Origin of the sequence: Pseudomonas sp. NPDC096917 (assembly GCF_044762555.1) — a bacterium.
GTDB lineage: Bacteria > Pseudomonadota > Gammaproteobacteria > Pseudomonadales > Pseudomonadaceae > Aquipseudomonas.
The window spans coordinates 114,815-172,485 of sequence record NZ_JBIWEO010000010.1 but is presented as its reverse complement, the minus strand read 5'-3'; the positions used below and the strand labels follow the sequence as shown (position 1 = coordinate 172,485).

The window sequence follows — 57,671 nt, the reverse complement described above, 5'->3', positions numbered from 1 at the left end:
TTGAAGTGCCTTATGTCCTTGCGAGGATCAAAGCTTGGCTGAAAGCGGACAACCTCCTTGAGCCCCATCAAAGCCAGGGCCAACGGCGCCTTTAGCCCCAAGCCCATGGCGGTAGGTGTCATGCCGCGGCCTTTCTCGGCGGGCAACAGCAACGGGTCATTGAACACCAGCCGCAAGCGCGATAATTGCGCCGACAACGCGGGCTGGCTGATGTTGAGGCGCTGTGCAGAACGGGTGACATTGCACTCCTCAAGCAATACCTCAAGCGACACCAACAGGTTCAAATCGATGTCACTCAAATGCATAAATGCCTCCAGATAAACATGCAGGCTCTGGCGCTGACCGCGGCTTGATCAGACGACGAGTACGCGCATAAATCCCTTGTTGAATTAGTTGGTGTACTGAGCATATAGTCGATCAACCTATAAAGCCAGCACACAACAAAAGGTCCGATGCCATGCAATTTCATCTCAACGGTTTTCATCCCGGCGACCCCGACGTCCAGCCCGCTGCCGAGCCGCCCCACAGCGCCGATCTGCCAGAGACTCTGGATGTTTTGATCGCTGGCAGCGGCCCGGCCGGCTTGGTGCTGGCCGCGCAGCTATGCCAATTCCCATCGATCAACCTGCGTATCGTCGAGCGCCGGGCAGGCCGGTTGATGATGGGCCAGGCAGACGGTATTGCCTGCCGCACCGTTGAGATGATGAACGCCTTCGGGCTCAGTGAGCGTTTACTGCGAGAGGCCTACTGGGTTAACGAAACCGTGTTCTGGCGCCCCGACAAAGACGCCCGCCATTGCATCACCCGCACCGGTCGCGTGCAGGACACCGAAGACGGCCTGTCCGAGTTCCCTCATGTCATCGTCAATCAGGCACGCATCCAGGACTATTTGCTCGACAGCATGCGTTTGTCGCCAAGGCGCCTAGAGCCCGATTACAACCTCGAAGTGGTGGCCGTCGAACGTGACGAGCAAGGCCAATACCCGATAAAAGTCACCCTGCGCCGCACCGATCAGGCCCGACTGGGGGAACTGGTCACCGTGCGCACTCGCTACCTGATCGGTTGCGACGGTGCCCGCAGTTGCGTGCGCACAGCCATCGGCCAGGAACTGCGCGGCGATGCTGCCAATCATGCGTGGGGCGTGATGGATGCGCTGGCCATCACCGACTTCCCGGACATTCGCCTCAAGGCGGCCATCCAGTCGGCCAGCGCGGGCAACTTGCTGATCATTCCCCGGGAGGGCGGACACCTGGTACGTTTCTATGTCGACCTGGGCGACGTGCACGCGCAGGACCGTGAGCGCGTTCGCAATACCAGCGTCGAACAGCTGATCGCGACCGCACAACGGGTGCTCCACCCCTATACGCTGGATGTGAAAGAAGTCGCCTGGTTTTCGGTGTACGAAGTCGGCCAACGCCTGACTGAACGCTTTGATGACTCACTCAGTACAGACGGCCGCGAACGCGAACCGCGTATCTTTATTGCCGGAGATGCCTGCCATACGCACAGTGCAAAGGCTGGGCAAGGGATGAACGTCTCCATGCAGGACGCCTTCAATCTGGGCTGGAAACTCGCCGCTGTACTGGAGCAACGCAGCGAGGCCGATCTGTTGCGCACGTACTCTCAGGAGCGTCAGCCAGTGGCACAGGAGCTGATAGATTTCGACAAAGAGTGGTCGGCAATAATGGGCGCACGCCCCAAAGATCCCGAACACCCGGAGGACGGAGGCGTCGAGCCGGCACATTTGCAGGACTACTTCGTGCGCGCCGGGCGCTACACCGCCGGTGTCGCGACCCGCTATCACCCTGCCAAACTGACGGCCCAACCGACCTATCAACACCTGGCGCAAGGTTTCGGCATCGGTACGCGCTTTCACTCGGCGCCAGTCATCCGCGTTCCGGATGCCAAACCGATGCAACTGGGCCACATCGCACAAGCCGATGGTCGCTGGCGCCTCTACCTGTTCGCCGATGCCGCGCACACCCGGCTCCACGATCTGTGCCGCTATCTGGTCAACGACCCGGACTCAATCTTGCGTTTGAGCACGCCGGCAGACGCCGACGTCGACAGCGTGCTCGATATCCGCGCCGTGTTGCAGCAACCCCATCGCAGCTTGCGCTGGGAGTTGCTACCTGAGCTACTGAGGCCTGCCAAAGGTCGTTATGGCTTGATCGACTTCGAAAAGATCTTCACCGCCGATAGCGCGCAGGACATTTTTCAAGCCCGCAACATTGACCGTGAATGCGGGGCGATGGTACTTGTGCGACCCGATCAATACGTTGCCCATGTACTGCCGCTAGACGCCCACGAACAACTCACTGCATTCTTACGACCTATTTTGAAAACGCCCAACGGGGGGTAACAGGTGTCGCACCAGATCGATGGTAAACAGGAGTTGGCCAACTTCACCGGCAGTTTGCTGCGCCGGGCCCAGCAACGGCATGTCGCGTTATGGCAAAGCCTAGTCTCCACAGAGATTTCAAGTGTGCAATACGCGGCAATGGTCATTCTTTTCCATCGACCTGGCGCCTCACAGCGCGAGTTGGGTGACGGCCTTGATCTCGATCGCTCGACCATCGCTGACATTGTGCTGCGCATGCTGCGCAAAGGCCTGATTGAACGCGGTCAGGCCGAAGACGATAAACGGTGCAAGACCTTGTGCCTGACCACCGAAGGCCATGCACAGTTGTTGTCACTGCGACCTCGGGTCGACATCATCGAACAGGCACTCACCAGCGGTCTCGACGCGCAACAACAGGTTGAACTTAAGCAGTTGCTTATCACCCTTCTGCAAACCGACGCGCCGTGACATCAGCGCGTCAGGTTGCTTGCGTTCGCGCCGTGAGGTGCGCCAGCATCGGTGCCTGCCCACGAATGCATCATCAAGGCCCACGACGCCTTGATCCGCCGTTTTAAGTCCCTGCGCAGGAATCACGCGCCTTCGAACTTGAAAGGCGCTGTCACTTGAAAGCGGCTCGACACTTCACCCGAAAAAATGGTGCTTTGATCCGGCCCCAAGTCCAGCTTCTTGACTTGGCCGGTGGCCTGGGTGAAGTCCAGTTTCTTAAGGTCTACCCAGAAGGTATTAGGGGTGATGGCGGACTCAAAAAAGTACACCCCTTGCTTGTGATCGATCACCGAACGCCAGCGGGTCGATGAGATATTCGGCTCCCCGGGCGTGGTGATGCCGTAAGGCACCGACACGTTGCGTATCACGCTAAACACACTGGCCAGTGACAAGCGCGCATCCTGATTTTTAGGCACTGCGTTTACGTAAAACGAAGCGCGGGCAAACCGGTCTGCCGAACGATTGGTGCCGGGCAGCATGACCGTGCCGCCAATCGCCTGCCAATAAGCGTTCATGGCCAATTGAGCATCAAACGCCGGAGAGTTGGTGACCACCTGGTACGCTCGGCTGTGGTGAATCACTTGCTTGCCGTCGATGTATTCAATGATCGCGCTATCACCCGAGGCATCGGACATTGAAAGGTGCAGCGTGGCCAGGCGGCTTTCACCCGGCACCTGCGAAGTCACCACATTGAAGGGCTGGGTTTTGAGCACGTCTACCGCTTCGGCCACGGTGCTGAAGTTATCCAGTACGTACTGAGCCCAGGCGGCAATGCTCAAGCCCGGCTTGTCTTTGTTGAACGGCGGATACTCCGACTCCACCAGCCACAGTACGTTGGCCGCCAGCCCCGCTTCATTGACCCCGTCGGTGGTCGAAATATCGTAACCGCTGGCAATCACACTGCCGTATTTGGAGGTCCACTTGATGGACGATGGTCCGACCTCGCCATTGCGCTGCATGCCCTGCGGAAACACCCACAGGTTAGTGGCAACGTCGCTCTTCCAGTCCATGGAGCGGGCCGTGATCACCCGCTGATCGTCCCCCAGATACACCAAACGGGTACAGGCCTGCGCCAGTGGCAGTGAAAAGGCGAATCCTGACATCGCCAGAACCAGGGCTTTGATAACTGGTTTTTTCATTCCGTTGATCCTTGCAAAACTCATTAGAAACGCATGGACAGGCCTAGCACGGGGCCACGCTGGGTCACATCGTATTTGAAGGTGTTGCCGGTGAAATCCCGGCTTCGATATTCTTGCGCCAACACCCGATAGCCCAGCCGCACGATTGTCGGGTGCTCGAACAGAGACAGGCGGTAGCCGAGGTAGGTTTGAACGTTATAGGTTTTCTTGGACGAGGTATCAAAACCACCGGTGTCCGCCGCGCCAGAGAGCAGCCAGCGATCTGTGAGGTCGGCCTGCATGCGCACCCCCACAAACGGGTCAGTCCATTCGGTTTTTTTCTTGGTGCTGAAACCGACCGAGTCGATCTCGACTTTGGTCGAGAGCTTGGTCCAGCGCAGTCCAGCGGTCGGCTCCACCCGCCAGGTTCGTGGCTCGCCAAACACCGTGTTACCGCCTAGCGCCTGCTCATAAACCCGGTAGTAAACGCCACCTGCCAGGGTGGTCTGGGTGATGTCCAGGCCGACTTTCTGGCCATAGACCCTTTCAGACTGGCCAGTCTTGGCGTACACCCCATCAACATAGAAGCCCAACGTGCGATTGGTGACTTCCAGGTTGCCCATAAAGACCTCATTGAGGTTATTGAACACCTCACGAAACCCCACATCAGCCTTGGTATCGATGCCGCCCAGCGCGACCTGGCCACTCATGGACGGCGCCCACACAAACGGGCTGACCAATACCAGCCACTCCTGTTTGTCAGTACCGCTATGGCCAAAAGAGTCTTCAGCCTGAGTCGTTGAAAAAATGCCTAACAAAGGCCAAGCCATGCACATCGTTCTGAACATCTGCTTAGCCGTAACTAGCCTCAGTGTCATCGCTTTCGTCGTCCTAACTGACAGATTCAAATTTCTGACCAATGGGTATAGCACAGCCTCTCTGAACGGCTATTGAAACCGGAAAAAAGATCGGTCGGACGATACGTACCCAGCGTTGAAAGCGTCAGGCCCGGGTCTATTTGACCCGTCGCTTTTCCTTGGAGGGGCGGTAGCCAAAATAAGCGCTGTAGCATTTGCTGAAATGACTGGGTGAGACAAAACCGCAAGCCACCAGGACGTCCACCTGAGACAATTCAGTGTGTTGCAACAGCCGCCGGGCTTCGGTAATGCGCAGCTCCAGGTAGTAGCGTTGCGGCGTAATGCCCAACTGTTCTTTAAACAAACGCTCGAGCTGGCGGCGCGAGCGGCCCGCATAAACGGCCAGTTGCTCAAGCGCCAACGGTTCCTCGAGGTTGGCCTCCATCAGCTTCACGACCTCGCGCAATGGCGCGCTGACGCTGATTTTTTCAGCCGGCTTGATGCGTCGATAACGCGACTCCTCAAACGCCAGGATGTCTTCGATCCCATCAACCAACGCTTTGTCGTGCAAGCTCCTGATCCAGTTCAGCGCCATTTGAAAGGCTCCCGAAGGGCTGGAAGACGTCAGCCGATCGCGATCAATCACGTAAGGCTCACTGGTGACCTGCGCCGCCTTGGACACTTCTGCCAGCGCGGGCCGATGTTCAGGATGAATGGCGCAACGGTAACCTTCGAGCAATCCTGCACTGCCCAGAAACCAGGCGCCATTCCACAAACCGCCCAGGCTGATGTCCAACTGAGCAGCGGCTTTGAGCACACGGACAAAATGTTCATCCATGTTCAGTTCGGTGCGATAACCACCACACACCACCAACAGGTCCAACTCATTGAGCCGTGCTGCATCAAGCCGTTCATCGGGACGAATAACCAGTCCCAGGTCACTTACCACCTCACCTGCTGCCAGGCCGAAGGTCTTGGTTGAAAACAGTCCGGGCCGCAAAAGGTTCGCCGTAATGAGGGCATCCAGCGCCTGAGTGAAGGCCGGCAGCGAGAAGTGTTCAAGCAACACAAAACCGGTACGAACCATTGGCCCTGCTTCGCCCGGGTTCTCGCTTAAAAAGCGCAGGTTCTTGCCCTTCATGCCTCCGCTGAATTGACGTCGTTCGACCAAGATTCGATCCATCTATTTAAGTTAACCAGCAGCCATAACATTCTATTTTCTACCTGTGCGGATGATACCTGGGCTGATCCAGACACGTCGGTCAATTGTAGTCGTCCTACAGAGCCTCTTTCACTTTGAAGCAGCTCCACCCACTACATCCTGATACGAAGCGTGTTTTTATTGATTGTCATCGGTCAGGCGCCCAACAGCGCGACCAGTGCGGGCACGGTCAATACAGCGGTGTAGTACCCCATAAATTGCACCCCGATGTTGAAACCCAGAAAGCGTGAGAGAAAACCGCCCAACAGCCCGACAGTGACAATCACCAACAACCCCAGCAAGCCACCTTCCCAGATACCGATAACCAGGATCAGCCCGACAAATGTCGCGATCACAGCTTCGTGGCTGATTTTGCGCGACACGTAAGACGCCGCCCGGTACGCGTAATTCATGGTGAAGGGGTACGCGATCAAGATGGCAATCACCACCGCCAGCATGCCGTAGCCCAAGAACTCCCAGGTATTGAGCAACGAGTGCAGGTTATGCACCTGGCCCGATGCGGCATCGACGCTGAAGCGTGGCGGCGCGTTGAACAATGGCGCCGCCGGACCCGCAGCCACCGGGCTCAGTGGCAAGCCAAAGGCAATCAGCGGGATCAGCGCTTCAGCAATGTAGGTGGACTCAGTCACGCCATTGCGCGCGGTGATCACCGTGGTCAGGCGGTGATAGACATGCTTGACCCGCGAGCCGACCAGTTCGCCCATGATCACGGTCATGGCCACCGGGCTGAATACAAACGTGGCGCTCGATACAACTGCGGTGATGGCCGTCCACAGGCTTTGCTTGCGGTCCAGCACCTTGAGCGGATTAGGGAAGAAACCGCCGCCGTTTTTCACGTCGGGTGACAACGAAAAAGTCCGGACTTCGTTGCGACGCATTTTTTCGCGTTCGGCCGGTGCCAGCATGGCAAACAACGCCGCAATCAACGGCCCGATGGCGATGCCCAGGAAGTAACTGACGCTGAGTTTGACCCCGTATTGCCCGGTTAGGGTTTGCAGGCCCAGGATGATCAGCACAAAGGGAATCAATGCCAACACAGCAGCCAGGCGCCCTTTGGAGAACCAGGCAATGGCAATCGCCGCCGCCAGGAAAATCCAGGGGGCCGTGCGTTTAATGGTGTCGCCGAACGGCGCCAGCATGACTGCAAACAATACCGCCATGGGCACCGCAATCAGCGCGGCAATCACCGCCCCGGAGATCATCTTGCGCAAGGCAATGTGCGGCACGCCCAGGTTGCGCAAAAAATTGGCCTCGCGCATCAGCGGCGTGGCCATCGTGTCACCGGGAATCCCCAGCAAAGCCGTGGGCACGGCGTGAGTCATGTGTTTGGCCACGGCACCCGCCAGGAAAAACGTCAGCACGCCGGGCGCAGGCACACCCAGCAATACCACCAGCAAGGTCAGCGGGGCCAGGGTGGTGGTTTCGTCACTGCCGGAGATCAGGCCAATCGCCGCGAAGATCACCGCCCCCAGAATGCCCATGCCCAGCGCGATCAGCACCTGATCAAGCAAGGACGCGATCATGACCGGCCTCCATTGGCCATAAGGCCGGAGGTCGCTTGCGGATCGGCAGCGGCCGGAACTTCCTGGGCCCCCATCAGGCCTTGCTCGTATTCGACGAACAGGTCGTAGAGGTCCATGTCCCGCAGCTCTTTGATGGTTTGCGACGGCAAGTCGGCGAGACGCCCAAGATCGCCAAATTCATTTTGCAAATCACTCAGCACCTGGCAACGCCACGCCGGATCGGCCTCGTGCTCGACCACGTTACGCTTGGGTTTAAACAAGGTTGCGCTGATGGTGCCGCCCACCAGGCAGCCAACAATGCCGACCAACATGGCATAGGCGCGCGCCATCTGCGCCGAGGCCACCCACTCCAGCAAAAAGTGCTGCGCCGTAAAAAAGCTGCTGAGGCTGACGATTGCCCCGATCACAATGGCGTACAGCAGATGACGCGCATCCACTGTGTCGCCCCAGACTTCGTAGAGTTCAGGTTTCAAAGATTTCTCCCACTGCCCCTGCGGGCTTTTATTGTTATGAACGTGAAGAGATACGGCTTAATCGCAGGTTCCTCTACCGCGCTTGGCCAACAGGGCATGCGACACAGGTGACGCAGGGTCGCGCCTCATTGTGCAAGCCATCGCGGGGCCCGACCTCGACCAGGCACACCGCATCAGCCTGCACAATGGCCATCACTGACCCCGCTTTTGCTTGAGCAGTGCCGCGGCATGATCGGCGCGCACATCGTGGGCTTCGACCATCTGTTTGACCAGCCAATTGAGTTCTTCACCCCGGGCGCCAGCCGACAGAGCGATGTTGCGCGCATGCAAGGCCATGTGCCCGCGCTGGATACCTTCGGTGGACAACGCCCGCAGCGCGCCGAGGTTTTGCGCCAGACCGACCGCCACGGCAATTTCGGCCAGTTCCTGAGCCGTCTTGACCCCCAGAATGCGCAGCGACAGTTGTGCCAGCGGATGGGTCTTGGTGGCGCCGCCGACCAACCCGACGGGCATTGGCATTTCCAGCGTCCCCACCAGGTTGCCCTTGCCGTCCTTCTCCCAGGTGGTCAGGGAGCCGTAATGGCCGTTACGACACGCATAGGCATGGGCGCCCGCCTCGACGGCGCGCCAGTCGTTGCCGGTGGCGACGATCAGCGGGTCGATGCCATTCATGATCCCTTTGTTATGGGTGGCGGCGCGATACGGGTCGACCACGGCAAAGTTGTAGGCATCGAGAATACCCTCAATGACCTCCTCGCCCTGGTACGTGGTGGTGGTCAGTAACTCGGGCGCAATGCGGATCTGCGCGCGCGCCAGACGCAGGTCAGCCAGGTTGGAGAGAATTCGCAGGCGGACTTTACCGCCCGTGATTTCTTCCATCAGCGGCGCAACGGCTTCAGCCATGGTGTTGACGGTATTGGCACCCATGGCATCGCGCACATCGACGATCAGGTGCGCCACCAGCATTGGCCCGCGCGGGCTTTGGGCAAAGGTATGGACTTCGATATCCCGGCAACCACCGCCCAGCGAATTGAGCAGTTGGTCCTTGCGGTTCGCCAGTTCAATGATGTCGTCTTTGCGGCGCAGCAGGCTCAAGCGGGCGTTGAAGGGGTCTTCGACGTCGACGATCTGCACCTGGGCGCGCATCAGCGGCAGCGAGCTGGAGGTCTGGAAGCCGCCGGCCTCGCGCGCCAGCTTGGCCATAAAGGAGGCGGCCGCTACCACCGAGGGCTCTTCGACCACCATCGGCACAATCACATCACGGCCATTGATCTGGAAGTTGCTTGCCACCGCATACGGCAATTCGAAGGTGCCAATCACGTTCTCGATCATGCCGTCGGCAATCTCCAGCGCGAGCGCGCCTGGCTTAGCCAGCAGGCTGATGTCATCGCCAGACAGCTCAAGAAGGTCCTGCAAGTGCCCCAAACGCTCGGCAGGCGACATGCTGCGAAACATGGGAAGGCGCGAATCAATGCTCATGGCGAAATCCTGTGATCGTTATTGTTGTCTGTGTCGCCACCCTAAATCGCTCTGTGCCCGCATAAAAGGTACAGTTCGCACAAACAGTACCCAATCTGTACCCTCACTCACTTTCTCAAGGATTGCAGACCATGGCGCGTCTGACTCTCGCCCAGCAACTGACCGCGTCTCTGGTCGAACAGATCGGCAACGGCACCTACCGGACTGGCGATCGCTTGCCGTCGCTACGTGAGTGTATGCGCCTGTTTGGCCACTCCAAAAATACCGTCATCAACGCTTACGAAGCGCTGGCGTCACAGGGGCTGGTTGAAGCCCGTCACGGGCAGGGGTTTTTCGTGCGTCAGGGTGCCCCCAGCCACAACGAGCCGGATGAACCCCTGCCCTATGCCCGGGCCATGGATACTCTATGGCTGATGCGCCAGCAGTTCGTTCGCGAACCGGGGCATTCACCGCTCGGCGAAGGTTTCCCGCCGGTGGAATGGTTGATGGACTTGCGCCTCGACAAGTTCACCCGACAGATCATGCGCACGGGGGTCAACACACTGTTTCGCTACGGCAACCGGCTGGGCAATGCCAGCCTGCGTCAGCACCTGGTGCAAAAACTGGCGAGCTATTCGATCACCGCCAGCCCCCGGCAAATCGTCACCACCCACGGTGCCAACCACGCTCTGGACCTGATCATCCGACGCTTCATTGCCCATGGCGATGCAGTTCTGGTTGAAGACCCCGGTTACTACCCGCTATTCGGCAAGCTGCAATTGCAGGGCGCTCGGATGCTGTCTGTGCCGCGCCTGGCGGATGGACCCGACATGGCGGTACTGGAGCAACACCTGCGAACCCATAAGCCTAAATTGTTCTTTATCCAGTCCGTGGGCCATAACCCGACCGGCTCCGATATCTCGCCCGGCAAGGCCCATCGACTGGTGCAGTTAGCGCAGGTGCATAACTTTATTCTGGTCGATGACGACGCACTGGCCGACTTTAAACCGGCGTCGGCGATCAAGGTCTCAGCGCTCGATCAACTGCAACGTTCACTGTATGTAGGCAGCTTTTCAAAGTCAGTGTCAGCGGCATTGCGGGTCGGTTTTATCGCGGGCAGCAAGGATGTCATCGATGAACTGGGGGACTTGAAGATGCTGCTGCACACCAGTTCATCCGAGTACTGTGAGCGAACGGTGGATGTGATCCTGATGGAAGGGCATTTCCTGCGCCATTTGATCCGCCTGCAAGAACGCCTCAAAGTCGCCACCGCGACCGGTTTGCAAATGCTCGACGAGATCGGCGCCGAGGTGTTTTGTCGCCCGGAACAGAGCCTGTATCTGTGGGCGCGCTTTGCGCATATCGACGATGCCAAAACGTTGACCCGTCAGTTGCTGCCCAAAGGCTTCATGATCGCGCCGGGGCATATTTTTTCGCCCGAGCAATCGCGCATCAACCCCTGGACCCGGCTCAACGTGGCGTATTTGAACGACCCGCTGCTTAAAGCCGTACTCAAGGGTTGAGTCCAGCCGTTAAAGACACTGGCAGCGTATCAAGACTTACGCGGTGGCCCTCGTTCAATGAGTTGAGTCGGCGCCAAACCCTCAGAAACAAAACAAGATTGCGCAATACGCTGATCCGGCTTAAATGAAGAAATAGCGCAACAAAATGCGATCAGCAGGGCTATCGATTCAAAAGAGGTTCTGTGCGCTTAAGTTCAGGCAAGACTGAGGCCAGCACGATGACTTTGATTAGCGACGTACAACTCACCTGCTCTCGCTTGGCACCCCACGGCTGGCACTCTCTGCTGCTCCAGCATGGCTTGGACATTACAGCGGCCGACCTGCACCATGAACTGACCAAACCCTTGTCTGTTGATAGAACGACAAACGGATTTGAAGACTTCTCGCCCTCTGGAGTTCGGGGTATCGAAGCAGGCAGACCTGCCGAAAGCTTGCTGTATCACGCCTTGGCCTCACCCAATGTCACCGCCACTGCCGATGGAACCCCACTGACGGCCTTCCCTAGCGCCGTTGAAATTGAGCAATTGCTGAATTTCGTTTACGGCGCCAATCCACCCAGCGTGGCGATGTTAAGGGCGTACGCAGGAACAGCGCCTTTGGCCATCGTAGCCTTCGCCTACGAATACCGTCCCCGCCCTGAAACCGTGCATAGATGCCAGGCAGACCTTTGCTTTTCCCGCACTGGGGTGGCTCGAATAGGCACCGCCCCAGCCTTGTATGATGCGCCAAAGCGCGGGTTTCTGCCCTTTGTCGAGGATGCGCCGCAACAGATGCGGGTGATTCCTGCTCGTTATGGCGCCTACATCGCCATGCAGAAAAAAGGCGATAGCGAACGTTTCGGCCCCATGAACTTTCAATTTCCCAGTGACACAGACCTGGATTTTTGGGTGCCTTTACACAAGTTATTCAACGGCAAAGAATGCTTGCAGGGCTTGGACTTGACGGTGCATCTGGACAACTACCAGATCAATGAGAAGATCCGGCAAGTGCATAAGATGTACAGCGGTACGGGTTGGCAGGAGCCCGACATTTCGAATGCCCCCTTTGTCATTACCCAAGGCCTTTGTCATTGGGCCGAACCAACGGACTTTGGTGCAGGACTTCTCGTCCCGGATGATAAAGAACGGTTGGTTGAACTGGCCTATTACCAGGGGCATCCCTTGTCGTTCACGCTGCCTGCGGGCACTGGAGGGCTGATCCACGGGCGCCATAGGATCGCGGATGATGGCACGGTCGAAGACCTGAATAACGTTGAAGGTGTTGATGCGATCGTCAAGCAAGGCGGTTATCGCACCCTGCACTATCAGGATGCAATGGCGGACGGCTGGGTGCGCGCACGCTGTCCAGAACTGGAATCTTATGGCCTGGACAAGGATAGCGTCGCGGCCTATTCGATTATAGGAGCGCCCGACTTCTTCCCCCTGTGCGGGCAACGCGAACTCAAAGAATGGTCAAATGATCCGCAGGTATTCCCTTGCCCGACGCCGCCCTGCCCCGAGGTATGGCATACACGGGTCAATCCATTGTCGGATGTTCGCTTCCCAATCAACCCAACCCTGAAGGGCGATTACTTTGCTGATGAGGATCGTAGCGCGACTGCGATTGTCTCCCTGGCGCTTGATAAACCAACCTCTCATACGATTTTAGCCGGTGCTGAAACAGCCCTGGCTCAACGCCAGTCCTGTTTACCCGACTTTGCCAGTGGCGTCTTCGGGCCCGGCTGGGAGGTTGGCAGGGGGTTGGTCGATAAACCTTTTGCCAACGTATTGAACGGTTACATGCTAGCCAGCCCGTTTACGGAGGATGCCCGGATTTGCGCAGCATTAGGCTCCTACTGGCCGGGCGTGGCACCCGACTCAACCCGCACATTTGAACCGCGTACCGCCGCCTCAACCGTCATTCCCTTAACAGACGCAGAGATTGGTCTGACAGGCGAACCTTCATGGGACGGTCTGACAGGCCCCGTGCTGGTTGATTGGAACGGTGATCAAGTTGTTCAGTACCAAGCCTACGAGTACAGCGATTACACGAGGGCTGCATTAAACGGGCAACTGTCATCTGCAATAACTGGGCAAATCAATACTGAGCAGTACCACTCTCGTGTCATGGCCATGTATCGCGTTTATAAGGCTGTCGGAGCAGCCGATAAACCGGAGCAAAAGCGTTGGCCCGTGCTGTCCTTCTTCTATGTGTCACTGCCAGACGAAAACCTGGAAACTGCTCAGCAACAAGCAGGGCATGTGCTAGAGGGCGATGTCATGTTTTTTTTCCTCTACCAGCACGGCACCATCAGCACACCCGCAGAAGATTTCAAGCGTCGTTATGTGGCCATTGAAACGCGAGTGCAGCTGTACGTCAGCCCAAATGCATTACTCATCAAGCAAGATGACACGACGTGGCGTTTACTTGATGAATCACTATGACGTGGTTGTGGTGGGGGCTGGCCCGGCCGGCTGTGCAACAGCGATCGCCTGCGCCCAACGAGGCATGCAAGTGGCACTGCTGGAAAGGGCTACGTTCCCCCGACACAGACCCGGCGAAACCCTTCATCCAGCCATTGAGCCGCTGCTTGAACAATTGGGGATGCAGGGGGAGTTGACCGAGCTACCTTGTCTACGGCATGAAGGGCACTGGGTGCATTGGGATGCAGCACCGCGCTTGATCAAGTTTGGTGAGGATGCTGCTGGCCCCTGGCGGGGCTTCCAAATCCAACGAGCAGCCTTCGATGCTCTTCTCCTGGGTCGAGCGCGAGCCTTGGGTGTGCAGATCATGCAGCCCTGTCAACATCCAACGGCGATGTGTAAAGGCAACACAATCACCGGCGTAAACCTAATGTCACACAGACTTACCGCCACTTATGTCGTCGATGCTTCGGGGCGTCACGGATGGCTCAGACGGCAATTGCCCATGCAGTGGCTGGAATTTTCTCCCAGACTCATTGCTCGCTATGGCTACTGCCAGGGCGAGTGGGAGCTTGTTCATGACGCACCACGACTTCTCGCGACCCAAGACGGTTGGCAATGGATCGCACGCGTCGACACTAACCAGCTCCACTGGACAACGTTGAGCTGGCACACAAACAGCAACCTGATTGCTGAACCGCCCGATCCCCTCAAGCATTTAACGCCTGTTGGTCCGGTACGCGGCGCAGCAGTGTCCTGGCGGCTGTCCGCGGCGCCAATGGGACCCGGTTACGTGCTCGTCGGTGACGCCGCCGCGGTATTGGACCCTGCGTCGTCGCACGGTGTGCTCAAAGCACTCATGTGCGGCATGCAAGCCGCTCAGGCCATTACCGACTGCCTCGCGTGGCCGCATGGAGAACATGCAGTGCACAACCACTTTAAAAACTGGCTGCACACTCAGTTCAATACTGACCTCAAGGCACTGCGTCATTTCTACAGCGTGCATCCTTGCGCGCCAGCGTGGATCTGATTACAGGCAGAGGCAGCTACCTGCAATCATCCTTGTCGAACTGCCCCCCATCGCGCGTAATCAGTCTTGCAACGCCCGCGGGCGATGGCTGCGCTGTTCGGCGGCAGGATCGAGCGCCTTCTGCAGCTGGAAGTTGAAAGTCATTTCGGCATAACGGCCCGGCACGCCACGGGCGCCGTCCTCGCGAAACACCACCTCGCCCACCAGCCCATCACGGGTGGCATAGGCGAAATCGTCCCACAGGTATTTCTCCCCGGACAGGTTGATCTGGGTGGTGAGGTGCCGCTGCCCCGGCGCCGAGATAAAGAAGTGCACATGCGCCGGGCGTTGGCCGTGGCGGCCGAGCTGGTCGAGGCATTCTTGGGTCGGGCCCTGCGGATCGCAGCCATAGCCCGACGGCACGATGCTGCGAGCCCGGTAGCGACCGTCGGCGTCGGTGATGATCCGGCGGCGCAGGTTGTACTCCGACTGGCTCGAATCAAAGAACGAGTATGTGCCCTTGGTATTGGCCTGCCACAGGTCAACCGTGGCGCCGGGCACCGGTTGGCCGTCGGCATCGAGCACTTGGCCCTCAAGGAACAACACTGTGCCGACGCCGTCCTCGCTGCCGTCATCCATACGCGCCTCACCCTCAAAAATCGGAGCACCGGCCACGTACAACGGGCCTTCAATGGTCCGGGGCGTGCCGCCGGTCAACCCGGCCTGTTCGTCCTTGACGTCTTGCAGCAGGTCAAGAAAGTGTTCAATGCCCAGCCCGGCTACCAGCAAGCCAGCTTCCGAGCGCCCGCCCAGTCGGTTGAGGTAGTCCACCGCCTTCCAGAACTCGTCTTCGCTGATGTCGAGGTCTTCTATCAGTTTGGCGCTGTCTTGCAGTACCCGAAGGATGATGTTTTTCAGGCGCGGGTTGCCGTTGTCGTTACCGAAGCCGGCGGCTTCTTTGAAGAAGGCCTGGATCGCGTCGGTGTGGGAGATTTTCACGGTCATGTTGCTCACCTCATATTGTTTTTAGGCAACGGATTTTTCAGTGTCGAACAGGCTTCAACGGTCGTCTGAATGGATCGAAGACGGGTGGCGGCACAGGCCGTCAATTTCGATGTGCATGTAAGGGAACAGCGGCAGTTGCAGCAGCAGGTCATGCAGGGCTTCGACGCTGGCGACATCGAACACGCTGTAATTGGCGTAGTGCCCGGCAATGCGCCACAGGTGGCGCCACTGGCCTTCGCGTTGCAGTCGCTGGGCCAGTTCTTTCTCGTCAGCCTTGAGCTGGGCGGCCTTGGCCGGGTCCATGTCGAGTGGCAGGTTCACGGTCATTTTTACGTGGAAGAGCATGGGGTTCTCCTTAGAGAGCAAGACACAACTGTATGAACGCGCCTAACTGTGGGAGCGGGCTCGCCCGCTCCCACACAGACAACACGCTTCACGCAGGGCGGCGAAAGTGCGCCAGGCGTTCTTCGTCCAGCGTCAGGCCAAGGCCCGGCGTGCGCGGAATGTGCAGTTCAAAATCGCGATACACCGGCGCGTCGATGACGATGTCTGCGGTCAACAGCAACGGCCCGAACAGCTCGGTACCCCAGGTCAGTTGCTTGAGCGTGAGAAACGCATGGGCCGACGCCAGGGTGCCCACCGAACCTTCGAGCATGGTCCCGCCATACAGCGCAATGCCCGCTGCTTCGGCAATTTGCGCCGTTCGCAGCACCGCGCGCGGCCCACCGTTTTTGGCGATCTTGAGGGCAAACACACTGGCCGCACCGTCGGCCGCCAGGCTGAACGCGTCCTCGACACTCTCAATCGACTCATCCGCCATGATCGGCGCCGGGCTGCGCAGGTTGAGACGCACCTGCCCCGAACGATTGACCCGCGAAATCGGCTGTTCGATCAGGTCAATGCCGTTGTCAGCCAACACCTGGCAACCCCGAATCGCCTGGGACTCGTCCCAATACTGGTTAACGTCGACGCGCACGCTGGCACGTTCACCAAGGGCTTTTTTGATGGCGATCACGTGTTTGAGATCGTGCTCCAGCGGGTTGGCACCAATCTTCAACTTAAAGATCCGATGACGCCGCGTGTCGAGCATCTGCTCGGCTTCGGCAATGTCGCGGGCGGTGTTGCCACTGGCCAGCGTCCAGGCCACTTCCAGACTGTCGCGCACCCGGCCACCGAGCAACTCGCTGACCGGCAAGCCCAAGCGCTTACCTTGCGCGTCGAGCAGCGCGGTTTCGATCCCGGATTTGGCGAAGGTGTTGCCCTTGGCGATCTTGTCCAGGATCTGCATGGCCGCATTGATGTTGTCGGCGGGCAGGCCCACCAGCACCGGGGCCAGGTGCGCGTCGATATTGGCCTTGATGCTTTCGGGGCTCTCGTAGCCATAGGCCAGGCCGCCAATGGTGGTGGCTTCGCCGATGCCTTCAACGCCATCGCTGCACCGCAGGCGCACGATGACCAGCGTTTGTTTTTGCATCGTGTGCATCGCCAGCTTGTGCGGGCGAATGGTCGGCAGGTCGACGATGATCGTCGTCAGGCTTTCAATCAGGGCTTGGCTCATAGATTTCGACTCATAGTTTTGCAAGGTCTGTGCAGGAGTCGCCGCAGGCTGCGAGTTGTTGATCGTTTAAAAGATCGCCGCCTGCGCCACTCCAGTACGCGGTGGTATCAGCCGAGGTCGCCGCCGCCCACCGGCAATGTCACGCCAGTGATATAGGACGCCTCGTCACTGGCCAGAAACAGGATCGCGCCGACCTGCTCGTCGATGCTCGCGTAGCGTTTCATCAGGCTGCTGTCCAGGGTCTGATCGACGATCTGCTGATACCAGGCCTTCTCCGCCGGGCTCTGTTCGCTCGCGTTGCGCGGGATGCGCCGTGGCGGCGCTTCGGTGCCTCCCGGTGCGGTGGCGTTAACCCGAATACCCCGCTCGGCATTTTCGAATGCCAGGCAGGCGGTCAAGGCATTCACCCCGCCTTTGGCTGCCCCGTAAGGTACGCGGTTGATACTTCGGGTAGCGATTGAAGACACATTCACAATCGCTCCGCTGCCCTGTTTGAGCATGTGCGGCAATGCTGCATGGCAGCACCACAAGGTCGGGAACAGCGAGCGCCGGACTTCGGCTTCGATCTCGTCGACTTGATAGTGCTCAAACGGCTTGGCCCAGATCGTGCCGCCGACGTTATTGACCAGCACATCCAGACGGCCAAAGGCCTGGACGCCCTCAGCCATCACCCGTGCGCAGTCCGGGTACTGCTCAAGATCTGCGGTCAGCGTCAGCACGCCGGGGCCTTGCAGTTCGTGAACCAGCTCGGAGCGGTCGACGGCGATCACCTGCGCACCTTCGGCCAGCAGGCGTTCGCACACGCGACGGCCGATACCTTGCGCAGCACCTGTGACCAGCGCGACTTTGTTATCGAATCTGTTGTTCATGGCAACCTCGATTAAGAACAGATCACGCCGCAGCGGCTGCGAACTTCTCGTAGTAGAAATTGGCCGGGGTGATGCCCTGCTCGCGGATGTACTGGCTGACCGCCTCGACCATCGGCGGCGGGCCACACAGGTACACATCGACATCGCCCTGGTTCAAATGGCGCGGTTCGATGTGCTGGGTCACGTACCCCTTGAGCGGGTGCTGGCTCTGCGGGTTGGCCACGCAAGCGCTGAAGCTGAAGTTAGGGATCAGTTCGCTCAAAGCCTGCAGGCGGTCCAGCTCGACCAGATCAAAATCGTTGGTCACACCGTAGATCAGGTGCACCGGGTGCGGGCTGCCCTGCTCGGCGATTTTCTCGAGCATCGCGGTGAACGGTGCCAAGCCAGTACCGCCTGCCAGCAACAACAGCGGGCGCTGGATCTGGCGCAGGTAAAAACTGCCCAGCGGCCCGGTCAGGGTCATGCTGTCACCGGTCTTGGCCAGGCCGGTCAAAAAGCTGCTCATCAGCCCGCCCGGCACGTTGCGAATCAAAAAGCTGACCTCGCCATCCTTTTGCAGGGTACTGAAAGAGTACGCCCGGGTTTGCGCGCTGCCGGGCACTTGCAGGTTGACGTACTGCCCCGGCAGAAACGCCAGGCGGCCGAGCGAATCGCCCTTGATCGACAACGCGATGGTGCTCTCGGACAGTTGGCGCAGGTTGCTGATCACGGCCTCGAAACTGGACTGCTGGGTCTTGCAGACCGTCGAAGAGGCCGGCACCCGCAGCACACAGTCACTTTCGGCGCGCATTTGGCAGGTCAGCACGTAGCCCTGCTGGACCTCTTCATCGCTCAAGGCGTCTTCGATGTACTCTTCGCCAAGGTCGTAACGACCGGCTTCGGCGAAACATTTGCACGTGCCGCAGGCGCCATCGCGGCAGTCCAGCGGAATGTTGATGCCCTGGCGATAGGCCGCATCAGCGACGGTTTCCTGGCCGTTGGCCTCGATGAATCGGGTGACCCCGTCTTCAAAGTTGAGCGCAATCTGAAAGCTCATAGTGTGTCTCCAGCGCGTGCCGGGCCGCAGGCGCCCACAGGCACCCGCTACCACTCGGCACCCGGTTAATCAGATGTGGTAGATGTCGATGACCTGACGCACGTAGTCGTTCTTGAGCACCACTTTCTTGGCCTTGATCAACGGCTGTGGGCCGCGCAGGTCGAGGGTGTAAAAGCTGGTGCCAAAGTAACTGTCAGTGGTTTTGTAGCGAAAGCTCAGGGTGTGCCAGTTGAAACGCACCAGGCACTGCCCGTCGCCTTCTTCGACGATCTCGATGTTGCTCAGATTGTGGGAGGTACGGGTGTCCGGCATGGTCGCGCTGGAACGTTCGGTTTTAATCCGGAACACACGGTCTTCAAGGCCGCCACGGTTGCCATACCAGATCAGCGAAATTTCGCTTTGCGGATCCTCGGTCAGCGCATCATTGTCATCCCAGGACGGCATCCAGAAACTGGCGTCGACGGCGTACAGTTCCAGCCACAGGTCCCATTGCGAGTCATCCAGGTAGCGCGCCTCGCGGTACAGAAAATCACGCACGATTTCGTAGGTAGTGCTCATCACACGGCCTCCACGGGAATGAGCGCCGACTCACTGGCAACGGCCTTGAGCATGGTCTCCTGCCAGTATTTGTGTTGCAGCACAAACAGCCCTTCGTCTTCGGTACGCACCCCGGACAACAGCGGTTTGAGGTCGATTTCTTCGGCCGCCGCATCAGCGCCTTCAACCCAGTGTGTTGCCCCGCGCGACATGTCATTCCAGCCGCGCCCGGCACCATAGCCGGTCTGGCAGGAGCGGAACTCTTCAAGATCATCCGGGGTGGCCATGCCGCTGACGTTGAAGAAGTCTTCGTACTGGCGAATCCGCTGGGTGCGCGCCTCACTGCTCTCACCTTTAGGGGCGATACAGTAAATAGTGATTTCGGTTTTATTCACCGAGATCGGTCGGGCGATGCGGATTTGCGAACTGAACTGATCCATCAGGTACACGTTCGGGTACAGGCACAGGTTGCGCGAGTTCTCGATCATCCAGTCGGCCCGGGCCTTGCCGAAATCGCGGGCCAGTTCATCGCGGCGCTCATAGGCAGGACGGTCTTGTGGATTAGCCCAACGGGTCCAGAGCAGCAGGTGACCATTGTCGAAGGAGTAGAAACCCCCGCCGCTTTTGGCCCAGCTACCGGCGCTCATGGTTTTTATTTCACCACCGGCCTCACGCAGGGTGCGCTGGTTCTGGGTGGCGGCGTAGTTCCAGTGCACGGAGCTGACGTGATAACCGTCGGCGCCGTTTTCAGCGGTGAGTTTCCAATTGCCTTCGTAGATGTACGAACTGGAGCCGCGCAGCACTTCCAGGCCATCGGCGGATTGGTCGACGATCATGTCGATGATTTTGGCTGACTCACCCAAGTGCTCGGCCAGCGTGCTGACGTCGGGGTTCAGGCTGCCAAACAGAAAGCCACGATAAGACTCGAAACGCGCGACCTTGGTCAGATCGTGCGACCCTTCGCAGTTAAAGCCCGCAGGATAACCGGCTTCGCTCGGGTCCTTGACCTTGAGCAACTTGCCGCTGTTGTTGAACGTCCAGCCGTGGAACGGGCAGGTGTAGCTGGCACGGTTGCCAGTTTTGTGACGGCACAGCATGGCGCCGCGATGGCTGCAGGCATTGAGGAATGCATTCAACTCACCGGCCTTGTTGCGCGCGATAAAAATCGGCTGGCGCCCCATGGTGGTGGTCAGATAATCATTAACATTGGGGATTTGGCTTTCGTGGGCAAGGTAGATCCAGTTGCCCTCGAAAATATGCGTCATTTCTAGCTCAAAAAGCCGCGGATCAGTGAACATCTCCCGCTTGCAGCGGTGGACGCCCTTCTCCTTGTCTTCCTCAAGCATGGCATTCAAGTAGTCGATTCCCAGGGACATGGCCAGGGCCTCCGTTGTTATTATTCAGGCCAGTTCAAGGTAGAGAATCGAGGGGCGAGGCACTATCCGTTTGCTGCAGATCGCTATCCGATTACTGCACACACATCACCCCATCCGTTTAGCCGCTGCCGCAGGCTGCGATCAGAGACGCAGGACCTTTTCTTTTATTCAGCCGCAGGGCCGCCCAGCGCAGCCTGCGGCAGCGGCTAAAGGTGCAGGGCTTAGTGTCGGCGCTTGAGGGTGCTGGAAGGGAGCTCGCCATATTGCTGGCGATAGCTGTCAGAGAACCGGCCCAAATGCAAAAAGCCGTAATCGAGGGCCAATTCGGTCAGGCTGCGCACGGTGCAACTGGGGTCACTCAGGCAGGCGTGGATGCGCGCCAGTTTGCGCTGGCGGATGTACTGCAACGGCGTCACACCCAATTCGCGCTCGAAGAGCACGTACAACGAACGCTGGCTCATGCAGGCCTGCGTTGCCAGGTGCTCGGCGCTCAATTGCTGTTTCAGGTTGCGCTCGATGTAATCAAGGATGCGTTCAAGGTTGGCGCCCCCCCCCACTGCCAGGTTTTCGCGACTTATGTTGGTGTGCATCAGCGTCAGCAGTTTGCTGCCGACGATCTGCGTGTAATGCTCCTGAACCCGCAGCAACGGGTCACTGGCTTCCGACTCCTGGCAGACCATGCCGAGCAAGCCGAGAAACCCTTCCAGCTCGTCGAGTTGGTAGTGGTTGCGCAAAAAGCGCACACCACTGGCCGGGCGTTTCCAGCGCTGTTCATCACACACCGACTCAAGCACGCTGATCGGCAGTTTGAGGATGAATTTCTCGCAGTCTTCGGAATAGGTCAGGTCAACCGGATCATCCGGATTGATCAGCAGCAGTTCGCCGGGCACCAGATGGTGTTCGCGCGTGGGGCCCCGCCACAGGCAATTGCCACGCAGCAGCACTTGCAGGTGAAAGATGTTTTCCAGCGCTGGCGAGGTCACACGCACGCTGCCTCCGTAGCTGATGCGGCACAGATCAAGCTCGGCGAACTTACGGTGATTGAGGCTGGCCTGGGGTCGAGTGGTCCGCGACAGGCCGATACAGTGTTGCCCTACATGCAGGTTCACATAGTCGGAGACGGCATGTGGATCGGCGTGTCGGAACACGCTACTGCGCTCACTCAACAGGCGGCTATCCATCGGCAAGGGTCTCAAGCATTTTTTAATTATTGGAGGTGTCACGTCAGCAAGAGTATGCGCCTGCCTTGCGGCATATCAATTGGGCAGATGGCCAGAGCCCGATAATCGAACACAATATTTGCGTCCCCTGCTGTATCTACCAAAGAATCACGTGCTGTATGACGACACATTCGGTCATATCCGCGGCCTGTGTAGTGACTTTTACTGCACGCCAATCCTAGTATCGCCCGCGCTTTACCCCCCCCTTCCCTAAAAATAAAGTATGGAAACTCGGATGATGCCCTTTACTCGCACCCTGCTCGCCCTCTCTTTGGGCATGACACTGCTGCAAACCCCGGCATTCGCCGCCCCGCCCCTGACGCTGAGCAATGGCGTCGCACAGGTGAACACGCAAGACAGCAACGCCTGGGTCGAAATCAACAAAGCTGCCTTTGAACACAATATTCAGGTCCTGAAAAACACCCTCGCCGGCAAATCGAAAATCTGTGCCGTGCTCAAGGCAGACGCCTACGGCCACGGGATTGGCCTGCTGATGCCCTCGATCATCGCCACCGGCGTGCCTTGCGTGGGTGTTGCCAGCAACGAAGAAGCCCGTGTCGTGCGTGAGAGCGGCTACAAAGGGCAACTGATCCGCGTGCGCACCGCCGCCTTAAGCGAGCTGGAAGCGGCACTGCCCTACAACATGGAAGAGTTGGTCGGCAACCTTGATTTCGCGGTCAAGGCCAGCCTGATTGCTGAAAAACACGGGCGCCCGCTGGTGGTGCATCTGGGCCTGAATTCCAGTGGCATGAGCCGCAACGGCGTGGAAATGAACACCGCGCAAGGTCGCCGCGACGCAATCGCGATCACCAAAGTGGCGAACCTGGAAGTGCGGGCGATCATGACCCACTTCGCCGTTGAAGACGCCGACGACGTGCGCGCCGGGCTCAAGGCTTTCAATGAGCAGGCTGAGTGGCTGATGAACGTTGCCCAGTTGGACCGCAGCAAAATCACCCTGCATGCCGCCAACTCGTTCGCTACCCTGGAAGTGCCGGAGTCGCACCTGGACATGGTCCGTCCTGGCGGCGCGCTGTTCGGTGACACCGTGCCTTCGCACACCGATTACAAACGCGTGATGCAATTCAAATCCCACGTGGCGTCGGTCAACAGCTACCCCAAAGGCAACACCGTGGGTTACGACCGCACCTACACGCTGGACCGCGACTCGAAACTGGCCAACATCACCGTTGGCTACTCAGACGGCTATCGCCGCGCGTTTACCAACAAAGGCATTGTGCTGATCAACGGCCACCGTGTACCCGTGGTGGGCAAAGTCTCGATGAATACGCTGATGGTGGACGTGACCGATGCGCCCGACGTGAAAAGCGGCGATGAGGTGGTGCTGTTCGGCCGACAAGGCAAGGCTGAAATCAGCCAGGCCGAGGTCGAGGACATCAATGGCGCATTGTTGGCGGACCTCTACACCGTCTGGGGCAACTCCAACCCGAAAGTCCTGATCGAGCAATAAAGCTGTCCTGCGCCTGGTAGCCGCTGATGAGCGAAGCGGCTACCAGGCAAGCGTTTATTTATCCGACTTGATGCTGGTCCATGTGCGGGTACGCACACGCTCAAGCTTCTGTGGCAATGGCTGGACCACATACAGCGATTTCAAGGCTTCAGGCGTCGGCGTCAGGTTCGGGTTGCCGGTGATGTCTTTGTTTATCAGCGGCATTGAATCCTTGTTGGCGTTGGGGTAACCCAGGAAGTCGCTGATCGAGGCGATGACTTTCGGCTCCAGCAACGTGTTCAAGAACTCATGGGCTTCTTCGACATTCTTCGCGCTTTTCGGGATAGCGAAGGTATCAAACCAGATCGGCGCGCCTTCTTTGGGCAAGCGCCAATCCACCACGACGCCATTCCCCGCTTCCTTAGCCCGATTGCCAAACTGGTAGAAGCTGCCTGAGTAACCAATCGCCACGCAAATATCGCCGTTGGCAATATCGGTCATGTATTTGGCCGAGTTGAAGTAGGTGACGTAAGGACGAATCTTCAGCATCAGCTCTTTGGCTTTTTCATAGTCGGCCGGGTTCTGACTGTTAGGGTCCAGCCCCAGGTAATGCAACGCCAGCGGCAAGATTTCCGAAGGTGAATCGAGCATTGCCACGCCGCACGCTTTCAGCTTTTCCATGTTCTCGGGCTTGAACACCAGGTCCCAACTGTCCACCGGAGCATTCTCACCCAGCGCTGCCTTGACCTTGGCCGGGTTAAAACCGATCAACACCGTGCCGACCATGTAAGGCACCGCATACTGGTTGCCAGGGTCATTAGTCTCCAACAGTTTGAGCAAGGCCGGGTCCTGATGTTGCCAGTTGGGCAGTTTGGACTTGTCCAGCTTCTGAAACACCCCAGCCTTGATCTGGGTGTCCAGGAACTGGTTGGACGGCACCACCAGGTCATAACCCGAGTTGCCGGTCAGCAACTTGGCTTCCAGCGATTCGTTTGTGTCGAACGTATCCCAGGTCACTTTGATCCCGGTGTCCTTGGCAAAGTCCTTGGGCACCGATGGCAAGATGTAGTCCGCCCAGTTGTACACCCGCAGCTCGCGCTGCTCGGCCTGCACCGCGCAGGCCAGGAGCGACAACCCACATACCGTGGCGCCGAGTAAGCGTTTCATAGTGCTCATGGTTGAGTTCCCCATCTTTGGCGTGAGATCGATAGTTGTTATGTTCTGTACACGGCAGCAGCCCGAAAGGGGCAAGGCTCTGGAAGACAACTCTTTGGTGGTTGCGAAGTTGACTTGATTCTTGCCGACCGATGGCCTGGCTCACAGAGGTAGGCAGGCCAAAAAGGGATTTTTATGGCCATTGTTTGTGTCCGAATCTATGTCCGGCGTCGCCCCCTCCAAGCACTCAAGTGTTCGCCTAGGTGTAAGTGCTTGCAATCGATCTTCGTGTGCTCGCTTTATGTGCGACTGACGGAGCGTCCATCAAACGCTGGTTTGGTGGACGTCAGCTTGGATGACACCAATTCACCCGAGAAGCCGCATTGCTCGCGTCCAATAACTGTTTCTATATTTCAATATCCAGCGAAACTGAATTTCTATTGAATATCAGGACGAAATTATGTTGATTGGATATGCCCGTGTCTCAACCGATGATCAACTCCTCGATTTGCAACGCGATGCATTGGAGAAAGCGGGTTGCGAGCGCGTGTTTGAAGACATTGGCAGCGGTGCCAAGGCTGAACGGGTTGGCCTGACCGCTTTGCTGACGACTCTACGTAAAGGCGACACTGTAGTAATTTGGCGCCTGGATCGGCTCGGGCGCTCGCTCAAGGATTTGATTCGACTGGTTGAGCAATTAGACACTGCAGGTGTTGGGCTGCGTAGCTTGCAGGAAAGCATTGATACGGTCTCGATTGGTGGTCGTCTGGTGTTTCATCTGTTTGGGGCTCTACGTGAATTGGTGAAGAAGAACAAACACCCAGTGGCCCTGTTTGTGGATGAAGCCCATGACCTCAATGGACACACCCTGACAGGGCTTAAGCGCTTGATGGAAATTGGTTATCGCACTGACATCTTTTCACTCGATGGTATTACCGGTAGTCAGCGCGAATACATTCACTGGCTGTTGGATACCTGTACAGAGGGGAAAGTGGCTGCTGAATCGATCTTGACCGAAGAGGCGATCGATCTGTTAGCCACCAAACTGCGCACGCCGTTGCAAATTCAACTGCATTTGAGCCTGTCTCTGGAGGCCGGTTATCTGACGGGCGAGAAACCTGTTTCGGCGGAGCCGGTGGAGTCGGTGCTGTCGCGTCAACTGGATGATCTGGAACCGACACTCACTCGTCATGGGTACCGAATAAAGGACCTGGTAGAGCAGTTCGACGCCAAGCCCACCGAAACCAAAGAATTATTCAGCAACATGCTTGACCCGGCGCGAGCTGCTGAGTTGCGCGACAAGATGCTGGCAGCAGGATTGCCGATATAACTTAAAAGTATGAAAAATTTGTGTTGATTGTAATTACTTACAGACACGTGATTTTTGCGACAACGTCGTTCTATAACAACCTAAGGATGGTCTGAAAAAGCCCACCTCTAAAATTTAAGTCCAGGTAATACCCGCCCCCCAGACCTAAATTTACCGAGAAATGGGCTTTTCAGAGACCCCCTAAATTTTCCTTATATTTAAATTGGCTACCCAAGGTTCTGGGATACCCTCTTGAAAATCAATATCCCTAATAATAATGTCGTCATACATATCCATAGGGAAAACCAATTCAGAGCTTTTTAACGGATTTTCTTCACCTCTTACAAAACTAAAATTTTTCCCGGGCTTTTTTAGATGATACCCTTTGACGTATACGCCAAGCACCACTGGTTTGTGAGGTAGAAATGTCGTAGATGTAGAGCGAACAACAGGATCTCTTGAGAAGTTTTCAAAAGGAAAAATAATAGACCTCTTCAATGTTTTATTTTCCGCGACAATGACCTCCCTCGCAAAGCTATGGGCAAAGCTGTAGTCGGGTGTTGCATAAAATCCGGCGCCGTCGGTTTGACCATTTTCAGAGCCTGCATAACTTGGTTTTAGGCCTTTTTTCAAGCTTTTAACATGCCTCTGTGAGGTGCCATGAAAAGCAGCAAACACGTACCCATCAGAAGGGATTTCCGGTTTATTTTTCATTTTTCCTACACGAGGTATTCGTGCAGGAGGCCTGTACTTTTTCAATAAATTGACTAATCCACGGGAGTGTCCTGTTGGGTCTTTATAGTTGATTGGATCGCCCCCACAATATGCGTACGAGTTTATCCCCCCCTTATCAAAAGGACTTAACTTATCCGGGCTGTTAAAGCGCATTAGGACAGGATTAAATGCCCGGTAACCCTGACCCAATAAATAATGCCCTGTTGCTGAGTCAGGCCGCTCCCCGTTAAAGCACAGTAAAGTAAGTAATCCGTTCGTCGTTGGACGATGGCCATAAGGGCTGTAGCTCTGCGGCTGGCTAATTTCAGCACTAACGCCATTCAGTGTCGATGTTTGCTGATCCGTGGCCAGTAAAATGATAGCACCTCCTAGGTGTAACTCAGCCAGGGGCATAGCCTCGTGTTCGAAAAAACAGATTTTTCTATTGTTCTGAATCTCGGTCGCGATACGGGTGCCGTTATAAAAACGTTGGGCCGAAGCAGCGCCTGTCAAACGGTTCAACGGGTCGTACAGATAGAGATTGGCAATGGATTTGCGTGGTGCGCTCATGTGCCTTACCCAAAGGAAATAGTTATCGACACATAAGAATCTGCTTGTTAGCCAGATCTGTATAGCTAGCAGATCTATTAGGTACTGGGTGCCCGAGCAATTCTCCGAGTCCACCAAACCAGCGTTTGATGGACGCTCCGTCAGTCGCATATAAAGTGAGTACACGAAGATCGATTGCAAGCACGCCGCGTTGAATGCAAGCACAGTCGCAGCGAATACGAGCACGGGGGCCGCTTCAGTCGCAATTAATCCGAACCTGAAAGTGCGCTGATTGCAAGCATGGCCGTTTTCGATTGCAAGCCCTTACACCTAGGGTCTGTTCCCGTTTCATTGCAGCCGCGACGAAAGCCCGCGTGGTGCAGGGCAAGGCGCGAGAAGTGTAGTTGGGTTGCTCCCAATAAGCTTCGAGCAACACCGCCCTGCGCCACGTGGGCTTTCGTCACTTCGGGTAGCGTGTCAAATTTAGCCAGCGACGCGGCTTGCAATGAAACGGGAACAGACCCTAGCAACTGTTGCAAATCAAACAGCAAATCTGCAATTAACCACTCAAGCAACAGCACATGGCGTGTAGGGGCCATGTGAGCCCCCGTGTTGACGGGGCTTGGGCTTTTGGTACGGAGATTGCTGACAAGGCGTATCAGTCCACATTCTGCTCGTCATTCACCAAGGAATCGAACATGTCTAACGCGCTGCAAGTCGTCGTCGTTTCGGGAGGGGCGTACAGCCCTTCGCGCACTCTGGTTTTGGCCAAGGCCATTCTTGATGAGCTGCAAACCCGCCTCACTGTCCAAAGCCGCCTGATTGAACTGGGCACCATTGCCCGGCAGCTCGGTGGTGCACTGTCGCGCCAGGAACTGAGCCCCGAGGTCGAGGCCGAGATTCTGGCCATCGAAAATGCCGATCTGCTGATCATTGCCACGCCTGTGTATCGCGGCTCCTACCCTGGCCTGCTCAAGCACCTGTTCGATCTGGTGGACATTAACGGCCTGATCGACACCCCGGTGCTGTTGGCCGCCACCGGCGGCAGCGATCGGCATGCGCTGGTGCTCGAACACCAACTGCGCCCGCTGTTCGGGTTTTTCCAGGCGCTGACCCTGCCGATTGGCGTGTATGCCACCGAAGCCGATTTCGCCAACTACCAAATCACCAGTGAGCCCTTGAAGGCTCGCATCCGCCTTGCTGCAGAACGTGCCGCGCCGCTGTTTGGCGCGCCTGCGAACCACTTGCTGAAAATCGCTTAAGGATTTCTTTCATGGATGTCTTCTGGTTCCTTCCCACTCACGGCGACGGCCACTATCTGGGCACCACCAAAGGCGCTCGCCCGGTCACGCTCAACTACCTCAAACAAGTTGCCCAGGCCGCGGATGACCTGGGCTACCACGGCGTGCTCATTCCTACCGGGCGCTCGTGCGAAGACTCGTGGGTCATCGCCTCGGCGCTGGTACCGCTGACTGAGCGCCTGCGCTATCTGGTGGCGATTCGTCCGGGGATTATTTCGCCAACCGTCTCGGCGCGCATGGCCGCCACCCTGGACCGACTGTCCGGTGGGCGCGTGCTGATCAATGTGGTGACAGGCGGTGACCCGGATGAAAACCGGGGCGACGGCAGCTTCCTCGATCACAGCGAACGCTACGAAGTCACTGACGAGTTTCTGACAATCTGGCGCCGGGTATTGCAAGGCGAATCGGTGGACTTCGAGGGCAAACACCTGCGCGTACAGAACGCCAAGGCCTTGTACCCGCCGGTGCAAAAGCCTTACCCACCGCTGTACTTTGGGGGCTCATCCGAAGCAGCCCATGCACTGGCCGCCGAACAGGTGGACGTGTACCTGACTTGGGGCGAGCCGCCAGCCGCTGTGGCCGAAAAAATCGCCGATGTCCGTGAGCGCGCCGCCCGTTTGGGGCGCACCGTGCGCTTCGGGATTCGCCTGCACGTGATCGTGCGCGAGACCGAAGAACAAGCCTGGAAAGCCGCAGACACACTGATCGAACACATCAGCGACGACACCATCGCGGCGGCGCAACAGTCCTTCTCGCGCTTTGACTCCGAAGGCCAGCGCCGCATGGCCGCGCTGCACGACGGGCGCCGCGACAATCTGGAAATTTCGCCCAACCTGTGGGCCGGTGTCGGCCTGGTGCGCGGTGGGGCCGGTACGGCGCTGGTAGGTGATCCGCAACAAGTAGCAGCACGCATCAAGGAATACGCCGACCTGGGCATCGAAAGCTTTATCTTCTCGGGCTACCCGCACCTGGAAGAAGCCTACCGCTTCGCCGAACTGGTGTTTCCGCTACTGCCCGAACCGTATGCCAGTCTGGCGGGTCGCGGCATTACCAACCTGACCGGGCCTTTTGGCGAAATGATTGCCAATGATGTATTGCCGGGGCAGTCGAAATAACCCGTAGATACACGTTTCAACGCCAAGGTGAAACCTGTGGGAGCCTGGCTTGCCAGCGATGCAGGCGATGCGGATTTTCTGTTAATCCGCACCGCTGCCATCGCGGGCAAGCCGGCTGCCACAGATTGCTCGTGCCTACGCGCTTTCGCGCTGTATCACGCGGCAATCGAGCAGGTTAAGCCGCTGCACCTCACCTTCCACGTGCAACACACCGAGGCTTTGCAGCACGCGGGTGGCGGCCAGTTCGCCGATCTCCAGCGCAGGCGGTTTGATGGTGCTCAAGCTCGGCAGCAACATATCGGCAAACGGATAGTCTCCAAACCCCAGCACCGCGCAATCACCGGGTATGTCCAAACCCGCCCGCTGCGCCGCCAGCAAGCCACCGGCTGCGAGGTTGTCGTTGGCAAAGATGATAGCGTCCGGACGCGGTATGCCGCTCATCAGCGTTTGCATGGCCTGCTTGCCCGCCTCAAAAGGCGCCCGGTTCGCGTCCGGGGCAAATACCCAGGGTTCGAGCCCCAACTCACGAACGGTTGCCGCGTAGCCATCGCGGCGCTCCAGCGCACTGAAATCCCCCGGGGCACTGTTCTGCACGAAGGCGATACGCCGACAGCCCTTGCCATGCAGATAACGCACTGCCGTGACACCCACCTCATAATGCGAAAAACCGATTTGCAGCGGCTCACGCTCGGGCTGGTAGTCCCAGGTTTCAATCACCGGGATATCGGTTTCGGCAATCATTTTCTCAGTCGCAGGGCTGTGAAAATGGCTGGTCAATACCAGCGCAGCCGGTGACCATCCAAGAAACGCCCGAACGGCGTTTTCTTCCTGCTCGACGCTGAAGTAACTCGAGGCCAGCAACAGTTGATAGCCATGCCGACTCAAGGTGTCGCTGAACCCCTGAATGGTGTCGGCAAAGATCGGCCCGGAAATGTTCGGGATCACCATGCCGACGATCTTGCCCCGCGCCGAGGCCAAGCCGCCGGCCACCAGATTCGGCACATAGCCAAGCTCGGCAACCACAGCAGCAATCCGCTCGCGACGCTCAGACGAGACTTGTTCCGGCTGGTTGAAATAACGCGACACGGTGATCGCCGAAACATCGGCTGCACGCGCCACAGCGCTCAAGGTGACCCGCCCTGCTCCACGTCGTTTACGGGGTGTGTCCTGATCCATGTGGCAGCCCTGAAATAAGCAAAAAGGAATATAAAAATATTTTTTAGGTATTTGACGATCTATGGGGCGCGTATCAATACTGGCGATGTTAGCGCTAACAAAACAACCAAAACAACGTTTGTCTGCTACTCGCTCGAGCGAATGCCCCAGACACATAAAAGGTGCTGCCAACCCATTACGGCAGCGGTTCAGGGCATTTTTTGAGCACGACCATGCACAACACTCCCGCAGTCCCCCACACACTGGCGCAGTCAATCCGCGCCGCCACACCACGTCGCGCCCATCTGAGCTGGCTGCTCGCCGGGCTGACGGCGCTGCCTTTGCCGGGTGCATTTGCTGCTGACAGTGCTGACACCGAGCCGACACTCAAATCGGTGACAGTCACGGCGACTCGCCGCGAAGAGTCGCTGCAAAAAGTCCCGGTGGCCGTGACGGTACTGGATGGCGAGCAACTTGAACGCGATAACCGCACCAGCGTTTCAAGCATCGTGCAGCAAGTGCCGTCGCTGAATTTTCGAACCGGCGCATCGAACAAGGACACGTCACTGTTCGTTCGCGGGGTCGGCACGATTTCGACGTCACCGGGGGTTGAACCGACCGTCGCCACGGTGATCGACGGCGTGGTGTACGCCCGCCCCGGCCAGTCGACCCTGGACCTGCTCGATCTCGACCGTATTGAAGTGCTGCGCGGTCCTCAAGGCACGCTGTTTGGCAAGAATGCCTCGGCCGGGGTACTGAACATCACCAGCAAAGCGCCTACCAGCGAGACCCACGGCTACATCGATCAGTCGTACTACAGCGGCAACGAAAGCCGCACCCGTTTCGGGATTGGCGCCAGCTTGATCCCCGACACCCTCAAAGGCTCATTCACCGCCCTGGTCGGCAGTTATGACGGCAACGTCGACAACGTCTACAACGGCCAGGAGGTCAACGGTTACAACCATAAGGGCGCACGCGGCAAGTTGGCGTTCACGCCTGACGACGACGTGAAATTCACCCTGATCGCCGACTACATGCAGTCTCACGATGACGCGCCCAATGGGGTCATCACTCAGTCGTTGGCCCCGACCTTTACCGGCGCCCTTAGCCCGGTAAGTCCATCGAGCGACAATCGCAAGATCAACACCGATACCCGCACCTACATCAACGACACCAACAAAGGCATTTCCGGCCAACTGGACTGGAACCTGGGGGATTACACCCTGACCTCGATTACCGCCTGGCGCGGCTGGGACAACACTCAGTATCAGGATGGCGACCGCCTCAGCAGCGTCACCGCCGCCTTCCCCGGCACCGCCGACAAAGGTGATCTGTCGTTCGATCAATACTCACAGGAAATCCGCCTGGCCTCGCCCAAAGGTGAGTTTCTGGAGTACGTCGGCGGCCTGTTCTACATGCACGGTAAAGACGACGAAACTTACCAGCGCACGCTGACCACAACCACGACCACGCGCGTGGACCGGGGTATTGCCAACTACAGCACCACCAGCGACAGCTATGCGGTGTTTGGCGAAAGCACGCTGAACGTCACCTCACGCTTTCGTGGCATCGCCGGCCTGCGCTACACCCATGACCGTCTGGAATACGACCACCGCAGGGTCTCGACCTCGGCTACGGCGGTCAGCGGCATCAACCCCGCCACCAGCAGTTCCGGCTCGGTTGATGAAGACGGCTGGTCCGGGCGTCTTGGCGCTCAGTACGACCTGAGTGATGCAGTGACCACGTACCTGACCTACTCGCGCGGCTATAAAGGTCCGGCCTACAACGTGTTCTTCAACATGCAGCCACGCGACACCCAGGCTTTGAAACCCGAAACCTCCAATAACTGGGAATTGGGGATCAAAACCAGCACCTGGAACCATCGACTGACGGCCAACCTCGCCATCTTCCACAGTGACTACGACAACTATCAGGCCAACTTCTACGACACCGTGGCCGGGCAAGTGGTGACTCGCCTGATCAACGCGGGCAGCGTCAGCACCGAGGGTGTCGAGCTCGATTACGCCTTGCAGGCCACCCAACAGCTGAAGTTATCCGGCGCCCTGGCCTACACCCGCGCCCGGATCGATGAGTTTGCCTGCCCGGTCGGCGCCGCTGCCTCGTGCAACGTCAATGGCAAGACCCTGCCCTTCAGCCCGGACTGGAAAACCTACGTGCGGGCTGACTACACCCTGCCGCTGGACAACGGCCTGGACATCGAACTGGGGACGGACTACGGCTGGCAAAGCGAAGTGCAATACGACATCAGTCAAAACCCCAACACCAAACAAGGCGCCTATGGCATCTGGAATGCCAGCGTCGCCCTGGCCGACTACAGCAACGGCTGGCGGGTTTCAGTGCTGGGCAAAAACCTGGCAAACACATCGTACTCGCCCCTGCTGGCGAGCGGCGGCAACTATATCTACCGCGCCGTACCCCGCGATGACGAACGTTACTTCGGCATTCAACTGCGCAAGGATTTTTAAATGACCCGTCAAATCAAGCTCGGCGCATTCCTGATGAGCAGCGGTCACCACATTGCCGCGTGGCGCCATCCTGATGCACCGGCCAATGCCGGGAGTGACTTCGCCCATTACAAGCGTTTGGCACAGATCGCCGAGGCAGCCCGCTTCGATGCCCTTTTTTTGGCTGACAACGTAGCCATCGCCCCCAGCGACATTGCCAGCCGTACCGCGCATTCGGTGCACTTCGAGCCGCTCACATTACTCTCGGCCCTGAGCGCCGTGACCGAGCACATCGGGCTGATCGCCACGGCCACGACCAGCTACAACGAGCCGTACCACGTGGCGCGCAAGTTTGCCTCCCTTGACCACCTGTCCGGCGGACGTGCTGGCTGGAACCTGGTGACCTCCGACAACGCCGCCGAAGCCATGAACTTCGGCCGCGAGCAGCATTTTGGCCACACCGAACGTTACAGCCGGGCGCGGGAGTTTCATCATGTGGTGACCGGACTCTGGGACAGCTGGGAAGACGACGCCTTTGTCCGCGACAAGCCCAGCGGGGTCTTTTACGACCCGGCCAAACTGCATGTGCTGAACCATGTCGGCGAGCACTTTCAGGTCAAGGGCCCGCTCAACGTAGCGCGTTCGCCCCAGGGGCATCCGGTTGTGGTGCAAGCAGGGTCGTCCGAAGCCGGTCGCGAGCTCGCGGCGCAAACCGCAGAAGTGGTATTTACCGCGCAAACCTCGCTGGCTGATGCGCAGGCGTTCTACGCTGATCTCAAAGGCCGCCTGGCGCACTACGGACGTAGCAGCGAGGATCTGAAAATCATGCCTGGCGTGTTTGTCGTGGTGGGCGACACCCAAGCCCTGGCCCGAGAAAAATTCGACGCTTTTCAGCAATGGGTAGAGCCGCAGGTTGGCGTCGCCTTGCTGGGGCGCATGCTGGGTAATTTTGACCTGTCGCAATACCCGCTGAACGGCCCATTGCCGGAACTGCCACTGACCGACAGTGGCCAACAAAGTCGACAGAAGCTGTTGACCGAGCTGGCTGGCAGGGAGAACCTAAGCCTCGCTGAACTGGGTCGACAGATTGCTGGCGGCCGCGGGCATTACAGCCTGATAGGCACCCCTGTACAGATTGCCGACGAACTGCAGCGCTGGTTCGAAAACGGTGCTGCGGATGGTTTCAATATTCTGGTACCGCACTTGCCAGGCGGCCTGGAAGACTTTGCACAAGAGGTGGTGCCAGAACTGCAAAAGCGCGGGTTGTTGCGCACTCACTACGAGGGCACGACACTGCGTGAAAATCTGGGATTGAAGCGTCCGGCCAACCGGCATGCAGAGTCTCTACATCCTCAACACGAGACTTTTCGATGACTTATACCGCAGCCCCAAACCGCTATGAATCCATCCCTTATCGCCGCGTAGGCCGCAGCGGCCTGGTGTTGCCAGCGCTGTCTCTGGGGCTGTGGCACAACTTTGGCGACAGCACGCCCATCGACACCCAGCGCGCCCTGCTGCGCACCGCCTTCGACCTGGGCATCAACCATTTTGACCTGGCCAACAACTACGGCCCGCCGTACGGCAGCGCCGAGATCAATTTTGGTCGCCTGCTGCGTGAAGACTTCAAGCACTACCGCGATGAACTGATCATCTCCAGCAAAGCCGGCTGGGACATGTGGCCCGGCCCATACGGCCAGGGCGGCGGTTCGCGCAAATACATCCTCGCCAGCCTGGATCAGAGCTTGCAGCGCCTGGGCCTGGACTATGTCGATATTTTCTACTCGCACCGCTTCGACCCGGACACCCCGCTGGAAGAAACCGCCAGCGCGCTGGCCACCGCCGTGCAACAGGGCAAAGCACTGTACATCGGTATTTCGTCGTATTCCGGGGTCAAGACCCGCGAAATAGCCGCACTTTTGAACGAGTGGAAAGTGCCGTTATTGATCCACCAACCGGCGTACAACCTACTCAATCGCTGGGTTGAAAAAGACCTGCTGGATACCACTGAGGAACTCGGCACTGGCGTCATTGCTTTTACCCCGTTGGCCCAGGGGTTGTTGACCGACAAATACTTGAATGGCATCCCGGCGGATGCGCGGGTCAATCGCCCGGGCGGTGGTTCGTTACAGGCCAAGCATTTGTCTGAAACCAACATTGCCCATGCACGTGCACTGAACGAAATCGCCAAACGCCGTGGTCAAAGCCTCGCCCAGTTGGCCTTGGCCTGGACCCTGCGCGACCCGCGCGTAACCTCGGCACTGATTGGCGCGAGCCGCCCGGAGCAGATTATCGAGAACGTCGGGGCGTTGCAGAATCTGGCGTTTAGCACTGAAGAATTGGCCGAAATCGACCGTTTTGCGCTGGAAGGCGGGATTAACCTGTGGGAAAAACCGTCTACGGCGGAGTAAAAGCCCCCCCTGACTTCCCCCCTTTGTAGGAGCTGGCGCAGGCTGCAATCTGTTGACCTTAAACATCAACAGAGCGCAGCCTTAGTCCCTCGGCAGCTCCCACGACCATTACTTGCCCGTCACCAAGCGTGCCGCCAAGGCCTTGGCCTGCAAGGCAACGTCCGTCACTGCGGTACTTTCCCACCACTCACCCCGCAACGGCGGGCCCATGGCAAACAGGCGCCTGGCGGGCTCAGATTGTGCATTCAACACCGCCCCGCTCCGATCCGCCGCAATGCCCAAGCCTAAGTTCCCCGGCCGAATCAACCCTCGCTCCAGCAACTGCCGGGGCAAGGCTTTGTCCACCCGACGCCAGTCATATTCGATGCCGGTGGAGTTGATCAACCCATCGCCCTCGACCAGACTTGAGTCCGTTTGCCCGCGATAGCGCAGGCGAATCCGCGGGCGTCCATCGGCGCTCACTTCGACCCCTTGCAACGAGGCGGCGCGAATGGTCAAGCGGCCCTCCTCCAAGCGTTTTTCCAGCAAGGCATTGCCCTGTGGCGGGGAGCGATGATGATGGCTTTCCCACCACGGCCGTACATGACGCACAAACTGGCGGCGCTGGACGTCACTGGCCTGGCTCCACAACCTGCCGATATGCACCCGCACCGTGTCCAGCGGGGCTTGCCAATCAATCCCCGCCGCCTCAGCCAACTCGCACTGGCGACGTAACGCCCGCAGCAGTTGCAGCGGACTGCGCACTTCGGGCGAAAGGCTCAGGAAGTCTTCCCAGGCCGGTGGCTGACGTCGAACATGCGGCAACAGGCCATGGCGTGAAAACACGTCGATGGGCCCGCGATGCCCGGCCCGATTCAGTGACTCCAGCGCATCCACCATGGTCAGCCCGGAACCAATGATCAGCACCCGCGCATCCACCGCCAAGCCGCGCAATGCCTCGACATCCCACGGGTCCAGCGCTGCCGCGTTTAACCCGCTGGACTGGCGCTGCGCCGTGCGCGCCGCCGGGAACATGCCGGTGGCCAGTACCGCCGCAGCGGCCTGCAACTGGCGCCCCCCTTTAAGGGTGACCTGCACCTGACTTTCATCGATTTGCAGGTCAACCACCTCGTCGCGAACATGGGTCAGGCTCGACCCCTGCGGCGTGCCGATGGCCAACGCCTCGGCCAAGCGCTGCTGGGCGTATTGGCCAAACAGTCCGCGGGGCGGGAATAAATGCGCGACCGGCACAGGCTGTTCAGCAGACTCGGGCCAGCCGCCCTGCGCAATATGCGCTTGCAGCCAGCGGGTCAGGTCGTCGGCATCATCCGGGTCGACGCTCATACGCGCCGCGTTGCCGTTAAGGGTGTGCCCCAGCTCAGTGGCGCTGTAGGCCTCGCCCCGGCCCAGTTCGGCACGTGGCTCGACCAGCACAATGTGCCGGGCGCCCGGTAAACGCAGCAATTGCATGGCCAGCAAGGTGCCGCTCAGGCCACCGCCAACAATCAACACATCGGCCTCGCGGATGGCAGAGGTTGCCTGTCCGCCTTGTGGCTCGCTCATGGTTATTCTCTCTGTTGGATACAGTCACACGGCTCACTTAAACAAACAGCCACCGACAGGGCTTCTTTCGTTTAAATGAGCAACATTGCCTCAGGCGCGGTCTTTTTCCCGCGTCCGGTTCAGTTCACCGAGGTTACGGTAGGCAGCCCCCGGGTGCCAATCGGCCAGTTTCGGGCCTTCACCAAACAGCTTTTCGCGCAATGTCCCCGGCGCGTATTCCTTTTTGTACACCCCGCGTTTTTGCAGCTCCGGCACCAGCAAATCCACGGCGTCGATAAAGGTTTCGTGAGTCACCGCATAGGCCAGGTTGAAGCCGTCGACGTCGGTGTCGGCCACCCACTCTTCAAGCAGATCAGCCACGGTTTCAGGGCTGCCGACAAACAAGGGACCAAAACCGCCAATGCCCACCCAGTCGGCCAGCGCATTGGGCGTCCAGATGGTGTCTGGATCGGCGGTCGAGAAGGTTTCCACCGCTGATTGAATCGCGTTGGTGTGCACGTGTTTGAGCGGCTCGTCAGGTTTGAACTGGCTGAAGTCGATCCCGGTCCAGCCGGAGATCAAGGCCATCGCGCCTTCGTAGCTGACGTAGCTTTTGTACTCTTCAAACTTGGCTTTGGCCTTGGCGTCGGTCTCGCCGAGGATCACGGTTTGCAGGTTGAAAATCAGGATTTTCGACGGATCACGGCCCGCCTCAGCGGCACGACGGCGAATATCGGCCACGGTCTTTTTCAACAGCACTTTTGACGGCGCCGCCACAAACACGCACTCGGCCTGCTCGGCGGCAAACTGCTTGCCACGGCTCGATGCACCCGCCTGGTAGAGCACAGGCGTGCGTTGCGGTGAAGGCTCACACAGGTGGATGCCGGGCACCTGGAAGTGTTTGCCAACGTGCTGGATCTCATGAATTTTGCTCGGGTCACTGAACACTCGGCGCTCGCGGTCACGCAGGATGGCGCCCTCTTCCCAGCTGCCTTCCCAGAGTTTGTAGCACACTTGCAGGTATTCCTCGGCGTAGTCGTAACGTGAGTCGTGCTCAGTCAGGGCCTTTTGCCCGATGTTCTTGGCGCCGCTTTCCAGGTACGAGGTGACGATGTTCCAGCCTGCACGGCCCTTGGTCAGGTGATCGAGCGTGGACAGGCGCCGAGCGAATGGATACGGGTGCTCGAACGACAAGGACGCCGTTAGACCAAAACCCAGGTGTTCGGTGACCATCGCCATGGGCGGAATCAGTTGCAGAGGGTCATTGACCGGCACTTGCGCGCCTTGGCGAATCGCCGCATTGCCGTTGCCTTGATAAACGTCATAAATGCCCAGCACGTCGGCGATGAACAGCCCGTCGAACTTGCCGCGCTCAAGGATTTTGGCTAGATCGGTCCAGTATTCGAGGTCTTTGTACTGCCATGAGCGGTCACGCGGGTGCGCCCAAAGGCCGGGCGACTGGTGGCCCACACAGTTCATGTCGAAAGCGTTGAGACGAATTTCACGGGACATCGAATTACTCCTTAAGCTGCGGCGGCACGACGCCGTTCAAACGGTGGTTGCCAATCATCTGGTACTGCCAGCGCAAGGGCTCTCGGCCTTCCAGGGAGGGCCACGCCGGGCGACTGCCGGTCAGTTCTTGCTGCACGTTGCCCACCGCCTGCAACGCATCGGCGCTGGCGATCACCGCTTCAGCGGTTGCGACCTGGGTCTGGGCGGCGGTGCCGACAAAGTGTTCGGCGCGCTGGTAAAGCGCCTCGGCCACGTCGACACGGATCTGCAGGTCACCGAATTTGCCGATGATGTACGGGTCGTCTACGGCTTTGTTCAGGCCGCTGAGCGCCCATGGCTGGGCCTGTTCGCGCACAAACGTCAGGGTCTGTTCCAGGCCTTGGCGCGCCAGACGCAAATCGTGTGCAGCTGCCGCAAGCTGGCTGGGCAAAACAATTGCCGGGCTGTTCATAGTCGTGGTTCCTCGATCAATTCCAGGCATGGCGTGGGGGCTGGATGCCGTTGAGCAGGCGGTTGCCAATGAGGTGATATTTCCAGCGCACCGGGTCATGCAGGGTGTGGGTCCGCGCATTGCGCCAAAAACGATCCAGGTTATGTTTGCCGAGCACCGAGCGGGTGCCGGCCAGTTCGAAGAGTTTGCTGCTGGCAAGCAAAGCGATTTCAGCCGACAGCACTTTGGCCTGAGCCACAACCACAGAGGCCTCGGCCACGCTCTCTTCGCTGGGCGACGCCAATGCGTGATCGATGGCACGACCGGCCTTGGCCAGAATGGCGTCGGTGCCATGCAGGCGCCATTGCAGATCGCCAATCGCAGCAATTGTGTAAGGGTCTTGCCAGCCGTGCTCCTGCTGGCTGTCGACCCAAGGCCGCGCCAGCCGCGCGTGAATCAGCGCCTGTTCAAATGCGCCATGGGCGATGCCGGTGTCCACCGCCGCCTGAATAATCTGCGAGATCGGGCCGTCTGCGGTGGGCTCGTCAAATGCCTTATGAGCCGGGATGACGGCGCTCAGCGGAACACGCACCGCATTCAGCACAGCGCCGCCACTGGCGGTGGTGCGCTGACCGAAACCGTCCCAGCTGTCGATGATGGTCAGGCCCGGATTGTCACGCTCAACAAAGGCGATAAAAGCGCGATTCTGTTCATCCACCCCCACGGCCGGGACGATGTGAGCGAACAGCGCGCCGGTGCAGTAGAACTTCTCACCGTCGATCACCGCTTGTTCGTCTTCAAAGCGAATACGGGTTTGAAAAGCCCCGACGTTCTTGCTCTTGGACTCCGAAAAAGCATTGCCGAAACGCCAGCCGTCCAGCGCCTTGGCGTAGTAATAACGCTTTTGTTCTTCACTGCCGGTGTGCAACAGAATATCCAGCACGCCTAAGTGGTTTTGCGGAATTTGCCCCAGGGAAGAATCAGCGGCAGAAATGATTTTGATCACTTCGGCGACCGTCACATAAGACACCCCGGCGCCACCGTATGCCTTGGGCACGGTAATGCCCCACAGGCCACTGGCGGCAAACTCATCCAGCTCAGGCACCGGCAAGCGGCGGTCACGATCACGCACCGAGGCTTCTTCGGCAAAACGCACAGCCAACGCTTTAGCCACCTCGATGGCCTCGGCGTCCGACGTGATCACGTGGGCCTTGGCAGGGGGTGATACAGAAATGCTCATGGGCAGACTCCAATGCAATAAAAACACTGAAGGTGCTACTGCACAGGTCGTGCCGATTTTAAATAACGTTTAAATTCAATCACTTATAAAAACATGATTGATCAAGAAGGCTACAGCCAGCGTGCAATCTGTCCACTTGATGTTGGCCAGGCAACAGTTGGCAAACCAACACTTCAGCCAATCCAGAACCTGTAGGCACAAGCTTGCCCATACACGCAACTGTCCGATCTGCGTACAGCGTGTAAGGTTGTTGTTGCAAAACCAACAGTTGAGCGCTGTCAAACCCGGCAATAGCCCGCACTCTCGAGGGATGGAAGAACGGCACAGACTGTGCAACCGACATGCCAGTGACCTTTCATTGATGCAGGAGCATTGTCATGAGCCAAAACCCTTTGTCCGTCGGCACCGACTATGAAACGCTGGCCAATCGATTCCGCCCGCTGTTTCGGCAAATCGCCGCCGGGACGGTTGAGCGCGAGCAGGCCCGCGAACTGCCCTACGAGCCGATCCGCTGGCTGAAAGAAGCAGGCCTGGGCGCCATCCGGGTTCCGGTGGCATTCGGCGGCGCAGGAGCCTCAATCAGCCAGCTGCTTCAATTACTGATCGAGCTGGCCGAGGCCGACTCCAATATTGTGCAATCGCTGCGCGGCCATTTTGCCTTTGTTGAAGACCGCCTCAACGCCCCTCCAAGCCCGGCGCGGGATGCCTGGTTCGCACGCTTCGTGGCCGGTGACCTGGTGGGTAACGGCTGGACCGAAGTCGGCGCGGTGAAACTCGGTGAGGTCATCACCAAGGTACGGCCACAAGGCGCGGACTTTGTACTCAACGGCGCCAAGTACTACAGCACCGGCAGCATTTTTGCCGACTGGGTCGATGTGTACGCCCAGCGCTCGGACAACGGCGCCGATGTGATCGCCATCGTCGACGCCCGCCACGCTGGCGTCAGCCACAGCGATGACTGGGACGGCTTTGGCCAGCGCACCACCGGCAGCGGCACCTCGGTATATATCGATGTGCCGCTGAGTGCCGAACAGGTGATCCCGTTCGAAACCCGCTTCAAATACCAGACCGCCTTTTACCAATTGGTGTTGCTGGCCGTACTGGCCGGCATTGGCCGCGCGGTAGAGCGCGATGTGGCGCAGCAAGTGCGTGATCGCAAGCGCGTGTTCAGCCATGGCACGGCCGACACCACTCGCGGCGATGCGCAAATCCAACAAGTGGTCGGACAAATATCGGCACAGGTATATGCCGCCGAGGCGGCGACCTTGCGTTCGGCCGAGCCTTTGCAGCGCGCGTATATCGCGCGCGTTAGCGACGATACCGAAGCCGAACGCCAGGCCAATATCGATGCCGAAATCGAGACGTCAAAGGCCCAGATCGTGGTCTCGAAATTGATCCTGCGGGCCACCACCGACCTGTTCAACGCCCTCGGCGCTTCGGGTGTGAGCGTCGACAAGTCCCTCGATCGTCACTGGCGCAACGCCCGCACAGCCGCGTCGCATAACCCGTGGATCTACAAAGCACGGATTGTCGGGGACTGGACCATCAACGGCACCGAACCCCTGTACGTCTGGCAAATCGGAAATAGCGTTAAAGCGGGTTAAACCGGTTCACGGCTTCAACGCTGGGAGTCTGGCATGCCAACTTCCAGCGTCTGCACAGCCTCTTCGACAAACAGGTCAGCCCCTATACCAACCGCTGAATCGGCTTGTGCCGCCAGACCAAGCGGTAATACGCAGTCTGCATCACCAGCATCGCGATGTAGGTCACTGGAAACGCCATCCACACGCCTTCCAGGCCCAAGCGCGCATCAAGCGCATAGGCAACCGGCAGTTCAATGCACAGCACGCAGAATACGGTGATGCCCATCGGCACCAGCACTACGCCACTGGCGCGCATGATCCCGCTGATCGCGGCCTGAAAGCCAAACACCAAAATACTCCAGAGCATGATGTGCAGCAGGTGCTCAGCCCGCGCATGGGCCTGCACGTCAGTGATGAACAAGCCGAGCAACCAGTCGGACAGCACGTAGCCAAGCACCACCAGGCACCCGGTCAGGCACAGATTGATCAACAACCCCGTGCGCAGGATCGGCCCAATACGCTCGGCACGCCCGGCACCGATGGCCTGGGCGCCAAGGATCGACGCGGTGATGGCAATCGACAGCGCCGGAAACTGCACATAGTTGACGATTTGTGTCACCGCGCCATACGCCGCCGTGGCCTCAGAGCCATGGCTGTTCACCAGGGCCAGAATCACCAGCTCCGACAGCGATAACACCACCATCTGCAAGCCCGTCGGCAGGCCGATGCGCAGTACCTTGCCGAGAATTTCCCAGTTCAGGCGCAACGCCTGCAACAATTGTCGATCCGGCGACATGACATGTTTTTTATGACGCAAGCGCAGCACCAGAAACAGCATGGCCAACAGGTTACTCACCAAACCCGCCAGGGCCGCGCTCTGGATACCCATTTTCGGCAATCCCGCCCATCCAAGGATCAATGCCGGGGTTAATATCAGGCCCACGGTGGTGGAGACCATCAGCGCCAGCAACGGGGACACCGTGTCACTCACCCCTCGCAACAACTGTGTAAACAGGATAAACACCAGCAAGGTCGGCATGATCAGCATCATCATCCGGGCATACCCCACGGCATCGTCCAGTACGTCAACCGGGGTCCCCAGCGCCTGCAACGCCGAACGCGCGAAGACACTGCCCAGCACCGCCGCCGCCAGGCCGATCAAGGCCCCCAAGGTCAGCGTGGCGCCGGTGATCTGCTTGACCATCGCTGTTTCGCGCGCCCCCCATGCCTGACCAATCAGCACCGACGCCCCGGCGCCAAGGCCGATGACCAGGGCGATAAAAAAGAAAATAATCGGAAACATCCCCGACACCGCAGCCAGCGCTTGAGTCCCCAGCAGTTGCCCGACGTAGATGCCGTTAAGCGTGCCGGAAAAACTCTGCAAGAAATTCGAGAGCACCATCGGCGCGAGAAAAATCAGATAAATCTTCCACAGCGGCCGTTGCGAGGGGGTTTGCATAACGGAGGGGTCCTGATTAAAAGCGGTCACGCGTTATATCACGCCGGTGGTCTACCCTAATCTGAAGCAGAGCTGAACATGAAAGATTATTAAGAAACGTTTCAGCTTTTTAGAGGCAAAATGTGCTCACTGCTCAAAAGACCTAAACAGGTGACAGTATGACCCGCATTTTGACCATCGAAGATGATGCCGTAACGGCGAAAGAGATCGTGGCTGAATTGAGTAGCCACGGGCTGGAGGTTGACTGGGTCGCCAATGGCCGTGAAGGCCTGGTGCGCGCCGTGAGCGGCGACTATGACCTGATTACCCTCGACCGCATGCTCCCGGAACTGGATGGGCTGGCGATTGTGACCACCCTGCGCACGATTGGTGTGAGCACGCCGATTTTAATGATCAGCGCGTTGTCTGACGTGGACGAGCGAGTACGCGGCCTGCGAGCCGGTGGCGATGATTACCTGACCAAACCCTTTGCCAGCGACGAAATGGCCGCCCGGGTGGAAGTATTGCTGCGGCGCAAAAGCCCGGTCGACAAGCACGAAACCTCGTTGCGTGTGGCCGACCTTGAGCTGAATCTGATCACCCGCGAAGCCAGCCGCGCCGAGCAGCAATTGAGCCTGTTGCCCACCGAATACAAGCTGCTGGAGTTCCTGATGCGTAACACCGGGCAAATCCTTTCGCGGATGATGATTTTCGAAGAAGTCTGGGGCTATCACTTCGACCCGGGCACCAACCTGATCGACGTGCATATCGGGCGCCTGCGCAAGAAAATCGACCCACAAGGCCTGGTGCCGCTTATTCGCACTGTTCGAGGCTCGGGTTATGTCATTGCCGAACCCCTCTAAGGGCTGGCGTTCTTCCAGCAGCCGGCTGCTGGCGCTGTACAGCTTTTTGTTCGTGGCCTGGAGCTGCATCCTCATGGGGGTGCTGTATTACGAGGTCTCGGACTACTTGGGCAACTTGGCCAAGCACTCGTTGATGCAGCGCCAGCATCTGTTTGCGCGCTTTCATGGTGAGCAACTGGATGAGGCGCTCGCCACCAGCATGACATTCGATATGCGCGCAGTTGATGCCTATGGGCTGTTTGATCGGCAACACCAGCCCATCAGCGGCCCGATTCGGAGCATTCCGCCCGACCTGCCGCTCGATGGCCAGATTCACGAATTGGCCACGTGCATCGCTTCCGACGACCCCGATCTGCCACAAGACAGTTGTGACGCGGTTGCCACCCAGACTCAGGATGGACGCTGGCTGGTACTGGTGCGCGATAACGGCTCGCTGTTCGCCGTGACCCGGATCATCCTGCATGCGCTGATATGGGGCTTGTCGCTGACCATTATCCCTGGCATCGCTGGCTGGCACTTGCTGCGTCGCCGCCCGCTGCAGCGTATCAGGGCCATTCAGGCCAGCGCCGAGGCGATTGTTGCCGGCGACCTGACCTACCGCTTGCCGCTGTCCAACCGGCGTGACGAACTGGACATGCTGGCCGCTATCGTCAACGCCATGCTCGACCGTATCGAGCGGCTGATGCACGAGGTCAAAGGCGTGTGCGACAACATCGCCCACGACCTGCGGACCCCACTCACCCGCTTGCGCGCGCAGTTGTACCGGATTCAGCAGCAAGCCCTAGAAGGCTCGCCCGAAGCGCTGCAACTGGATGAAGTGATCGGTGAGACCGACACACTGATGGCACGCTTTCGCGGGTTATTGCGCATTTCCGAGCTGGAAGACCACCAGCGGCGTTCGGGTTTCCTGCAGCTCGAACCATTGGCCTTGCTTCAGGAGCTGTACGATTTTTACCTGCCACTGGCTGAGGAGGGACAGGTCACGTTGATTTTAGACACCCCGCCAACACTCCCCAGCCTGACGGGTGACCGCGCGTTGCTGTTTGAAGCACTGGCCAATCTGCTGAGTAATTCGATCAAGTTCACCCCACCGGGCGGCGAGGTGATTTTGCGGGCCACCGATGACGGAGGCAGCCCACGCATTGAAGTGCTCGACACCGGCCCCGGAATTCCAGAGGCCGAGCGCAAAGCCGTGTTCCAGCGTTTTTATCGCAGCGACGACAAGCACGCAGGCTTTGGTCTTGGCCTGTCCATCGTGGCCGCCATCGTCAACCTGCATGGCTTTGGCCTTGAAGTCGGCGGCCGTGAAGGCGGCGGCGCCAGACTGACGCTGCACTGCCGGCAAAGCCTGATCAACGTGGGCTAAGTACGAATAGAGGCCCAAAACCTCGTGATTGAAGTCAACGGCATCAACGTGAAGGCCTGTATTACCGACTGTGGCAACACCCGTCAGAGGGTTTGATAAGTGATGTCGACGAGCCAGGACGGGTTGTTGAGTATTAATTGACACGCTCCTTTAACCCCCTACAGGAGCGAGCTTGCTTTGATCTTTGAAAGATCAAAAGATCGCGAGGCGAGCGCGCTCTTTCAAGGGCTATCAACGCCCGGCACATCGTTTATTTAACGCCAAGGCGATAACCCGCTCACTTTTTAACTGTACGAATAATTAGCAGAAAACTGTTACATCAATGTACGGTTTCTAACAGCAAAGCCGCGCCCTGCCTGATTGTCAGACAATAAGAGTGCAGGCCATTCTTATTAAAGCCCTCCTTTCAACGTTCGCAAGAACGCGTCGTTTTAACGCGACCTAACCCTGCCTGCCCCCAACAAGCCATTGATATAAAAATTATAAAAAAGTTCACATGACTTACATCAATCAAACGTATTGGCACACCGGTTGCTTTACTCAACTTAACCGAAACAAATATTGGCCATTACCCATCATTAAAGAAATCCCGTTGTAACCACGCAGTACTGAATGCCGCGCGCGGACGCTGTTTTGTCCGCGCTGGGGGAGCGGCTTGCTTGAAGAAAGTGATTTGCCAAGGGTCGACACAACCCAGCCCCAGTCATGAGGGCCCACAAGGCCATGCCAATAAACATCTAAAAAGTCGGATGGAACCATGCAGAACCAGCGTTCAGGTTTTAACTTAAAACCACTTGTTGAAAGTCTGCAACGGCATCGTTTTGTGCCGTTGTATCTCGTCGCTCTGGGGATGAGCACGGGCCAGTTACAGGCGGCAGAGATAAGTGCGGCGCAGGACGCAAACAGCCAAGGGGCGACAGCACCGACCACCCAACTGCAACGCGTTGAGGTGACGGGCTCGGCCATTCGCCGGGTGGATGCCGAGACGGCGGTGCCCATCACCATTCTCAGCGTCGAACAATTGCGTAATGAGGGCGTAACCACCACCGCTGAGATCCTGCAACGGGTCACGGGCAACCAGTCACTGGTTAACGCAGCACGTTCGGTGGGTTCGTCATCAGGAGGCTCAAGCTTTGCCGACATGCGGGGTATCGGCGCCAACAAAACATTGGTGCTGCTCAACGGTCGGCGCTTGGGCAACAACGCGGTCGACGGTTCGGCGGTCGATCTCAACACCATCCCCTTCGCCGCCATTGAGCGGGTAGAAGTGTTGCGTGACGGCGCATCAGCCCTGTACGGCACTGACGCCATCGGTGGGGTCATTAACTTCATTACCAAAAAATCACTGACCGATGGCTCCCTCACCCTGGGCGGTGACACCCCAAGCCACAGCGGCGGTGGCAGCAGTCATGACTTGAATGCCAGCTGGGGTTATGGCGATCTGGAAAAAGACCGCTTCAACGTGTTCGGTGTGGTGGGCTACAACAAGCAGGACAGCCTGCAAGCCAAGGACCGCTCGTTCTCTCAAAGTTACGTGCCGGGCCGCGGCCTGGACCAAACCTCTGGCGTTTCGTACCCGGCTAACTACAGCCAGAATGGCGTGACCACCAACCCGTTGTCGGCCACCGGCTGCAACGGTACTAACCTGGTATCACGCCAAGGTGTGTGCCGTTACAACACCCGCGACTACTTGGACCTGGTGCCGGAAACCGAGAAAACCTCGTTCTTCGGCAAGGCCACCGGCAAGATCACCGATGACGACAACGTCAATCTGGAATACTTTTGGGCGCGCAATAACAACGCTGTCGCCATTGCCCCATCGACGCTGACCGGCCTGACCATGGACCCGACCTCGCCTTACTTCCCAGGCAACGGCATCACCCCGGCGTCCACCAGCGCGTCCTTTGATCCAACCCAGCCCATTGGTCTTAACTGGCGTGAAACCGCTGCCGGTGGCCGCTCAACCAAAGACCAGAACACCAGCCAACGCTTGGTGCTGAGCTTTGACGGCCTCGCCAAAGGCTGGGATTACAACCTCGGTGCTTCGTACAACCAAAACTCGGTGACCGAAAGCATCACCGGCGGTTTTGTCAGCGATTCCGCCATGATCGACGGCATTGCCAATGGCATCATCAACCCGTTCGGCCCACAAAGCGCAGCCGGCCAGCGGTTGATTGATGCCAACCAATACCACGGTCAGTACATCTCCTCTGTCGGACGCGTGTCGGCCATCGATGGCCGCGCCAGTCGTGAAGTGGGTGACTGGTTTGGTGCCGGCCCCTCCGGGCTCGCGGTCGGTGGCGAATACCGCCAAGAGAAATTCCATCAAAGTTACGCGCAGTACGCGGGTGACCTTGGCAGCCTCGGCGTCGACCCGGATGCGGGCGTCTCGGGTGATCGAACCGTCAAGGCGGTGTACACCGAATTGAATGTGCCGGTATTGGACAGCCTCGAACTGTCGGCCGCTGTGCGTCACGATAAATACAGCGACTTCGGCAGCACCACCAACCCGAAATACTCGTTCCGCTACCAGCCGATCAAAGAGCTCGTAGTGCGCGGTGCTTACAGCGAAGGTTTCCGCGCGCCATCGTTGTATGAGCTGTACAACCCGCAATACACCACCTACACCCAGGGTTTCTACAACGACCCCAGGCTGTGCACGGGCGGCACGGTGCAGCCGGGCGGCGATGCCGGTCGCGACTGCGGCCAGCAATTCCATAACCGCACGGGGGGGAATACCGATCTGTCGCCAGAAACAGCTCGCAACTTAACCTTGGGCTTTGTGTATCAACCGGTGCGTGAACTGTCTGTCGGCCTGGATTTCTGGTGGATTCACATCGCCAACCAGATCGCCGAGTTCCCTGAGTCCACGCTATTTGATGACCCCAACACGTATGCCGATCGCTACATTCGCAACGCCGATGGTTCCCTCAACTACGTACAGACCGGTCTCGCTAACCTGGGTGCGGTTAAAACCAGCGGTGTGGACGTCAGCGTTGACTACAAATTCCCCAACACGCCGTACGGCCAGTTCGGCCTGGGCCTGCAAGGCACTTATGTATCGCGCTATGACTACCAGACAACGATTGGTGGCAGCTACACCGACAAAGTCAGCGCGTTTCAAGACGACGGGATGATTGCGCGCTGGAAGCACGTCTTGAGCGGCACCTGGAACCTGGGTGCCTACCGCGCCTCGCTGGTTAACCGCTTTACCAGCAGCTACAAGGACGCCAACCCAGAAGCCAACGCTCGCGTGGCGTCGTACACCATATGGGATATTTCGGGGGGCTACACCTTCGACAAAACCGTGGACCTGGACGTCGGGGTTAAAAACCTGTTTGACCGCGACCCGCCGTTCACCAATCAGGCCTATAACTTCCAGAGTGGTTACGATCCACGTTATGCCGACCCGCTGGGTCGTACCTTCTTCGCCCGCGCGACTTACCACTTCTGAGTGCCGCCTGCAGAAACCGTCTTGCCCCTCACCGGGCAAGCGCCTATTTAGCGCACGACGGTGATCGTGTGGGAGCCGGGCAAGCCCGCTCCCACCTTTATTCCCATAGCCTTTGAGTACCGGGCTGTGAGATTTTTCAAAGCAGTCGATGATTCAACACGCGGCACAAGGAATTCCCATCATGTCTTCATGTTTCATGCCCCTGCTCCGCTCGCTGCTGGTACCGGTGCTGTCTTGCCTGTGCATCAGCGTCAGCGCCGCGCCCGGCCCCGCCATGACGGTTTATGGCGAAGCGCCCAAATACCCCGCAGGTTTCCAGCATTTCGACTATGTGAACCCGAACGCGCCCAAAGGCGGCTCGCTCAGCCGCTCGGCGATGGAAATTGGCCAGTTCAATTACATCGCGCCCTATATCGACCAAGGCACCGGTGTCGTACAGGTTGATCAATGGGTCTATTCGCCCTTGGCCTTTCGCTCACTGGACGAGCCCTACACAGTTTACGGACTGATCGCACAAACCATGGAACGCGATCCAGACGGCCTGTGGGTACGTTTTAATCTCAACCCCAAGGCCCGGTTCGCCGACGACACGCCGATCACCGCGCAAGACGTGGCCTTTACCTACAACACCCTGATGACCAAAGGCAGCCTGAGCTTTCGCATGCTCTATGGCGAGGTCAAGGACGTGGTCATCGAAGGGCCGCTGCAAATCCGTTTCGACTTCAACAGCAACCAGAACCGCACCCTGGCACTGGATTTGGCCAGCATGCGGATTTTGCCGCAGCATTGGTGGCAGACCCGCGACTTCGCCAACGGCGGCGGCTTCGAACCGCCATTGGGCAGCGGCCCCTATTCGGTGGCGCAAGTGGATCCGGGGCGCAGTATCAGTTTCGAACGCAACAAAAACTGGTGGGCCAAAGACTTGCCCGTCAGCAAGGGGCTGTACAACTTCGACCGCCTGACCGTGAATTTCTACAGTGACACCGACATCGCCCGCCAACTGCTCAAGGCCGGCGCCTTTGATTACAACCGCGAATTCTCGGCCACCGGCTTCAGCATCGGCTACGACGGCCCTGCCTTGACCGATGGGCGCCTGCAACGCGGGGTCTTCGCCAAGGACAAACCGGGCGCAGCGCAAGGCTTTGCTTTTAACCTGCTAAACCCGTTCTTTCAGGATCGCCGCGTGCGCCAGGCGTTGAGTTTGCTGTGGGACTTTGAGTGGACCAACAAGCAGATGATGCGCAATTTTTATGTGCGTCAGCAGAGCTACTTTCCAAAAAGTGAAATGGCTGCCACTGCCCTGCCCGACGCCCGCGAGCTAGAAATTCTGGAGCCGCTGCGTGGCAAGATTCCCGATGAAGTGTTCACCCAGGTGTACCAGCCCCCTAAAACCGATGGCAGCGGTTATATCCGCGACAAGCAACTGCAAGCGCTGGCGTTGCTAAAAGAAGCGGGCTGGAACCCCAAAGACAACAAACTGGTGAATGCCCAGGGTCAACAGCTGAGCTTTACTTTCCTGGATGGCCAAGGCGGTTTTGACCGCATGATCATGCCCTACAAGCGCACCCTGGCGCAGATCGGCATCAACATGGACATCCGCAAAATCGACTCTGCGCAATACGTCAACCGCCTCAACGCCCGCGACTACGACATGATCGTGGTGGCGTTCCCGCGCAGTGGTCAGCCCATCGTCTCGCCGGGCCGCGAAATGTACGACATGTTCGGTTCACGCAGCGCCACTCAGGTCGGCTCTTCCAATTCCTTTGTGTTGCGCGACCCAGCCGTCGACACCTTGCTCGACGGGCTGGTGCAAGCCAACAGCCGTGAAGAAATGGTGCACTACGCACGCGCCCTCGACCGGGTGCTGCAATGGGGCTACTACATGATCCCCAACTACTACTCGGTGGGCACCCCGACCGCGTACCTGAACCGTTTCGGCCGTCCGGCCCTGGAACCCAAGTTCGACGAGGGCCTGGACACCTGGTGGGAAGTCAGTAAAACCGCGCAAACCAACGCACAGTTGAAGGGGCATTGAGATGCTGCATTACATCAGTCGGCGTTTATTGCTCATCATCCCCACTTTGCTGTGCATTCTGGTGGTTAACTTTCTGATCGTCCAAGCCGCGCCAGGCGGGCCGGTTGAACAGGCTATTGCCCGTTTGCAGGGGTTCAGCGGCGGCTCGGTCGGCGGTGGCGGCGGTGAAATGGCCGCCGGGGGCTCCGGGGCCAGCCGCAGCAGCCGCGGCCTGGACCCGGCGCTGATCGAGGAAATCACCCAGCACTATGGCTTCGACAAACCCATGCATGAGCGCTTGTGGCTGATGCTCAAGAACTATGCACAGCTGGATTTCGGCAACAGCTTTTTCAGAGGAGCCAAGGTCACAGACCTGATCCTGCAAAAGCTCCCGGTTTCAATCTCGCTGGGTTTATGGGCCACGCTGATCACCTACCTGATCTCGATTCCTCTGGGCATCCGCAAGGCGATTCATAACGGCAGCGCGTTTGATGTGTGGACCAGCACTGCCATCATCATCGGTTACGCGATGCCCGCGTTTCTGTTCGCCATTTTGCTGATCGTGGTGTTCGCAGGCGGCAGTTATGTCAGTTGGTTTCCGATCCAGGGCATGGTCTCGGATGATTTCGACAGCCTGGGTTTTTTCGGCAAAATCACAGACTACCTGTGGCACATGGTGCTGCCGGTCAGTGCACTGGTCATTGGCGGCTTCGCCACGCTGACCATCCTCACCAAAAACAGCTTCCTCAACGAGATCAGCCGTCAGTACGTGGTCACCGCACGGGCCAAGGGCCTGACCGAACAACGGGTGCTGTACGGGCACGTGTTGCGCAACGCCATGTTGCTGGTGGTGGCCGCAATTCCCCAGGCGCTGATCGAGGTGTTCTTCGCCGGTTCCCTGCTGATCGAGACCATTTTCAACCTCGACGGCATCGGCCGCATGAGTTACGAGGCGGCGATCTCGCGGGACTATCCGGTAGTGTTCGGCACCTTGTTCCTGTTCACCTTGTTCGGGCTGCTGATCAAGTTGATCGGCGACATTGGCTACACCCTGCTCGACCCCCGTATCGATTTCTCGGCGAGGACTGCCTGATGTTTACCCTCTCTCCTCTGGGCCGTCGGCGCTTCGCCCACTTCAAGGCCAACCGCCGTGGCTGGTGGTCCCTGTGGCTGTTTGTCGGCCTGTTCGTGGTGTGCCTGGGCGGCGAACTGATCGCCAACGACAAACCCTTGGTTATCCATTTCAAAGACCAATGGTACTTTCCGATTGTTTCCAGCCACCTCGAAACCGACTTTGGCGGTGAACTGCCCTTCGAGCCTGATTACCGCAGCGACTATGTGCGCCAGCTGATTACCGGCCAAGGGGGCTGGATGCTCTTCGCCCCCATCCCGTTCAGCTCCGACACTGTCAATTACGACCTCAAGGTGCCCTCCCCCAGCCCGCCCAGTACCAACAACTGGCTGGGCACCGATGAACAGGCGCGCGACGTGCTGGCACGGGTGATTTTTGGCGCACGGATTTCCATCCTGTTTGCCTTGATCCTGACCGCCATCAGCGCGTTGGTGGGCATCACTGCCGGCGCCTTGCAAGGGTTTTACGGTGGGCTGGTGGACCTGATCGGCCAGCGTGTGCAAGAAGTCTGGGCCGGGCTGCCGGTGCTGTATTTGCTGATAATCCTTTCGGGGTTCATCGCCCCCAGTTTTTGGTGGCTGCTGGGGATCATGGCGCTGTTCAGCTGGCTGGCGCTGGTGGACGTGGTGCGCGCCGAGTTCTTGCGCGGGCGCAACCTGGAATATGTGAAAGCCGCTCGGGCATTGGGCCTGACCAATGGCGCACTGATGCGTCGGCACATTCTGCCCAACGCCATGACCTCGACCCTGACGTATCTGCCGTTCATCCTCACGGGCGCTATCGCCACCCTTACCGCGCTGGACTTTCTGGGCTTCGGCATGCCGCCGGGCACCGCCTCGCTGGGTGAACTGATCGGTCAGGCCAAGCGCAACCTGCAAGCCCCGTGGCTGGGCCTGACGGCGTTCTGTGCCCTGGCATTGATTTTGTCGCTACTGGTGTTTATCGGCGAAGCCTGCCGCGATGCCTTTGATCCCCGGACTTGAGAATTGAGAACTGCGATGAGCGACACTCTGATTGAAATACGTGACCTGCGCGTCGGCTTCGGCGGCAAGGAAGTCGTGCACGGGATCAACCTCGACATCCGCCGTGGCGAGTGCCTGGCGCTGGTCGGTGAGTCAGGCTCGGGCAAGTCGGTGACGGCGCACTCGATCTTGCGCCTGCTACCCGGCAAGAACGTGCAAACCCGAGGCAGCATCCGCTACAACGGTATCGATCTGGTGAGCGCCAGCCCTGCGCAACTGCGCAGCCTGCGCGGCAACCGCATCGCGATGATTTTTCAAGAGCCGATGACCTCGCTTAACCCGCTGCACACCGTGCAAAAGCAAATCAGCGAAATCCTCGTCACCCACAAGGGCCTGAAAAACCGCGCCGCCCGTGAACGTACGCTGGAGTTGCTGAATCTGGTGGGCATTCGTGACCCCGAGAAGCGCCTCAACGCTTACCCGCATCAACTGTCCGGCGGCCAACGCCAGCGAGTAATGATCGCCATGGCACTGGCCAACGAGCCAGAGCTGTTGATCGCTGACGAGCCGACCACGGCACTGGACGTGACCGTGCAACAAAAAATCCTCGAACTGCTGATCGACCTGCAACAACGCCTCGGCATGTCGTTGTTATTGATCAGTCACGACCTCAACCTGGTGCGCAAAATCGCCCAGCGCGTGTGCGTGATGCGTGGCGGTGAAATCGTCGAACACGCCGACTGCGAAGACCTGTTCCGCGCCCCGCAGCATCCTTACAGCCGCCTGCTGATCGAAGCCGAACCCAGTGGCCGCCCAGTGCCCGGCAATCACCTGCACAACCTGCTGGAAGTTGACAACCTCAAGGTCTGGTTCCCCCTGCCCAAGCCGTTATTCAGCCGTGAGCGGCATTACGTCAAGGCCGTGGACGGGGTCAGCTTTAAGCTGAAAAAAGGCAAGACCCTGGGCATTGTCGGCGAGTCTGGCTCGGGCAAATCCACACTGGGGCAAGCGGTACTGCGCTTGGTTGAGTCCGAAGGCGACATCCGCCTGGACGGCAAACAATTGAGCAGACTCAACCAGGACGCGCTGCGCCCGCTGCGCCGACAAATGCAGGTGGTGTTCCAGGACCCGTTCGGCAGCCTGAGCCCGCGCATGTCGGTGCAGCAGATCATCAGCGAAGGCCTGCTGGCCCACGACATCGGCACCGAGCAAACGCGTGAAGATGCAGTGATTCGTGTGCTGCAAGAAGTCGGGCTCGACCCCGAAAGTCGGCATCGTTACCCGCACGAATTCTCGGGTGGGCAGCGCCAGCGTATTTCCATCGCCCGGGCGCTGATCATGGAACCCGAGTTGATATTGCTCGACGAACCCACCTCGGCGCTGGACCGCACCGTGCAAAAACAAGTGGTGGATTTGCTGCGCGACTTGCAAGCCCGGCATGGCCTGACCTACCTGTTCATCAGCCACGACCTGGCGGTGGTGCATGCGCTGGCCCACGACATGATCGTGATCAAGGACGGCAAAGTGCTAGAGCAAGGCGATGCACAATCGATCTTTGAAAACCCGCAGCATCCGTATACCCAGGAGCTGTTGCAGGCCAGTAGTTTGAAGCCGGTTCGAGCAGAGTTAGCCTGAGAACGCCAATTCTTTGTTGGAGCGAGCTTGCTCGCGATCTTTTGATGTTCAAGATCAAAAGATCGCAGCCGTTGGTAGCGCCCACGATTAGAGCGTTATATTTTTTTACGAATTTTTACCTAACTTGGCACAGTTTTTCCTTGTCATTCGCCGTTAGCAATTCACCGGTTGAATTTACGGCTTCCGGGGTGTGTAACCCGCACCAATTGCGAACGCGGACGCAAACTCTGTCCAGATTCAGTGCAAAGACTGGCCAAAAGTCATGTCAATGACCGACTGCTTTAAAGGAATAAGAACGATGTCTGATGTCTGCACGCTGCAAAGAATGTCCCGACTGCGCCCCTACGCGTTCGCCTCATGTTTACCCTCCTGCACCACTCAATCCCCTCCAGGCATCGATACATAGCCTGAACGGCGTCGTCTTGCCCGGCATGCATATGGGCGCTGGATAGACGCATCCTGCACTTCGAAATGCCCGTACTTGGCCCACTCTCTTAGAGCGGCCAAAGCGGACTTCTTTGCTTTGAGAAAAGGTCAGTCATGTCTGAAGTTGACGCTATTTCCGTTCCGCCCAAACGGCCGTGGGCTTTTGTTTGGCATTACATCCGCCTGTACCCGCGCTGGTATTGGGCCATCGCCTTGTTGCAAATCGGCGCCGCGATGACCGCCACCTTGATGCCGTACGCCATTGGCCGGATTACCGGCGCGGTCAGTGATGGCGCGTGGGATCACGCTGACGTCTGGCAGGCCAGTCTGCCCGCACTGGGCCTGTTGTTCGGTCTGGCAGTGGCTCAAATGCTCTGCGCCCGTGGCGCAACACTGTGCATGATCATGGTTAGGCCGCAGCAAAAAATACGCATCGTGCGGGATTTGTTCGCCTACTTGCAGCGCCATTCTGCGCGCTATTTCGGCGAGCATTTTGCCGGCAGCCTGGCGCACCGCATCGGTGAAGGCAGCATCGGGTTGCTGGAAATCACCTGGTCACTGGTGGTCGAAATGCTGCCGATTCTGGTGGTACTGGTCACCAGCCTGGTGTTACTGACCCTGGCGTCACCCTGGCTGGGGTTGGGTTTGCTGTTGTGGGTGATGGCATATTCACTGCTGGCCTTTGTGCTGTCACGCAAGGCGCAAGTGCTGGCCGCGAATCATGCGCAGGCACGCAGCGTCACCACCGGCAAGATTGTCGACGCCGTGAGCAACCTGGCCAGCATCCGTCTGTTTGCCCGCCAGGACTTCGAACTCGGCTACCTGACCCGTTACCAGACCCAGGAAAAACAGGCCGCGCAACGCTCGTTTTTCTATCAGGAAAAAATCCGCCTGTTACAGGACAGCCTGTCGATTGTGTTGCGCGTCGGCCTAGTCGCCCTGGCGTTGTATTTGTGGCACCTGGGCAAAATCGACGTCGGTCAGTTGGTGATGGTGGCCACCCTGGGCCTGATGATCGTGGCTCAGTGCAGCTTCCTGAGCATGCAGTTCATGCATTTCTTTGAGTTCATCGGCAACATCGAAAACAGCCTCAACACCTTGCTCCATCCGCACGAAATGCCGGATCGGGTGAATGCCGTGCCCGCCGACATTAAAAAAGGCGCCATTGAGTTTCGCGGCGTGAACTTCGGCTACAGCCCGGACAAGCCGATTTTCAAGCACTTCAACCTTCACATTCGGGCCGGTCAGCGGGTTGGGATTGTCGGGCTGTCCGGCTCCGGCAAGTCGACACTGCTCAACCTGCTGTTGCGTTCGTATGACCCGCAAAAAGGCAAAGTCGTGGTGGATGGCGTTGATATTCAAGACATGACTCAGCAATCGCTGCACAGCCATATCGGCCTGATCCCACAGGAACCGGGCTTGTTTCACCGCTCCCTGCGGGAAAATATCGGTTACGGCGACGTACACGCCAGCGAAGCACAGATCGTATTGGCCGCCAAACGCGCCCACGCCCACGACTTTATCCTGCATATGCAGGACGGCTATGACGCTTTGATTGGCGAACGCGGTGTCAAATTGTCAGGCGGTCAGCGCCAGCGCATTGCCATTGCGCGGGCCTTGCTGAAAAACGCACCGATTCTGGTGCTCGATGAAGCCACCGCCAGCCTCGATTCAGAAACCGAAAGTCTGATTCAAAATAGCCTGGACGACATCATGGCGGACAAGACCGTACTGGTGGTCGCCCATCGTCTTTCAACCATCGCGCATCTGGATCGCATTGTGGTACTGGACAAGGGGTTAATTGTTGAAGATGGCAGCCACCAGCAGTTACTTGAACTAAGAGGTCTTTACTACCGTTTGTGGCAACACCAATCAGATGGTTTATTGAGTGAAACTGACGTTTTAAAAGATGACTTGTTAGTCACGTAATTACCCACACGCGCGCACTTATCAATAACCCGTGGGCATTAAAACTTTTAATTGAGTCAGTGCGCCCTGCCCTACCGGGTGTTTATACAACTGATCTAAGCGATCAACCCATACGCCCCAACACACACTGTTTGGAGGCAAACCCAGTGAACATTGCCCGTGTTCATTAACCCTATAAGGCTCTGTCATTAAAACTGGGGCCTTGTTCTGAAAAGGACAGTCATGATGAGTAATGCACAATCGTCGCTCAGACGATTTATGCAAACCTGCGCGCATTTGCCCGACTTTGTTTCCCTGCGCTTGGTAGAACAGCAATCACACACCTTGGCCGTGAGCCGCAATGTGATTGAACCGCCCTTCCTGCGCAACGAATGCGGGGTGATGGTGTGCGTGCATGTCGACGGCCAACAAGCCTTTTGTGCGACCAGCGACATCTCCTTGTCGGGCCTGCAACAGGCGCTGGAACGTGCACAACAAACGGCCAAAGCCCTGCACGGCCACGCCCTGTTACAGC

General features: G+C 58.3%; 45 protein-coding genes and 1 pseudogene (2 of these 46 running past the window's edge). 22 read left to right on the top strand and 24 right to left on the bottom strand.

All coding sequences use genetic code 11. The annotated features are described in order from the left end of the window. Positions 1–305, bottom strand: the beginning of a protein-coding gene (locus tag ACIQYF_RS13805) for a LysR family transcriptional regulator (protein ID WP_402862375.1). The gene continues 607 nt to the left of window position 1, outside the view; 305 of the gene's 912 nt are visible here — the first part of the coding sequence; it begins with the start codon at positions 303–305; its stop codon lies off the left edge, out of view. Positions 306–457: 152 nt separating this feature from the next. Here ACIQYF_RS13805 and ACIQYF_RS13800 point away from each other — a divergent pair, with 152 nt between their 5' ends. Both ACIQYF_RS13800 and ACIQYF_RS13795 read left to right on the top strand, forming a co-directional pair. Beyond that, positions 458–2,362: an FAD-binding monooxygenase gene (locus ACIQYF_RS13800; RefSeq protein ID WP_402862372.1), complete on the top strand. Its 1,905-nt coding sequence runs from the start codon at positions 458–460 to the stop codon at positions 2,360–2,362. 3 nt (positions 2,363–2,365) lie between these two features. Then, positions 2,366–2,809 carry a MarR family winged helix-turn-helix transcriptional regulator gene (locus ACIQYF_RS13795; RefSeq protein WP_402862369.1) on the top strand — a complete coding sequence of 148 codons (444 nt, stop codon included), beginning with the start codon at positions 2,366–2,368 and terminating at the stop codon, positions 2,807–2,809. A 122-nt stretch (positions 2,810–2,931) separates the two neighbouring features. Here ACIQYF_RS13795 and ACIQYF_RS13790 read toward each other — a convergent pair whose 3' ends face one another. The 6 genes from ACIQYF_RS13790 to ACIQYF_RS13765 form a co-directional block, all read right to left on the bottom strand. Further along, complete coding sequence (locus ACIQYF_RS13790) at positions 2,932–3,987, bottom strand: linear amide C-N hydrolase (RefSeq protein WP_402862366.1); 1,056 nt, start codon at positions 3,985–3,987, stop codon at positions 2,932–2,934. A gap of 23 nt (positions 3,988–4,010) precedes the next feature. Further along, positions 4,011–4,796 (bottom strand): hypothetical protein, encoded by a 786-nt coding sequence (locus tag ACIQYF_RS13785; protein WP_402862363.1) that lies wholly within the window; start codon positions 4,794–4,796, stop codon positions 4,011–4,013. A gap of 184 nt (positions 4,797–4,980) precedes the next feature. Continuing rightward, entirely contained in the window at positions 4,981–6,006 is a 1,026-nt protein-coding gene (locus tag ACIQYF_RS13780) for a GlxA family transcriptional regulator (RefSeq protein ID WP_402862360.1), read from the bottom strand. Between the two features lie 173 nt (positions 6,007–6,179). Beyond that, positions 6,180–7,568, bottom strand: a complete 1,389-nt coding sequence (locus tag ACIQYF_RS13775; protein ID WP_402862357.1) for a tripartite tricarboxylate transporter permease — start codon at positions 7,566–7,568, stop codon at positions 6,180–6,182. Then, positions 7,565–8,041 (bottom strand): hypothetical protein, encoded by a 477-nt coding sequence (locus ACIQYF_RS13770; protein WP_402862354.1) that lies wholly within the window; start codon positions 8,039–8,041, stop codon positions 7,565–7,567. The genes ACIQYF_RS13775 and ACIQYF_RS13770 overlap by 4 nt, the downstream gene beginning before the upstream one ends. A 192-nt stretch (positions 8,042–8,233) precedes the next feature. Beyond that, a complete protein-coding gene (locus tag ACIQYF_RS13765) occupies positions 8,234–9,520 on the bottom strand; it encodes a hydroxymethylglutaryl-CoA reductase, degradative (RefSeq protein WP_402862351.1) in 1,287 nt (428 codons plus the stop codon). A 131-nt stretch (positions 9,521–9,651) separates the two neighbouring features. Between ACIQYF_RS13765 and ACIQYF_RS13760 the strand changes: the two genes are divergently transcribed. The 3 genes from ACIQYF_RS13760 to ACIQYF_RS13750 all read left to right on the top strand — a co-directional run bounded on the left by ACIQYF_RS13760 (position 9,652) and on the right by ACIQYF_RS13750 (position 14,454). Next, a complete protein-coding gene (locus ACIQYF_RS13760) occupies positions 9,652–11,022 on the top strand; it encodes a PLP-dependent aminotransferase family protein (protein WP_402862348.1) in 1,371 nt (456 codons plus the stop codon). Positions 11,023–11,240: 218 nt separating this feature from the next. Then, entirely contained in the window at positions 11,241–13,445 is a 2,205-nt protein-coding gene (locus tag ACIQYF_RS13755; protein WP_402862345.1) for a hypothetical protein, read from the top strand. Then, complete coding sequence (locus tag ACIQYF_RS13750) at positions 13,345–14,454, top strand: FAD-dependent oxidoreductase (RefSeq protein WP_402862342.1); 1,110 nt, start codon at positions 13,345–13,347, stop codon at positions 14,452–14,454. Before ACIQYF_RS13755 ends, ACIQYF_RS13750 begins: the two co-directional genes overlap by 101 nt. A gap of 60 nt (positions 14,455–14,514) precedes the next feature. Here the strand turns inward: ACIQYF_RS13750 and catA are convergent, their stop codons facing one another. The 8 genes from catA to ACIQYF_RS13710 form a co-directional block, all read right to left on the bottom strand. Continuing rightward, the gene (catA, locus tag ACIQYF_RS13745; RefSeq protein ID WP_402862339.1) at positions 14,515–15,438 is read right to left on the bottom strand and encodes a catechol 1,2-dioxygenase; all 924 of its coding nucleotides are present in this window, start codon (positions 15,436–15,438) and stop codon (positions 14,515–14,517) included. A gap of 54 nt (positions 15,439–15,492) precedes the next feature. Continuing rightward, positions 15,493–15,783: a muconolactone Delta-isomerase gene (catC, locus tag ACIQYF_RS13740; protein WP_402862336.1), complete on the bottom strand. Its 291-nt coding sequence runs from the start codon at positions 15,781–15,783 to the stop codon at positions 15,493–15,495. Positions 15,784–15,871: 88 nt separating this feature from the next. Continuing rightward, entirely contained in the window at positions 15,872–16,996 is a 1,125-nt protein-coding gene (locus ACIQYF_RS13735) for a muconate cycloisomerase family protein (protein ID WP_402862333.1), read from the bottom strand. 107 nt (positions 16,997–17,103) lie between these two features. Then, positions 17,104–17,865: a 1,6-dihydroxycyclohexa-2,4-diene-1-carboxylate dehydrogenase gene (locus ACIQYF_RS13730; protein WP_402862330.1), complete on the bottom strand. Its 762-nt coding sequence runs from the start codon at positions 17,863–17,865 to the stop codon at positions 17,104–17,106. Positions 17,866–17,887: 22 nt separating this feature from the next. Next, entirely contained in the window at positions 17,888–18,901 is a 1,014-nt protein-coding gene (benC, locus tag ACIQYF_RS13725; protein WP_402862327.1) for a benzoate 1,2-dioxygenase electron transfer component BenC, read from the bottom strand. Positions 18,902–18,970: 69 nt separating this feature from the next. Further along, positions 18,971–19,459: a benzoate 1,2-dioxygenase small subunit gene (gene benB, locus ACIQYF_RS13720; protein ID WP_402862324.1), complete on the bottom strand. Its 489-nt coding sequence runs from the start codon at positions 19,457–19,459 to the stop codon at positions 18,971–18,973. Next, positions 19,459–20,814, bottom strand: a complete 1,356-nt coding sequence (gene benA / locus ACIQYF_RS13715; protein ID WP_402862321.1) for a benzoate 1,2-dioxygenase large subunit — start codon at positions 20,812–20,814, stop codon at positions 19,459–19,461. The genes benB and benA overlap by 1 nt, the downstream gene beginning before the upstream one ends. Before the next feature lie 221 nt (positions 20,815–21,035). Then, positions 21,036–21,995, bottom strand: coding sequence for an AraC family transcriptional regulator (locus ACIQYF_RS13710; RefSeq protein ID WP_402862318.1), 960 nt, complete (start codon positions 21,993–21,995; stop codon positions 21,036–21,038). A 277-nt stretch (positions 21,996–22,272) separates the two neighbouring features. On the opposite strand from ACIQYF_RS13710, the gene alr reads away from it, so the two are divergent. Next, the gene (alr, locus tag ACIQYF_RS13705; RefSeq protein WP_402862590.1) at positions 22,273–23,502 is read left to right on the top strand and encodes an alanine racemase; all 1,230 of its coding nucleotides are present in this window, start codon (positions 22,273–22,275) and stop codon (positions 23,500–23,502) included. A gap of 54 nt (positions 23,503–23,556) precedes the next feature. On the opposite strand, the gene ACIQYF_RS13700 is transcribed toward alr, so the two are convergent. Continuing rightward, on the bottom strand, positions 23,557–24,657 hold the full coding sequence (locus ACIQYF_RS13700) for a polyamine ABC transporter substrate-binding protein (protein ID WP_402862315.1): 1,101 nt from the start codon (positions 24,655–24,657) through the stop codon (positions 23,557–23,559). 439 nt (positions 24,658–25,096) lie between these two features. On the opposite strand from ACIQYF_RS13700, the pseudogene ACIQYF_RS13695 reads away from it, so the two are divergent. Further along, positions 25,097–25,435: pseudogene (locus ACIQYF_RS13695) on the top strand (recombinase family protein); the annotation flags it as partial. A gap of 711 nt (positions 25,436–26,146) precedes the next feature. Here ACIQYF_RS13695 and ACIQYF_RS13690 read toward each other — a convergent pair. Together ACIQYF_RS13690 and ACIQYF_RS13685 are read right to left on the bottom strand one after the other, a co-directional pair. Further along, positions 26,147–27,229, bottom strand: a complete 1,083-nt coding sequence (locus tag ACIQYF_RS13690; protein WP_402862312.1) for an RHS repeat-associated core domain-containing protein — start codon at positions 27,227–27,229, stop codon at positions 26,147–26,149. A gap of 245 nt (positions 27,230–27,474) precedes the next feature. Beyond that, positions 27,475–27,807, bottom strand: a complete 333-nt coding sequence (locus ACIQYF_RS13685; RefSeq protein ID WP_402862309.1) for a hypothetical protein — start codon at positions 27,805–27,807, stop codon at positions 27,475–27,477. A 99-nt stretch (positions 27,808–27,906) separates the two neighbouring features. Here ACIQYF_RS13685 and msuE point away from each other — a divergent pair, with 99 nt between their 5' ends. Beyond that, positions 27,907–28,470 (top strand): FMN reductase, encoded by a 564-nt coding sequence (msuE, locus tag ACIQYF_RS13680; RefSeq protein ID WP_402862306.1) that lies wholly within the window; start codon positions 27,907–27,909, stop codon positions 28,468–28,470. An 11-nt stretch (positions 28,471–28,481) separates the two neighbouring features. Beyond that, positions 28,482–29,624, top strand: a complete 1,143-nt coding sequence (ssuD, locus tag ACIQYF_RS13675) for an FMNH2-dependent alkanesulfonate monooxygenase (RefSeq protein ID WP_402862303.1) — start codon at positions 28,482–28,484, stop codon at positions 29,622–29,624. A 135-nt stretch (positions 29,625–29,759) separates the two neighbouring features. Here ssuD and ACIQYF_RS13670 read toward each other — a convergent pair whose 3' ends face one another. Next, the gene (locus ACIQYF_RS13670) at positions 29,760–30,800 is read right to left on the bottom strand and encodes a LacI family DNA-binding transcriptional regulator (protein WP_402862300.1); all 1,041 of its coding nucleotides are present in this window, start codon (positions 30,798–30,800) and stop codon (positions 29,760–29,762) included. Between the two features lie 212 nt (positions 30,801–31,012). Between ACIQYF_RS13670 and ACIQYF_RS13665 the strand changes: the two genes are divergently transcribed. Genes ACIQYF_RS13665 through mgrA form a run of 3 tightly spaced genes read left to right on the top strand, consistent with a single transcriptional unit; the run spans position 31,013 to position 35,652 of the window. After that, the gene (locus ACIQYF_RS13665) at positions 31,013–33,265 is read left to right on the top strand and encodes a TonB-dependent receptor (RefSeq protein ID WP_402862297.1); all 2,253 of its coding nucleotides are present in this window, start codon (positions 31,013–31,015) and stop codon (positions 33,263–33,265) included. After that, complete coding sequence (locus ACIQYF_RS13660) at positions 33,266–34,618, top strand: LLM class flavin-dependent oxidoreductase (protein ID WP_402862294.1); 1,353 nt, start codon at positions 33,266–33,268, stop codon at positions 34,616–34,618. Further along, positions 34,615–35,652: an L-glyceraldehyde 3-phosphate reductase gene (mgrA, locus tag ACIQYF_RS13655; protein WP_402862291.1), complete on the top strand. Its 1,038-nt coding sequence runs from the start codon at positions 34,615–34,617 to the stop codon at positions 35,650–35,652. The genes ACIQYF_RS13660 and mgrA overlap by 4 nt, the downstream gene beginning before the upstream one ends. Before the next feature lie 108 nt (positions 35,653–35,760). Here mgrA and ACIQYF_RS13650 read toward each other — a convergent pair whose 3' ends face one another. From ACIQYF_RS13650 to ACIQYF_RS13635, 4 genes are all read right to left on the bottom strand, one after another. Next, the gene (locus ACIQYF_RS13650) at positions 35,761–37,194 is read right to left on the bottom strand and encodes an FAD/NAD(P)-binding protein (protein ID WP_402862288.1); all 1,434 of its coding nucleotides are present in this window, start codon (positions 37,192–37,194) and stop codon (positions 35,761–35,763) included. 90 nt (positions 37,195–37,284) lie between these two features. Then, the gene (locus ACIQYF_RS13645; RefSeq protein ID WP_402862285.1) at positions 37,285–38,685 is read right to left on the bottom strand and encodes an LLM class flavin-dependent oxidoreductase; all 1,401 of its coding nucleotides are present in this window, start codon (positions 38,683–38,685) and stop codon (positions 37,285–37,287) included. A 4-nt stretch (positions 38,686–38,689) separates the two neighbouring features. Continuing rightward, complete coding sequence (locus tag ACIQYF_RS13640; protein ID WP_402862282.1) at positions 38,690–39,136, bottom strand: acyl-CoA dehydrogenase; 447 nt, start codon at positions 39,134–39,136, stop codon at positions 38,690–38,692. Between the two features lie 16 nt (positions 39,137–39,152). Next, positions 39,153–40,355, bottom strand: a complete 1,203-nt coding sequence (locus ACIQYF_RS13635) for an SfnB family sulfur acquisition oxidoreductase (RefSeq protein WP_402862280.1) — start codon at positions 40,353–40,355, stop codon at positions 39,153–39,155. Between the two features lie 377 nt (positions 40,356–40,732). Here ACIQYF_RS13635 and ACIQYF_RS13630 point away from each other — a divergent pair, with 377 nt between their 5' ends. Further along, positions 40,733–41,959 (top strand): acyl-CoA dehydrogenase family protein, encoded by a 1,227-nt coding sequence (locus tag ACIQYF_RS13630; RefSeq protein WP_402862278.1) that lies wholly within the window; start codon positions 40,733–40,735, stop codon positions 41,957–41,959. A gap of 82 nt (positions 41,960–42,041) precedes the next feature. Here ACIQYF_RS13630 and ACIQYF_RS13625 read toward each other — a convergent pair whose 3' ends face one another. Further along, the gene (locus tag ACIQYF_RS13625) at positions 42,042–43,397 is read right to left on the bottom strand and encodes an MATE family efflux transporter (RefSeq protein ID WP_402862275.1); all 1,356 of its coding nucleotides are present in this window, start codon (positions 43,395–43,397) and stop codon (positions 42,042–42,044) included. A 158-nt stretch (positions 43,398–43,555) separates the two neighbouring features. Here ACIQYF_RS13625 and ACIQYF_RS13620 point away from each other — a divergent pair, with 158 nt between their 5' ends. The 9 genes from ACIQYF_RS13620 to ACIQYF_RS13580 all read left to right on the top strand — a co-directional run. Further along, positions 43,556–44,239 carry a response regulator transcription factor gene (locus tag ACIQYF_RS13620; protein WP_019409082.1) on the top strand — a complete coding sequence of 228 codons (684 nt, stop codon included), beginning with the start codon at positions 43,556–43,558 and terminating at the stop codon, positions 44,237–44,239. Continuing rightward, positions 44,217–45,605, top strand: coding sequence for a sensor histidine kinase (locus tag ACIQYF_RS13615; RefSeq protein WP_402862270.1), 1,389 nt, complete (start codon positions 44,217–44,219; stop codon positions 45,603–45,605). Before ACIQYF_RS13620 ends, ACIQYF_RS13615 begins: the two co-directional genes overlap by 23 nt. A 757-nt stretch (positions 45,606–46,362) precedes the next feature. Further along, positions 46,363–49,059, top strand: a complete 2,697-nt coding sequence (locus ACIQYF_RS13610) for a TonB-dependent receptor (RefSeq protein ID WP_402862267.1) — start codon at positions 46,363–46,365, stop codon at positions 49,057–49,059. 196 nt (positions 49,060–49,255) lie between these two features. Continuing rightward, a complete protein-coding gene (locus ACIQYF_RS13605) occupies positions 49,256–51,094 on the top strand; it encodes an extracellular solute-binding protein (protein ID WP_402862587.1) in 1,839 nt (612 codons plus the stop codon). 1 nt (position 51,095) lies between these two features. Beyond that, positions 51,096–52,166, top strand: a complete 1,071-nt coding sequence (locus ACIQYF_RS13600) for a microcin C ABC transporter permease YejB (RefSeq protein WP_402862264.1) — start codon at positions 51,096–51,098, stop codon at positions 52,164–52,166. Continuing rightward, a complete protein-coding gene (locus ACIQYF_RS13595; RefSeq protein WP_402862261.1) occupies positions 52,166–53,188 on the top strand; it encodes an ABC transporter permease in 1,023 nt (340 codons plus the stop codon). Before ACIQYF_RS13600 ends, ACIQYF_RS13595 begins: the two co-directional genes overlap by 1 nt. 15 nt (positions 53,189–53,203) lie before the next feature. After that, positions 53,204–54,802 carry an ABC transporter ATP-binding protein gene (locus ACIQYF_RS13590; RefSeq protein WP_402862258.1) on the top strand — a complete coding sequence of 533 codons (1,599 nt, stop codon included), beginning with the start codon at positions 53,204–53,206 and terminating at the stop codon, positions 54,800–54,802. A 540-nt stretch (positions 54,803–55,342) separates the two neighbouring features. Then, positions 55,343–57,157: an ABC transporter ATP-binding protein gene (locus ACIQYF_RS13585; protein ID WP_402862255.1), complete on the top strand. Its 1,815-nt coding sequence runs from the start codon at positions 55,343–55,345 to the stop codon at positions 57,155–57,157. Positions 57,158–57,382: 225 nt separating this feature from the next. Beyond that, on the top strand, positions 57,383–57,671 hold the start of the coding sequence (locus ACIQYF_RS13580; RefSeq protein WP_402862252.1) for a TldD/PmbA family protein. It continues 1,145 nt past the right edge of the window; 289 of the gene's 1,434 nt are visible here — the first part of the coding sequence; it begins with the start codon at positions 57,383–57,385; its stop codon lies beyond the right edge, outside the window.

What these genes read in the sequence shown, in the direction of transcription:
- ACIQYF_RS13710 (WP_402862318.1), bottom strand. Translation starts at nt 21,995, where the DNA reads ATGGATAGCCGCCTGTTGAGTGAGCGCAGTAGCGTGTTCCGACACGCC.
- ACIQYF_RS13610 (WP_402862267.1), top strand. Translation starts at nt 46,363, where the DNA reads ATGCAGAACCAGCGTTCAGGTTTTAACTTAAAACCACTTGTTGAAAGT.
- catA (WP_402862339.1), bottom strand. Translation starts at nt 15,438, where the DNA reads ATGACCGTGAAAATCTCCCACACCGACGCGATCCAGGCCTTCTTCAAA.
- mgrA (WP_402862291.1), top strand. Translation starts at nt 34,615, where the DNA reads ATGACTTATACCGCAGCCCCAAACCGCTATGAATCCATCCCTTATCGC.
- catC (WP_402862336.1), bottom strand. Translation starts at nt 15,783, where the DNA reads ATGCTCTTCCACGTAAAAATGACCGTGAACCTGCCACTCGACATGGAC.
- ACIQYF_RS13615 (WP_402862270.1), top strand. Translation starts at nt 44,217, where the DNA reads ATGTCATTGCCGAACCCCTCTAAGGGCTGGCGTTCTTCCAGCAGCCGG.
- ACIQYF_RS13590 (WP_402862258.1), top strand. Translation starts at nt 53,204, where the DNA reads ATGAGCGACACTCTGATTGAAATACGTGACCTGCGCGTCGGCTTCGGC.
- ACIQYF_RS13775 (WP_402862357.1), bottom strand. Translation starts at nt 7,568, where the DNA reads ATGATCGCGTCCTTGCTTGATCAGGTGCTGATCGCGCTGGGCATGGGC.
- benA (WP_402862321.1), bottom strand. Translation starts at nt 20,814, where the DNA reads ATGTCCCTGGGAATCGACTACTTGAATGCCATGCTTGAGGAAGACAAG.
- ACIQYF_RS13800 (WP_402862372.1), top strand. Translation starts at nt 458, where the DNA reads ATGCAATTTCATCTCAACGGTTTTCATCCCGGCGACCCCGACGTCCAG.
- ACIQYF_RS13670 (WP_402862300.1), bottom strand. Translation starts at nt 30,800, where the DNA reads ATGGATCAGGACACACCCCGTAAACGACGTGGAGCAGGGCGGGTCACC.
- msuE (WP_402862306.1), top strand. Translation starts at nt 27,907, where the DNA reads ATGTCTAACGCGCTGCAAGTCGTCGTCGTTTCGGGAGGGGCGTACAGC.
- ACIQYF_RS13735 (WP_402862333.1), bottom strand. Translation starts at nt 16,996, where the DNA reads ATGAGCCAAGCCCTGATTGAAAGCCTGACGACGATCATCGTCGACCTG.
- ACIQYF_RS13630 (WP_402862278.1), top strand. Translation starts at nt 40,733, where the DNA reads ATGAGCCAAAACCCTTTGTCCGTCGGCACCGACTATGAAACGCTGGCC.
- ACIQYF_RS13785 (WP_402862363.1), bottom strand. Translation starts at nt 4,796, where the DNA reads ATGGCTTGGCCTTTGTTAGGCATTTTTTCAACGACTCAGGCTGAAGAC.
- alr (WP_402862590.1), top strand. Translation starts at nt 22,273, where the DNA reads ATGCCCTTTACTCGCACCCTGCTCGCCCTCTCTTTGGGCATGACACTG.
- ACIQYF_RS13700 (WP_402862315.1), bottom strand. Translation starts at nt 24,657, where the DNA reads ATGAGCACTATGAAACGCTTACTCGGCGCCACGGTATGTGGGTTGTCG.
- ACIQYF_RS13755 (WP_402862345.1), top strand. Translation starts at nt 11,241, where the DNA reads ATGACTTTGATTAGCGACGTACAACTCACCTGCTCTCGCTTGGCACCC.
- ACIQYF_RS13790 (WP_402862366.1), bottom strand. Translation starts at nt 3,987, where the DNA reads ATGAAAAAACCAGTTATCAAAGCCCTGGTTCTGGCGATGTCAGGATTC.
- ACIQYF_RS13600 (WP_402862264.1), top strand. Translation starts at nt 51,096, where the DNA reads ATGCTGCATTACATCAGTCGGCGTTTATTGCTCATCATCCCCACTTTG.
- ACIQYF_RS13690 (WP_402862312.1), bottom strand. Translation starts at nt 27,229, where the DNA reads ATGAGCGCACCACGCAAATCCATTGCCAATCTCTATCTGTACGACCCG.
- ACIQYF_RS13595 (WP_402862261.1), top strand. Translation starts at nt 52,166, where the DNA reads ATGTTTACCCTCTCTCCTCTGGGCCGTCGGCGCTTCGCCCACTTCAAG.
- ACIQYF_RS13765 (WP_402862351.1), bottom strand. Translation starts at nt 9,520, where the DNA reads ATGAGCATTGATTCGCGCCTTCCCATGTTTCGCAGCATGTCGCCTGCC.
- benB (WP_402862324.1), bottom strand. Translation starts at nt 19,459, where the DNA reads ATGAGCACTACCTACGAAATCGTGCGTGATTTTCTGTACCGCGAGGCG.
- ACIQYF_RS13660 (WP_402862294.1), top strand. Translation starts at nt 33,266, where the DNA reads ATGACCCGTCAAATCAAGCTCGGCGCATTCCTGATGAGCAGCGGTCAC.
- ACIQYF_RS13665 (WP_402862297.1), top strand. Translation starts at nt 31,013, where the DNA reads ATGCACAACACTCCCGCAGTCCCCCACACACTGGCGCAGTCAATCCGC.
- ACIQYF_RS13625 (WP_402862275.1), bottom strand. Translation starts at nt 43,397, where the DNA reads ATGCAAACCCCCTCGCAACGGCCGCTGTGGAAGATTTATCTGATTTTT.
- ACIQYF_RS13780 (WP_402862360.1), bottom strand. Translation starts at nt 6,006, where the DNA reads ATGGATCGAATCTTGGTCGAACGACGTCAATTCAGCGGAGGCATGAAG.
- ACIQYF_RS13685 (WP_402862309.1), bottom strand. Translation starts at nt 27,807, where the DNA reads ATGGCCCCTACACGCCATGTGCTGTTGCTTGAGTGGTTAATTGCAGAT.
- ACIQYF_RS13750 (WP_402862342.1), top strand. Translation starts at nt 13,345, where the DNA reads ATGTGGCCATTGAAACGCGAGTGCAGCTGTACGTCAGCCCAAATGCAT.
- ACIQYF_RS13730 (WP_402862330.1), bottom strand. Translation starts at nt 17,865, where the DNA reads ATGAACAACAGATTCGATAACAAAGTCGCGCTGGTCACAGGTGCTGCG.
- ACIQYF_RS13585 (WP_402862255.1), top strand. Translation starts at nt 55,343, where the DNA reads ATGTCTGAAGTTGACGCTATTTCCGTTCCGCCCAAACGGCCGTGGGCT.
- benC (WP_402862327.1), bottom strand. Translation starts at nt 18,901, where the DNA reads ATGAGCTTTCAGATTGCGCTCAACTTTGAAGACGGGGTCACCCGATTC.
- ACIQYF_RS13640 (WP_402862282.1), bottom strand. Translation starts at nt 39,136, where the DNA reads ATGAACAGCCCGGCAATTGTTTTGCCCAGCCAGCTTGCGGCAGCTGCA.
- ACIQYF_RS13645 (WP_402862285.1), bottom strand. Translation starts at nt 38,685, where the DNA reads ATGTCCCGTGAAATTCGTCTCAACGCTTTCGACATGAACTGTGTGGGC.
- ACIQYF_RS13650 (WP_402862288.1), bottom strand. Translation starts at nt 37,194, where the DNA reads ATGAGCGAGCCACAAGGCGGACAGGCAACCTCTGCCATCCGCGAGGCC.
- ACIQYF_RS13635 (WP_402862280.1), bottom strand. Translation starts at nt 40,355, where the DNA reads ATGAGCATTTCTGTATCACCCCCTGCCAAGGCCCACGTGATCACGTCG.
- ACIQYF_RS13620 (WP_019409082.1), top strand. Translation starts at nt 43,556, where the DNA reads ATGACCCGCATTTTGACCATCGAAGATGATGCCGTAACGGCGAAAGAG.
- ssuD (WP_402862303.1), top strand. Translation starts at nt 28,482, where the DNA reads ATGGATGTCTTCTGGTTCCTTCCCACTCACGGCGACGGCCACTATCTG.
- ACIQYF_RS13760 (WP_402862348.1), top strand. Translation starts at nt 9,652, where the DNA reads ATGGCGCGTCTGACTCTCGCCCAGCAACTGACCGCGTCTCTGGTCGAA.
- ACIQYF_RS13605 (WP_402862587.1), top strand. Translation starts at nt 49,256, where the DNA reads ATGCCCCTGCTCCGCTCGCTGCTGGTACCGGTGCTGTCTTGCCTGTGC.